The organism is Pseudomonas sp. RtIB026, assembly GCF_016861355.2.
Classification (GTDB): domain Bacteria; phylum Pseudomonadota; class Gammaproteobacteria; order Pseudomonadales; family Pseudomonadaceae; genus Aquipseudomonas; species Aquipseudomonas peradeniyensis.
This window is the reverse complement of record NZ_AP023348.2, coordinates 2,995,123-3,052,793: the sequence shown is the minus strand read 5'-3', so window position 1 is coordinate 3,052,793 and position 57,671 is coordinate 2,995,123. Positions and strand designations below refer to the sequence as shown.

Annotated in this window: 38 protein-coding genes, 2 pseudogenes and 1 riboswitch (2 of these 41 only partly in view); of the genes and pseudogenes, 23 read left to right on the top strand and 17 right to left on the bottom strand. The window is 66.4% G+C overall.

Annotated elements, in window-relative coordinates; genetic code table 11:
- Together PRtIB026_RS13750 and PRtIB026_RS13745 are read left to right on the top strand one after the other, a co-directional pair.
- Window positions 1–285, top strand: partial view of a DUF4434 family protein gene (locus PRtIB026_RS13750; RefSeq protein WP_203647115.1) — the 3' end only. The gene continues 561 nt to the left of window position 1, outside the view; the window shows 285 of its 846 coding nt (coding positions 562–846); its start codon lies beyond the left edge, outside the window; the stop codon is at window positions 283–285.
- 132 nt (window positions 286–417) lie between these two features.
- Window positions 418–1,506, top strand: a pseudogene (locus PRtIB026_RS13745) (diguanylate cyclase domain-containing protein).
- A gap of 129 nt (window positions 1,507–1,635) precedes the next feature.
- On the opposite strand, the gene PRtIB026_RS13740 reads toward PRtIB026_RS13745, so the two are convergent.
- Complete coding sequence (locus PRtIB026_RS13740) at window positions 1,636–2,934, bottom strand: ATP-binding protein (protein ID WP_203647117.1); 1,299 nt, start codon at window positions 2,932–2,934, stop codon at window positions 1,636–1,638.
- Between the two features lie 6 nt (window positions 2,935–2,940).
- Entirely contained in the window at window positions 2,941–3,642 is a 702-nt protein-coding gene (locus tag PRtIB026_RS13735) for a response regulator transcription factor (RefSeq protein WP_050705882.1), read from the bottom strand.
- Between the two features lie 158 nt (window positions 3,643–3,800).
- On the opposite strand from PRtIB026_RS13735, the gene PRtIB026_RS13730 reads away from it, so the two are divergent.
- On the top strand, window positions 3,801–4,976 hold the full coding sequence (locus PRtIB026_RS13730; RefSeq protein WP_203647120.1) for an efflux RND transporter periplasmic adaptor subunit: 1,176 nt from the start codon (window positions 3,801–3,803) through the stop codon (window positions 4,974–4,976).
- Between the two features lie 11 nt (window positions 4,977–4,987).
- A complete protein-coding gene (locus tag PRtIB026_RS13725; RefSeq protein ID WP_203647122.1) occupies window positions 4,988–8,110 on the top strand; it encodes an efflux RND transporter permease subunit in 3,123 nt (1,040 codons plus the stop codon).
- Between the two features lie 77 nt (window positions 8,111–8,187).
- Here the strand turns inward: PRtIB026_RS13725 and PRtIB026_RS13720 are convergent, their stop codons facing one another.
- Window positions 8,188–8,460, bottom strand: a complete 273-nt coding sequence (locus PRtIB026_RS13720) for an HU family DNA-binding protein (RefSeq protein ID WP_203647125.1) — start codon at window positions 8,458–8,460, stop codon at window positions 8,188–8,190.
- A 56-nt stretch (window positions 8,461–8,516) separates the two neighbouring features.
- Window positions 8,517–8,756, bottom strand: coding sequence for an HU family DNA-binding protein (locus PRtIB026_RS13715; protein WP_203647127.1), 240 nt, complete (start codon window positions 8,754–8,756; stop codon window positions 8,517–8,519).
- Window positions 8,757–8,976: 220 nt separating this feature from the next.
- Here PRtIB026_RS13715 and mobA point away from each other — a divergent pair, with 220 nt between their 5' ends.
- Window positions 8,977–9,552, top strand: coding sequence for a molybdenum cofactor guanylyltransferase MobA (gene mobA, locus PRtIB026_RS13710; RefSeq protein WP_203647129.1), 576 nt, complete (start codon window positions 8,977–8,979; stop codon window positions 9,550–9,552).
- Between the two features lie 216 nt (window positions 9,553–9,768).
- Here the strand turns inward: mobA and PRtIB026_RS13705 are convergent, their stop codons facing one another.
- From PRtIB026_RS13705 to PRtIB026_RS13695, 3 genes are read right to left on the bottom strand one after another with little or no spacing between them, the layout of a single operon-like run.
- Complete coding sequence (locus tag PRtIB026_RS13705) at window positions 9,769–11,172, bottom strand: efflux transporter outer membrane subunit (protein WP_203647131.1); 1,404 nt, start codon at window positions 11,170–11,172, stop codon at window positions 9,769–9,771.
- Window positions 11,172–14,300, bottom strand: coding sequence for an efflux RND transporter permease subunit (locus PRtIB026_RS13700; protein ID WP_203647134.1), 3,129 nt, complete (start codon window positions 14,298–14,300; stop codon window positions 11,172–11,174). The genes PRtIB026_RS13705 and PRtIB026_RS13700 overlap by 1 nt, the downstream gene beginning before the upstream one ends.
- Window positions 14,301–14,315: 15 nt before the next feature.
- Window positions 14,316–15,458, bottom strand: a complete 1,143-nt coding sequence (locus tag PRtIB026_RS13695) for a MexC family multidrug efflux RND transporter periplasmic adaptor subunit (RefSeq protein ID WP_203647136.1) — start codon at window positions 15,456–15,458, stop codon at window positions 14,316–14,318.
- A 182-nt stretch (window positions 15,459–15,640) separates the two neighbouring features.
- Here PRtIB026_RS13695 and PRtIB026_RS13690 point away from each other — a divergent pair, with 182 nt between their 5' ends.
- The 3 genes from PRtIB026_RS13690 to PRtIB026_RS13680 all read left to right on the top strand — a co-directional run bounded on the left by PRtIB026_RS13690 (window position 15,641) and on the right by PRtIB026_RS13680 (window position 19,145).
- Complete coding sequence (locus tag PRtIB026_RS13690) at window positions 15,641–17,173, top strand: FAD-dependent oxidoreductase (protein ID WP_203647138.1); 1,533 nt, start codon at window positions 15,641–15,643, stop codon at window positions 17,171–17,173.
- 89 nt (window positions 17,174–17,262) lie between these two features.
- The gene (locus PRtIB026_RS13685) at window positions 17,263–18,270 is read left to right on the top strand and encodes an aldo/keto reductase (protein ID WP_203647140.1); all 1,008 of its coding nucleotides are present in this window, start codon (window positions 17,263–17,265) and stop codon (window positions 18,268–18,270) included.
- 242 nt (window positions 18,271–18,512) lie between these two features.
- Window positions 18,513–19,145: a LysE family translocator gene (locus PRtIB026_RS13680; RefSeq protein ID WP_203647143.1), complete on the top strand. Its 633-nt coding sequence runs from the start codon at window positions 18,513–18,515 to the stop codon at window positions 19,143–19,145.
- 39 nt (window positions 19,146–19,184) lie between these two features.
- Here the strand turns inward: PRtIB026_RS13680 and PRtIB026_RS13675 are convergent.
- A pseudogene (locus PRtIB026_RS13675) lies at window positions 19,185–19,472 on the bottom strand (DUF1801 domain-containing protein); the annotation flags it as partial.
- Between the two features lie 234 nt (window positions 19,473–19,706).
- Between PRtIB026_RS13675 and PRtIB026_RS13670 the strand changes: the two are divergent.
- Genes PRtIB026_RS13670 through PRtIB026_RS13655 form a run of 4 tightly spaced genes read left to right on the top strand, consistent with a single transcriptional unit; the run spans window position 19,707 to window position 23,995 of the window.
- Complete coding sequence (locus PRtIB026_RS13670; RefSeq protein ID WP_267812178.1) at window positions 19,707–22,325, top strand: T6SS effector BTH_I2691 family protein; 2,619 nt, start codon at window positions 19,707–19,709, stop codon at window positions 22,323–22,325.
- Window positions 22,325–23,521: a DUF6708 domain-containing protein gene (locus PRtIB026_RS13665; protein ID WP_203647150.1), complete on the top strand. Its 1,197-nt coding sequence runs from the start codon at window positions 22,325–22,327 to the stop codon at window positions 23,519–23,521. The genes PRtIB026_RS13670 and PRtIB026_RS13665 overlap by 1 nt, the downstream gene beginning before the upstream one ends.
- Entirely contained in the window at window positions 23,493–23,690 is a 198-nt protein-coding gene (locus PRtIB026_RS13660) for a hypothetical protein (RefSeq protein ID WP_267812176.1), read from the top strand. The genes PRtIB026_RS13665 and PRtIB026_RS13660 overlap by 29 nt, the downstream gene beginning before the upstream one ends.
- A 47-nt stretch (window positions 23,691–23,737) precedes the next feature.
- A complete protein-coding gene (locus PRtIB026_RS13655; protein ID WP_186734772.1) occupies window positions 23,738–23,995 on the top strand; it encodes a PAAR domain-containing protein in 258 nt (85 codons plus the stop codon).
- Window positions 23,996–23,998: 3 nt separating this feature from the next.
- On the opposite strand, the gene PRtIB026_RS13650 is transcribed toward PRtIB026_RS13655, so the two are convergent.
- Window positions 23,999–24,898 (bottom strand): MFS transporter, encoded by a 900-nt coding sequence (locus tag PRtIB026_RS13650; RefSeq protein ID WP_203647153.1) that lies wholly within the window; start codon window positions 24,896–24,898, stop codon window positions 23,999–24,001.
- A 76-nt stretch (window positions 24,899–24,974) separates the two neighbouring features.
- Here PRtIB026_RS13650 and PRtIB026_RS13645 point away from each other — a divergent pair, with 76 nt between their 5' ends.
- The 4 genes from PRtIB026_RS13645 to PRtIB026_RS13630 all read left to right on the top strand — a co-directional run bounded on the left by PRtIB026_RS13645 (window position 24,975) and on the right by PRtIB026_RS13630 (window position 29,292).
- Window positions 24,975–26,144, top strand: coding sequence for a DUF1624 domain-containing protein (locus PRtIB026_RS13645; protein ID WP_203647154.1), 1,170 nt, complete (start codon window positions 24,975–24,977; stop codon window positions 26,142–26,144).
- Between the two features lie 27 nt (window positions 26,145–26,171).
- Window positions 26,172–26,370, top strand: a riboswitch (cobalamin riboswitch).
- A gap of 113 nt (window positions 26,371–26,483) precedes the next feature.
- Complete coding sequence (locus PRtIB026_RS13640) at window positions 26,484–27,497, top strand: ABC transporter substrate-binding protein (protein WP_203647155.1); 1,014 nt, start codon at window positions 26,484–26,486, stop codon at window positions 27,495–27,497.
- Window positions 27,494–28,510, top strand: a complete 1,017-nt coding sequence (locus PRtIB026_RS13635) for a FecCD family ABC transporter permease (RefSeq protein WP_186711943.1) — start codon at window positions 27,494–27,496, stop codon at window positions 28,508–28,510. Before PRtIB026_RS13640 ends, PRtIB026_RS13635 begins: the two co-directional genes overlap by 4 nt.
- Window positions 28,507–29,292, top strand: a complete 786-nt coding sequence (locus tag PRtIB026_RS13630) for an ABC transporter ATP-binding protein (protein WP_203647156.1) — start codon at window positions 28,507–28,509, stop codon at window positions 29,290–29,292. Before PRtIB026_RS13635 ends, PRtIB026_RS13630 begins: the two co-directional genes overlap by 4 nt.
- Before the next feature lie 415 nt (window positions 29,293–29,707).
- Here the strand turns inward: PRtIB026_RS13630 and PRtIB026_RS13625 are convergent, their stop codons facing one another.
- Entirely contained in the window at window positions 29,708–30,079 is a 372-nt protein-coding gene (locus PRtIB026_RS13625) for a GFA family protein (protein WP_203647157.1), read from the bottom strand.
- Window positions 30,080–30,246: 167 nt separating this feature from the next.
- Between PRtIB026_RS13625 and PRtIB026_RS13620 the strand changes: the two genes are divergently transcribed.
- The 3 genes from PRtIB026_RS13620 (at window position 30,247) to PRtIB026_RS13610 (ending at window position 32,673) form a co-directional block, all read left to right on the top strand.
- On the top strand, window positions 30,247–30,402 hold the full coding sequence (locus PRtIB026_RS13620) for a hypothetical protein (protein ID WP_155952705.1): 156 nt from the start codon (window positions 30,247–30,249) through the stop codon (window positions 30,400–30,402).
- A gap of 58 nt (window positions 30,403–30,460) precedes the next feature.
- The gene (locus PRtIB026_RS13615) at window positions 30,461–30,940 is read left to right on the top strand and encodes a hypothetical protein (protein ID WP_203647158.1); all 480 of its coding nucleotides are present in this window, start codon (window positions 30,461–30,463) and stop codon (window positions 30,938–30,940) included.
- Between the two features lie 230 nt (window positions 30,941–31,170).
- Window positions 31,171–32,673, top strand: a complete 1,503-nt coding sequence (locus PRtIB026_RS13610; protein WP_203652667.1) for a sensor domain-containing diguanylate cyclase — start codon at window positions 31,171–31,173, stop codon at window positions 32,671–32,673.
- A gap of 43 nt (window positions 32,674–32,716) precedes the next feature.
- Here PRtIB026_RS13610 and PRtIB026_RS13605 read toward each other — a convergent pair whose 3' ends face one another.
- The 4 genes from PRtIB026_RS13605 to mqo form a co-directional block, all read right to left on the bottom strand.
- Window positions 32,717–33,022: a hypothetical protein gene (locus PRtIB026_RS13605; protein ID WP_186734798.1), complete on the bottom strand. Its 306-nt coding sequence runs from the start codon at window positions 33,020–33,022 to the stop codon at window positions 32,717–32,719.
- A gap of 134 nt (window positions 33,023–33,156) precedes the next feature.
- The gene (locus PRtIB026_RS13600) at window positions 33,157–45,408 is read right to left on the bottom strand and encodes a filamentous hemagglutinin family protein (RefSeq protein ID WP_244670910.1); all 12,252 of its coding nucleotides are present in this window, start codon (window positions 45,406–45,408) and stop codon (window positions 33,157–33,159) included.
- Window positions 45,409–45,673: 265 nt separating this feature from the next.
- On the bottom strand, window positions 45,674–46,819 hold the full coding sequence (locus tag PRtIB026_RS13595; RefSeq protein ID WP_203647159.1) for a substrate-binding domain-containing protein: 1,146 nt from the start codon (window positions 46,817–46,819) through the stop codon (window positions 45,674–45,676).
- Window positions 46,820–47,205: 386 nt separating this feature from the next.
- Window positions 47,206–48,780 carry a malate dehydrogenase (quinone) gene (mqo, locus tag PRtIB026_RS13590; protein WP_203647160.1) on the bottom strand — a complete coding sequence of 525 codons (1,575 nt, stop codon included), beginning with the start codon at window positions 48,778–48,780 and terminating at the stop codon, window positions 47,206–47,208.
- A 338-nt stretch (window positions 48,781–49,118) separates the two neighbouring features.
- Between mqo and aroQ the strand changes: the two genes are divergently transcribed.
- A complete protein-coding gene (gene aroQ / locus PRtIB026_RS13585) occupies window positions 49,119–49,568 on the top strand; it encodes a type II 3-dehydroquinate dehydratase (protein ID WP_203647161.1) in 450 nt (149 codons plus the stop codon).
- Complete coding sequence (locus tag PRtIB026_RS13580) at window positions 49,565–50,410, top strand: shikimate dehydrogenase (RefSeq protein WP_203647162.1); 846 nt, start codon at window positions 49,565–49,567, stop codon at window positions 50,408–50,410. Before aroQ ends, PRtIB026_RS13580 begins: the two co-directional genes overlap by 4 nt.
- A 48-nt stretch (window positions 50,411–50,458) precedes the next feature.
- Here PRtIB026_RS13580 and PRtIB026_RS13575 read toward each other — a convergent pair whose 3' ends face one another.
- Together PRtIB026_RS13575 and quiC are read right to left on the bottom strand one after the other, a co-directional pair.
- Complete coding sequence (locus tag PRtIB026_RS13575; RefSeq protein WP_203647163.1) at window positions 50,459–51,121, bottom strand: TetR/AcrR family transcriptional regulator; 663 nt, start codon at window positions 51,119–51,121, stop codon at window positions 50,459–50,461.
- A 211-nt stretch (window positions 51,122–51,332) separates the two neighbouring features.
- Window positions 51,333–53,225, bottom strand: a complete 1,893-nt coding sequence (gene quiC / locus PRtIB026_RS13570) for a 3-dehydroshikimate dehydratase QuiC (RefSeq protein WP_203647165.1) — start codon at window positions 53,223–53,225, stop codon at window positions 51,333–51,335.
- Window positions 53,226–53,730: 505 nt separating this feature from the next.
- On the opposite strand from quiC, the gene PRtIB026_RS13565 reads away from it, so the two are divergent.
- Entirely contained in the window at window positions 53,731–55,104 is a 1,374-nt protein-coding gene (locus PRtIB026_RS13565; protein ID WP_203647167.1) for an MFS transporter, read from the top strand.
- 93 nt (window positions 55,105–55,197) lie between these two features.
- Window positions 55,198–57,105, top strand: a complete 1,908-nt coding sequence (locus PRtIB026_RS13560) for a hypothetical protein (protein WP_203647169.1) — start codon at window positions 55,198–55,200, stop codon at window positions 57,103–57,105.
- Between the two features lie 60 nt (window positions 57,106–57,165).
- Here PRtIB026_RS13560 and PRtIB026_RS13555 read toward each other — a convergent pair whose 3' ends face one another.
- Window positions 57,166–57,671, bottom strand: the 3' portion of a protein-coding gene (locus PRtIB026_RS13555; protein ID WP_203647171.1) for a LysR substrate-binding domain-containing protein. It continues 406 nt past the right edge of the window; the window shows 506 of its 912 coding nt (coding positions 407–912); its start codon lies beyond the right edge, outside the window — the gene reads right to left on this strand; the stop codon is at window positions 57,166–57,168.

Sequence of the window (57,671 nt, the reverse complement as noted above, 5' to 3'; positions counted from 1 at the left end):
GGCGCGTGGCTGGAGCAACTGGCGAGTCTTGGCCTGAACGTGTGGTGGCAGGATGGTGCCGGCACCGGTCGCCTGGCGCCGCTGGTGCGAAAGGGCTACGAACAGGCCCTGCCCTGTCGGGTGGGTATCGTGCGCGAGGCGTTTCGCCAGGTCAGCCAGCCGGGGCAACCGTTCCGCGCGGAACCGGCGCAGCCGACGCTGAACGGAGGTTGCCACGCAGAGGCTGTGTTCGCCTTGCGCTACCGGCCTTGGGCCAAGGACGTGCTGAAATCGGACTCGCTGTAGGAGCGGCCTTGTGCCGCGAAAGGGGCGCGTAGCGGCCCCGACGATCTTTGCATGAACGCTGAATTCCTGGGGCCGCTGCGCGACCCTTTCGCGGCACAAGGCCGCTCCTACACGGCCACAGACACCATCCCCATGTACAAAACCCTCGAAGCCCACATCCGCCAACAGGTCGCCCCCGCCGCCCTGCGCGCCGAGTTCCGCCAGCACGAATTCGAGGCCATGCGCCGCTTCTGCCTGCTGATCTTCTGCATCGGCATCGCCATCTGGCTGATCTTCGATCTGATCGTCAGTTACCTCGGCGGCCAGGGCTTCACCTGGCTGTAGGGGATATTCATCGCCCTGCTGTGCAGCCTCTGCGTGGTCCTGGGCTTCACCCGCAAGAGCCAGCATTTCGACGTGCTCAACCTGTTGTTCGTGGCAGTGATCACCCTGGCCATGCGCCTGGTGATCGAGGGCATCCCCATCGTCCTGCGCCCGGTGTGGCTGGTGCTCGGGGTGTCGACGGTGCTCTACGCAGTCTCGGTACTACCGGTGCGGCGCTGGTCGTTCTTCTGCGCCATGGCCATCACCTGGCTCATGCTCAACCCCTTCTACCACACGCGTATCGAGGCCCTGGAGCTCGAGGGCGCGATGCTGCTCAGCTACGCGGTGTTCCTCAGCGGCTTGGTGATCTACAGCTACCTGCGCATCCGCCAGGCCAAGCTGCACAACTTCTACCTGACCAAGGTGCTGCTGGAACAGGCCTACATCGACGCCCTGACTGAAATCCCCAACCGCCGCTCGTTCATGGCCAAGGCCGAAAAGCAGCTGCGCCAGGCGGACGCCGGGCAGTTCCTGGCGATGATCGACATCGACAACTTCAAGCAGGTCAACGACCGCTTCGGCCATGACATCGGCGACGAGGTGCTCAAGCGCGTGGCGGCACATATCAAGGCGGCAATGAACGGCTACGAGATCGCCCGGCTGGGTGGGGAGGAATTCGCGATCTTCTTCCAGGGGCTGGACGAGGCCGGCGCCGAACAGCAGGTCGCGGCGCTGTGCCGGCGGGTGCGCGAGGACCTCGGCGCGCATCCGGTGACCATCAGCATCGGCCTGGCCCGGATCGACAGCGGCGATAGCCTGAGCATGGCGCTGATCAGGGCGGACCAGGCGCTGTACGAGGCCAAGCACACCGGCAAGAACCGCTTCGTGACCTGGTCGGCAAGCCTGTCAGGGCAATGAACATCGCGGGGCAAGCCCGCTCCCACGCCAGCCTCCATCACCTGCCTCCAACACCTGCCTTCATCACCTGCCTTCATCACCAGCGTGGGAGCGGGCTTGCCCCGCGATGAGGCCGGCCCAGGCACTGAATCAACCAGCAGGCAAGCGAATCCTGAACTGCGCCCCACCCAGCGCCGACTGCGCCACCGTCAGCGTGCCCCCCTGCCCTTCGATGGCCCGCCGACTGATCGCCAGCCCCAACCCGAACCCACCGGTATTGCGATCACGGCTACGGTCCAAGCGATAGAACGGCTGGAAGATCCGCTCACGCTCCTCGGTCGGGATGCCGATGCCATCGTCCTCCACGGTCACCAGGCAGGCGCCGTCTTCTTCCCGGCGCAGGCGCAGCAGCAGGCTTTCATCGCAATAGCGCATGGCGTTGCGCACCAGGTTCTGCACGGCGCGGGCGGTCAGCCGCGGGTCGAGGACAAAGCGCGGCAGGTCGGTTTCGCAGCGCACCTCCCAACGGATGCCACGGTTATCGAGCTCCTCGGCGAAACTGCCGAGCACGCTGTCCACCAGCTCCAGCAACGACACCTCGACCCGCTCGCGGGCCTGGTCGACGCTGTCCAGGCGGCTGTAGGACAGCAGCTCGAGCACCAGCTCGTCCAGCTCGCGCACGTGCCCCACCAGCCCCAGCAGGCGCTTGCGGCTGGCCGGCGGCACCTCGTCGAACAACAGCACCAGGCCGAAGTCCAGACGCGTCAGCGGCGTGCGCAGCTCATGGGAGACCGCGTTGAGCAGTTCGCGCTGCTGGTTGACCTGGCGCTCCAGGTCGCTGGCCATGGTGTCGAACACCCCGGCCAGTTCACCGATGTTCGAGCGTGGCGAAATAGACGTGCGCTCGGACATCTCGCCGCGCCCCAGGCGCCGGGCGGTGTCCTTCAACCGTTCGAGGTCGCGCCAGTGCGGCCATACCCACAGCAGCAGGCAGCCAAGCATGGCCGCGCCGATCAGCACGGTCACGCCCCAGGACAGCACGTTGATGTCCAGCGGATCGTCCGGCGAGTGCAGGCGCACCAGCCATTGCGAATCCAGCGGCGCCAGTACCGTTTCGTAGTAGCCCCAGTCGGCCATGCGCACCGCGTACAGGCCATGCTCGAGCCGGGCTTTTTCCTCGCCGCTCAGCTCGGCCTCGTCCATGCGCAGCAGGCGCACTTGCAGCGGCTTGAACACCTCGGCCAGGTCTTTTTCCACTGCCGGCCACTGCTCCCGCGGCGCCTGCTGGAACTGGCGCACGATCAGGGTCTGCACGCCTTTGGCCTGCTCGAGGTTGTAGGCCATGAAACGCTCATGGAACAGCCCGACGATGGTGTCGGGGATCAATGCGATCGCCCCGGCATAGGCGACGATGATCACCAGGTACAGCCGCACCAGGATCTTGAGCATGGCCTGTCAGTACTCCCACTCGACCCGGCTGAACAGATACCCCTTGCCCCACACGGTCTTGATCTTGCGCGCCTCGCCGGCGCTGTCGTCGAAGCGCCGGCGCAGCTTGGAGATGGCCACGTCCACCGAGCGGTCGGTGCCGTTGAATTCGATGCCGCGCAGTTGCTGGAGAATACGGTCGCGGCTCATCACCTCGCCGGCGTTGCGCGCCAGCACCACCAGCAGGTTGTACTCGCCGCTGGACAGCTCCACCTCCTCGCCGCGCCAGCTGACCGTGCGCTCGGCCAGGTCGATGCGCAGGCCGCCGACCTGGATCAAGTCGCTGTCCAGGCGCGGTTCGTTTACGCTGCTGCGGCGCAGCAGGGTGCGCACCCTGGCCAGCAGCACCCGGGGTTCGCAAGGCTTGGTGACGTAGTCGTCGGCGCCCATTTCCAGCCCCAGCACCTGGTCGTGGCTGTCGTCACGGGCGGTCAGCATGAGGATCGGCAGGCCCTGGGTTTCCTGGCGCAGTAAGCGGCACACCTGCAGGCCGTCGAGGCCCGGCAGCATCAGGTCGAGGATCACCAGGTCCGGTTTCTGCCGGCGGAACTCGTCCAGCACATGGTCGCCGCGGGCGATCACCCGGACATGGAAATCGTTGCGTTGCAGGTAGCTGGCGATCAGCTCGGACAGCGCGCTGTCGTCTTCGACCAGGAGAATGTTCGGCATAAGGGGATTTGACGAAAGATTGAAGTAAGGCAGGATATAGAATCCTGGGCGGGCCACCGCCGATTGTTCACACTTTTTCACACACGCCCAACACAGCTTAACAGCCGCCACCCGAACGGCTGCTTTAGCATACGCTGGATCAAACCTGGAAGATCCGTATGTCCATTCCCTGCCCTTCGCGCCTGCGCCCCTTGGCGCTGCTGGCGCTGATGACCCTTTCCCTGGCCGGTTGCAACGACGCCGCCGAACAGGAAGAACAAGCCCCGCCTTCCCAGGTCCGGGTCGAGACCCTGGCCGTGCAGCCATTGGCGATCAGCACTGAACTGAGCGGCCGCATCCTCGCGCCGCGTACCGCCGAGGTGCGCGCCCGGGTAGCCGGCGTGGTGCTCAAGCGGGTGTACCGCGAAGGCAGCGACGTCAAGCAAGGTGATGTGCTGTTCCTGATCGACCCGGCGCCGTTCAAGGCCGACTTCGACAGCGCCCGCGCCAGCCTGGCCAAGGCCGAGGCAACCCTGTACCAGGCCCGCCTGCAGGAGCAGCGCTACCGCGAGCTGGTCGACGACAAGGCGGTCAGCCGCCAGGAGTACGACAACGCCCGCGCCGCCTTCCTCCAGGCCGATGCTGCGGTCGGCGAAGCCAAGGCGGCGCTGGAACGGGCACGCCTGAACCTGGGCTACGCCACCGTCACCGCGCCGATCTCCGGACGCATCGGCCGCGCCCTGGTGACCGAGGGCGCGCTGGTCGGGCAAAGCGAAACCACGCCGCTGGCCACCATCCAGCAGTTGAACCCGATTCATGCCGATGTCACCCAGTCGACCCGCGAGCTCAATGCCCTGCGCCGCGCATTGCGCGCCGGCGAGCTGCAGCAGGTCGGCCAGGGCCAGGTCAAGGCCACGCTGATCCAGGATGACGGCAGCGCCTACCCGCTGGCCGGCAAGCTGCTGTTCTCGGACATCAGCGTCGACCCAAGCACCAACCAGATCACTTTGCGCAGCGAGTTCCCCAACCCCGACCTCGACCTGCTGCCAGGCAGCTACGTGCGCGTGCGCCTGGACCAGGCCGTACAGCCCCAGGGCATCAGCGTGCCGCAGCGCGCCATCCTGCGCGACAGCGCCGGCGTGCCCAAGGTGCTGCTGGTCGACCCGCAGGACCGCATCAGCGAACGCCAGGTGGTCCTGGGCAGCGCCCAGGGTGATCGCTGGATCGTCAGCGAGGGCCTGGCCCCCGGTGATCGCGTGGTGGTCGAGGGCCTGCAACACGTCAAGGCCGGCGACCAGGTCCAGGTCGACGAGCAACCGGGCGCCTCCGCGGTCGCCCAACACACCGGCCAATGAGGGCCTGATCCATGCCGCAGTTCTTCATCGACCGCCCGGTATTCGCCTGGGTGGTCGCCCTGTTCATCCTCCTGGTCGGCGCCCTGGCCATCCCGCAGCTGCCGGTGGCCCAGTACCCCGACGTGGCGCCGCCGCAGGTGGAAATCTACGCCGTCTACCCGGGCGCCTCGGCGGCGACCATGGACGAGAGCGTGGTCAGCATCATCGAGCAGGAGCTCAACGGTGCCGACAACCTGCTCTACTTCGAGTCGCAGAGCAGCCTGGGCAGCGCCACCATCACCGCCAGTTTCCAGCCCGGCACCAACCCGGACCTGGCCCAGGTCGACGTGCAGAACCGCCTCAAGGTGATCGAGTCGCGCCTGCCGCGCCCGGTGACCCAGCAAGGCCTGCAGGTGGAAAAGGTGTCCACCGGTTTCCTGCTGCTGGCCACCCTCACCTCCGAGGATGGCAGCCTCGACGAGATCGCCCTGTCGGACATCCTCGCGCGCAACGTGATGAACGAGATCCGCCGCATCAAGGGCGTCGGCAAGGCGCAGCTGTATGGCTCGGAGCGGGCCATGCGCATCTGGATCGACCCGGCCAAGCTGGTCGGTTTCAACCTCACGCCCAACGACGTGGCCGAGGCCATCGCCGCGCAGAACGCCCAGGTCGCCCCCGGCAGCATCGGCGACCTGCCCAGCCGGCCGACCCAGGAAATCACCGCCAACGTGGTGGTCAAGGGCCAGCTGAGCACCCCCGAGGAATTCGCCGCCATCGTCCTGCGCGCCAACACCGACGGCTCGACCGTCACCGTCGGCGATGTCGCCCGGGTCGAGATCGGCGCCCAGGAATACCAGTACGGCACGCGCCTGAACGGCAAGGCCACCAGTGCCTTCAGCGTCAAGCTGTCACCCGGCGCCAACGCCATGGAAACCGCGGGCCTGGTCAAGCAGAAGCTCGACGAGCTGGCGCGCTACTTCCCGGCCGGGGTGAAGTACGACATCCCCTACGACACCTCGCCGTTCGTCAAGGTCTCGATCCAGCAGGTGATCAACACCCTGGTCGAGGCCATGGTGCTGGTGTTCGCGGTGATGTTCCTGTTCCTGCAGAACTTCCGTTACACCCTGATCCCGACCCTGGTGGTGCCGGTGGCGCTGATGGGCACCTTCGCGGTGATGAACGCGCTGGGCTTCTCGATCAACGTGCTGACCCTGTTCGGCATGGTGCTGGCCATCGGCATCCTGGTGGATGACGCCATCGTCGTGGTGGAGAACGTCGAGCGGATCATGGCCGAGGAAGGCCTGCCGCCCAAGGAAGCCACACGCAAGGCCATGGGCCAGATCAGCGGCGCCATCGTCGGCATCACCCTGGTGCTGGTGGCGGTGTTCCTGCCGATGGCCTTCATGAAGGGCTCGGTAGGCGTGATCTACCAGCAGTTCTCGGTGTCGATGGCGGTGTCGATCCTGTTCTCGGCGTTCCTCGCCCTGAGCCTGACCCCAGCGCTGTGCGCCACCCTGCTCAAGCCCCTGGAAAAGGGTGAGCACCATGAGCGCAAGGGTTTCTTCGGCTGGTTCAACCGCCGCTTCGAAGGCATGAGCAACGGCTACCAGCGCTGGGTGACCCACGCCCTGGCTCGCAGCGGCCGCTACCTGCTGGTGTATGCCGCGCTGCTGGCGGTGCTCGGCTACGGCTTCAGCCAGCTGCCCACCGCCTTCCTGCCCACCGAGGACCAGGGCTATACCATCACCGACATCCAGCTGCCGCCGGGTGCCAGCCAGGCCCGCACCATCGAGGTGGCGCAGCAGATCGAGGCGCACAACGGCGAAGAGCCGGGCGTGGCCAACACCACGCTGATCCTGGGCTTCAGCTTCTCCGGCAGCGGGCAGAACGCGGCGCTGGCCTTCACCACGCTCAAGGACTGGTCCGAACGCGGTGGTGACGACAGTGCGCAGTCCATCGCCGACCGCGCGACCCTGGCCTTCACCCAGCTCAAGGACGCCATCGCCTACGCGGTACTGCCGCCGCCGGTGGACGGCCTGGGCGAGTCGACCGGCTTCGAATTCCGCCTGCAGGACCGTGGCGGCATGGGCCACACCGTGCTCATGGAGGCCCGCGACCAACTGCTGGAGGCGGCGCGCAAGAGCAAGGTGCTGGTCAATGTGCGCGAAGCCTCGCTGGCCGAAAGCCCCCAGGTGGAACTGGAAATCGATCGGCGCCAGGCCAATGCCCTGGGCGTGTCGTTCGCCGACATCGGCGCGGTGCTCGACACCGCGGTGGGTTCGAACTACGTCAACGACTTCCCCAACCAGGGCCGCATGCAGCGGGTGGTGGTGCAGGCCGAAGGCGACCGGCGCAGCCAGGTCGAGGACCTGCTGAAGATCCATGTGCGCAACAACAGCGGCAAGATGGTGCCCCTGGGCGCCTTCGTCACGGCCCACTGGCAGTCCGGACCGGTGCAGCTGACCCGCTACAACGGCTACCCGGCGGTGTCGATCTCCGGCGAGCCGGCGGCCGGCTACAGCTCGGGTGAGGCCATGGCCGAGGTCGAGCACCTGGTCGCCCAGCTGCCGGCCGGCTCCGGCCTGGAATGGACCGGCCTGTCGCTGCAGGAGCGTCTGTCCGGCAGCCAGGCCCCGCTGCTGATGGCGCTGTCGCTGCTGGTGGTGTTCCTGTGCCTGGCGGCGCTGTACGAAAGCTGGTCGATCCCCACCGCGGTGCTGCTGGTGGTGCCCCTGGGCGTGCTCGGCGCGGTACTCGCGGTGACCCTGCGCGGGATGCCCAACGATGTGTTCTTCAAGGTCGGCCTGATCACCCTGATCGGCCTGTCGGCAAAGAACGCCATCCTGATCATCGAGTTCGCCAAGGACCTGGTGGACCAGGGGCACGACGCGGTGGACGCGGCGATCCAGGCCGCGCGCCTGCGCCTGCGCCCGATCGTGATGACCTCGCTGGCGTTCATCCTCGGCGTGGTGCCGCTGGCCATTGCCAGCGGCGCCAGCTCGGCCAGCCAGCAGGCGATCGGTACCGGGGTGATCGGCGGCATGCTCAGCGCCACTTTCGCCGTGGTGTTCGTGCCGGTGTTCTTCGTCGTGGTGATGCGCCTGGCCGGGCGTGGCAAGGTGGCTCGGCTTGAGTCGGAACGCTCGGCACCCTGATCGGAGATACTTGAAAATGGAATTGAGGAGGCAGCGATGCCTCCTCGTCCATCAAGCATTAGCCAATACTTGACCTTTCAGTTGACGGCCTCTTTCAAATGACTGCCGGCTTTGAATCCAGGCTTCTTCGCTGCCGGAATTTTCAGTTCCTTACCAGTCTGCGGGTTACGCCCGGTACGCTCTGGCCTATCTGTTACCGCAAATGTGCCAAACCCCACCAGTGTAACGCTGTCGCCACTCTTCAACGCAGCGGTCACAGCCTCAAGGAAAGCATTCAGGCTACGTGCAGCCTGTACTTTGCTTACATCTGCCGCTGACGCAATCGCATCGATCAGTTCGCCTTTGTTCATCGTCACACTCCATGATTAAAGATCAAATTGCCTAACGGGTTTGTACTGGTTTCCCTTCAGTGCCAGGTAGCTTTCAAATGGCTTGTGTCAGCAGCAGGCTCTTCGAAGCTACACATCGATTCGACCTCGATGGCAGACTCGGTTGAAAACGAGCCGATGCCTGAAAGGCCTGTATCGTCACCGTCTTCATGTGCCTGGATGACTGACTTCATGAAAGCTTCCACCACCAGTCCAGCTTTGGCCACACTGATACCGGTGTTTTTGGCAACGGCACGTATCAATTGCGCCTTGTTCATATTCCATCCCTCACCCAATGAGTATCTTCTACGGGCTCCCTCGATAATTAGCTGCAAACCCACCGGCTCACGCAACTAGCAAAAATGTCAGGTGACATTACTATCGATACGGGTCTCGAATGAGTCCCGATGACTGGACAACCCGCCGATGAGATGGGAGGGTTGCTAACCACCCCTCCCTACTGGCTGTAACTGCCAGCTGCTGGTAGAGCTCACCTTGATGCCAAACACTCTTCCCCCCTGCTCCATCCTCATCCTCGCCGGCGGTCGTGGCCAGCGCATGGGCGGCCGCGACAAGGGCCTGGTGGCCTGGCGCGGCGAGCCGCTGGTGGCCCATGTGCAACGTGCCGTGCGGGCGCTCAGCGATGACCTGGTGATCTCCTGCAACCGCAACCAGGCGGCCTATGCGGCGTATGCCGACCAGCTTGTCGGCGATGCCGAAGCAGATTTTCCCGGTCCGCTGGCCGGGGTCATCAGCGGGCTCAAGGTGGCGCGGCATGAGTGGGTAGTGCTGCTGGCCTGCGATGCACCACGGATCGACCGGGCCTTGATCGAGGACCTGCTGGCCCTGGCGGTGGCCCACGACAGCGCGGCCATGGTACGCCAAGGTGGGTACTGGCAGCCGATGTTCAGTGTGTTGCCGCGGCGGTTGCTGCCGCTGCTGGAGCAGGCCTGGCAGGCGGGGGAGCGGAGTTTGCAGAAGGCGTTGCTGCAGGCGAGCGTCCAGGGGCTGGAGTGTGTCGAGGACGATCCGCGATTGAGTAACTTCAACAGCCCGGATCTGCTGCAGGATTAACCTGTCCACGATCCTCTGTAGGAGCGGCCTTGTGCCGCGAAAGGGCTGCGTAGCGGCCCCGGCAATCTGCGCTTCGCCACGAGATCTTGGGGCTGCTGTGCAGCCCTTTCGCGGCACAAGGCCGCTCCTACACAGATTGTGTAAGCCCAAATAAAAAAGCCCCGGGCAAAGATCCCCCGGGGCCGAGCGGTTGGAATCCCCAACCAAAGGAGTCTTTCAGCCCTCGTCCGGCCAACCACCGCCCAGGGCACGGAACAGATCGACCAACGCCAGCTGGCGCTGGGTGCTGGCCTCGATGAAGGCCGCTTCGTTGACATAGCCGTTACGCTGCGCATCCAGGTAGCGCAGGTGGCTGTCCACGCCGCCCTCGTAGCGCGCCTTGGCCAGCGCCACGGTCGCCCGGCTGGTATCGGCCAGGGCCCGGCGCGCCGCTTCCTCGCGGCGCAGGGTGTCGGTGGCGGCCAGGGCGTCGGCGACTTCGCGGAAGGCGGTCTGGATCGTGCCCTCATAGGCCGCCACCGCCGAATCCTTGCGCGCCTCGGCCAGGCTCAGGCCGGCCTTGTTGCGCCCGGCATCGAACAGCGGCAGCGACAGCTGCGGCATGAAGCTCCAGCTGCGCGAACCACCGTCGAACAGCCCGGACATCTGTGCACTGGAAGTACCGAAGTTGCCGGTCAGGCTGATCCGCGGGAAGAACGCCGCCCGCGCCGCGCCGATATCGGCGTTACGTGCCCGCAGCCGATGTTCGGCGGCGAGAATGTCCGGGCGGCGCTCGAGCAGCGCCGACGGCGCGCCCGGAGCGATATCCTGCAGGACCAGCGGCGCCTCGCCACGCTCGGCCGGAATCGCCTTGGCCGCGTCCGCGCTGCCCAGCAGCAACACCAGGGCGTTGTAGGCCTGGCGCTGCTCGCGCACGATGCCTTCCAGCTCGGCCCGCGACTGTTCGACCAGCCCCAGCGCCTCCTGATGATCCAGCGCCGTGGCCGTGCCGGCGCCACGCCGCTGGCCGACCAGGGCCAGCGAATCCTCGCGACTGGCCAAGGTCTGGCGGGTCAGCGCCAGGCGCCGCTCGGCGCCGTCCAGGGTCAGGTAGGCCTTGCTCACTTCGGCGATCAGGGCAATGCGCGCGGCACGGCCAACTTCCTCGGTGGCCAGGTACTGTTCCAGGGCCGCGTCACTCAGGCTCTTCACCCGACCAAACAGGTCAACTTCGTATTCGGGCAGCGACAGGCCCACCTGGTAAGTACTGCTGACACCCTCGCGACCGTTGCTCGACAGGTCCGCCGGCAAATGCTGGCGGTTGCCCGAAGCCCCGGCATTCAAGCCCGGCACCCGGTCGGCACGCTGGATACGGTACTGCGCGCGGGCCTGCTCGATATCCAGCAGGGTCTGGCGCAGCGAGCGGTTGTTGTCCAGCGCGGTGCCCACCAGCTGGCGCAGGGACGGGTCGACGATGAACGCCTGCCAGTCCAACTGCTCCACCACCTTGCCGTGATGGCCGGCGGCATCGCCCCAAGCGGTCGCCACCGGCGCCTCGGGACGCTGGTAGGTCGGCGCCAGGGAGCAGCCGGCCAAGGTGACGGCCAGCGCGAACGGAATTGCAAGATTGCGCATGAGCATCACTTGGTCACCTCGACAGCGTGTTGCACGGGGGCCGGCTTGCGCTTGAGCAGCTTCAGCACGAATACGAAACAGATCGGCACGAACACCACGCCCAGCAAGGTGGCGCTGAGCATGCCGCCGATCACCCCGGTACCGATGGCGCGCTGGCTGGCCGCGCCGGCGCCGCTGGCGATGGCCAGCGGCACCACGCCGAGGATGAAGGCCATGGAGGTCATCACGATCGGGCGGAAGCGCAGGCGCGCGGCTTCAATGGCGGCGTCGCTCAGGCTGTAGCCCTTCTCCCACAGCTCCTTGGCGAACTCGACGATCAGGATCGCGTTCTTCGCCGCAAGACCAATGATGGTGATCAGGCCGACCTTGAAGTACACATCGTTGGGCAGGCCGGTGAGCATCACCGCCCACACCGCGCCCAGGGCGCCGATCGGCACGATCAGCATCACCGTCAGCGGGATCGCCCAGCTTTCGTACAGCGCCACCAGCAGCAGGAACACCACCAGGATGGCCAGGGCGAACAAGGCCGTGGCCTGGCCGCTGGAGACCTTCTCCTGGTACGACAGGCCCGTCCAGGCATAGCCGATGCCAGGCGGCAGCTCGCTGACCAGGCGCTCCATCTCGGCCATCGCCTGGCCGGTGCTGTGGCCGGGCGCGGCGTCACCGGCGATGCGAATCGACGGATAGCCGTTGTAGCGCACCAGCTGCACCGGGCCCTCTTCCCACTTGGTGGTGACGAAGGCACTGAACGGTACCTGCTCGCCTGCGGCATTAGGGGCATACAGGCGCAGCACGCTTTCCGGGGTCATGCGCTCGCCCTGTTCGGCCTGTACCACCACGCGCTGCTGGCGCCCGGCGTTGCTGAAGTCGTTGATCACCGCCGAACCGAAGGCGGTAGCCAGGGTGCTGTTGATGGCTTCGAAGCTCACGCCCAGGGCGCGGGCCTTCTCGCGGTCGATCTGCACGCGCAGCTGCGGTGCCTCGGCCAGGCCTTCCATCATCGCGTAGAGGATCACCGGGTTGCCGTTGGCACGGGCCAGCAGCTGGTCGCGGGCCGCCAGCAGTGCTTCGCGGCCCAGGCCGCCACGGTCCATCAGGCGCAGGGCGAAACCGCCCGAGTTGCCCAGGCCATCGATCGGCGGCGGCATGACCGCCGTGATGGTGCCGTCGCCATTGGCCGCGAACTGGGCGTTGATGGCGGCGGTTTCCGCCTCGGCCGACTGCTCGGGGCCGCGCACGGACCAATCCTTGAAGGTCGGGAACGCCAGCGCGGCATTGTCGCCCTGGCCCGAGAAGCTGAAGCCGCTGACGATGAACGAGCTGGCCGTCGCCTCGCGGGACATCAGGAATTGCTCCAGCGCCTCGGCGGTGTGGTCGGTACGCACCCGGCTGGCGCCCGGCGGCAGTTGCACGTCGACAATGCTGTAACCCAGGTCCTCCGAAGGCACGAAGGCTTCCGGCAGACGCAGGTAGGAATAACCGAGCACCACCAGGATGCCGACGTAGGCCAGCATCCAGCGACCGGCGCGGGCCACCAGAGCGCTGTTCATCACCGAGTAGCGCTCGGTCACGCGGGCGAAGGCGCGGTTGAAGGCACCGAAGAAACCGCCCTTCTCATGGTGGCCATGGGGCACCGGCTTGAGCAGCGTGGCGCACAGCGCCGGGGTGAAGGTCAGGGCGAGGAAGCCGGAGAACAGGATCGACACCGCCAGCGACACCGAGAACTGCTGGTAGATCACCCCCACGGAACCGGACATGAACGCCAGCGGCAGGAACACCGCCGCCAGCACCAGGGTGATGCCGATGATCGCCCCGGACACCTGCCCCATCGCCTTGATGGTCGCGTCCACCGGCGACAGGCCCTCCTCGGCCATCAGCCGCTCGACGTTCTCCACCACCACGATGGCGTCGTCCACCAGGATGCCGATGGCCAGCACCATGCCGAACATGGTCATCATGTTCACCGAGAAGCCGAGCAGCTTCATGATCATCAGCGTGCCCAGCAGGCACACCGGCACCACGATCGACGGAATCAGGGTATAGCGCACGTTCTGCAGGAACAGGAACATCACCAGGAACACCAGCACCATGGCTTCGATCAGGGTGTGGATGACCTTCTCGATGGCCACGTCGACGAAGCGCGAGGTGTCGTAGGGCACCGAGTACTCGACGCCCTCGGGGAAGAACTGCGCAAGCTCGGCCAGGCGCTCCTTGACCAGCGTCGCGGTCTGGATGGCGTTGGCACCGGGCGCCAGCTGCACCGCGCCGGCCACGGCCGGGTGGCCGTCCAGGCGCGAGGACAGGTTGTAGTTCTCGCTGCCGATGGCCAGGCGCGCGACATCGCCCAGGCGCACGCTGGAGCCGTCCGGGTTGGCGCGCAGGACGATGCCGGCGAAGGCCTCGGGAGTATCGAGGGTGCCCTGCACCGCCAGGGTCGCGGTCAGCTCCTGTTCGCTGGCACCCGGCGTGCTGCCGAAGCTGCCGGCCGGCACCTGGACGTTCTGGCCACGGATGGCGTTGTTGATGTCGTCGATGGACAGGCCATAGCCCACCAGCTTCTGCGGATCGACCCAGACCCGCATGGCCGCTTCGGAGGCGAAGAACTGCAGCTTGCCCACGCCCGGCACGCGCAGCAGTTCGTTGTTGATGTTGCGCGCGGCGTAGTCGGCCAGGGCCGTGGTGTCGCCACGGTCGCCGGCCTTGCTGGTCAGGGCGTAGATCAGCAGGAAGCCGGAACTGGCCTGCTCCACCTTCAGGCCCTGGGTCAGCACGGCCTGGGGCATGCGTGCCTCAGCCTTCTTCAGGCGGTTCTGCACGTCGACCTGGGCCATGTCCGGCTCGGTGCCGGGCTCGAAGGTCACCAGCACCTCGGCGACGCCGTTGGAGTTGTTGGTGGACTCGTAGTACAGCAGGCCCTTGGCGCCGTTGAGCGACTCCTCGATGATGCTGGTCACCGACTCCACCAGCACCTTGGCCGAAGCGCCCGGGTAGCTGGCGGTGATGGAAATCTGTGGCGGTGCCACGCTGGGGTACTGGGCCACCGGCAACGCCGGGATCACCAGCAGGCCGGCCAGGGAAATGAACAGCGCCACGACCCAGGCGAAGTTCGGCCGATTGATGAAGAACTTGGACATCTCGCTACCCTCGCCTTATTTCGCCGCGACCGGCTGCGCCTGTGCCGGCACCACGGGCATGCCCGGGGCCAGGCCGGCCGGGCTGCCGACGATGACCTGGTCACCGCCGCGCAGGCCTTCGACGATCTGCCAGCGCGAACCCTGCATCACGCCGGTGCGCACGCTGCGCGCCTCGGCCAGGTTGCCGGTGCCGACCACCATCACCCGCGCCTCGCCGTCGCTGCCACGCTGCACCGCCCGCTGCGGCACCAGGATGGCCTGCTGGTCGGTGCCCTGCGGGGTGCGCACGCGCACATACATGCCCGGCAGGAGAATGCCGTCGGCATTGTCGAAGCGCCCGCGCAGGGTGACCTGGCCGGTGCCGCGGTCGACCGCCACGTCGGTGAACATCAGCGCGCCCTGGCGCTGGTAGTCGGTGCCTTCCACCTGGGCGGTCAGCGCCTTGTCGTCGCCACCACCCAGGGCGCCGTCCTTGAGGGCCTGGCGCAGGCGCAGGGCGTCGGCGGCGGACTGGGTGAAGTCGACGTAGATCGGATCGAGCTGCTGGATGCGCGCCATCAGCGTGGCGTCGCCCTGCCCGACCAACGCGCCTTCGGTGGCCAGGGCGCGACCGATGCGCCCGGAGATCGGCGCGGTGACCGTGGCATAGCCCAGGTTCAGGCGCGCGGTCTGCACGTCGGCCTGGGCCGAACGCACGGCGGCCTGGGCGCTGCGCAGCTCGGCGGTGGCGCTGTCGAAGTCCTGCTGGCTCACCGCTTCGATCTTCACCAGCGGCGCATAGCGTTTTACCCGCGCCTGGGCTTCGTGCTGCACGGCCTGGGCCCGGGCCAGGTCGGCCTCGGCGCGGGCCAGGGCGGCCTTGAACGGCGCCGGGTCGATCTGGAACAGCACATCGCCGACCTTGACGTCGGCACCTTCCTCGAAACGCTTGTGCAGGACGATGCCGGCCACCCGCGCACGCACCTCGGCCACCCGCATCGGCTCGACCCGGCCTGGCAAGGTCGAGGCCAGGGCCAGTGGCTCGGCGGCCACGGTCACGATTTCCACCGGAAACGCCGTTTCAGCGCCGACCTGCTGTTCATCGGCCGCCCCGCAGCCAGCCAGGGCTACTGCCACTGCCAGCCAGCTGGCCACTCCTATTGCACGCAAATTGCTCATGAACTCACCCGAGCCGTTAACTAAATTTGGCGCGAATGGTACTCATACAATCGATTTGAGTCAATTTAGTCTCATTTGAAGTTTTTGTGAAAAGTTGTAATGACCACCTCCGATCGTCGGGTCGTCGCAGTCCAGGCCCATGGCAGGCGTCAAATGAAACACAACGCCTGAGGAGATCCGCCATGACCCTGCACGCCGTGGCCAGCCTCGACCAGCTCGAGGAACACCGCCCCCTGCGCGTCCAGGCCGGCACCGAGGACATCGTCCTGGTGCGCCAGGGCGAATTGGTGAAGGCCTACCAGGCCAACTGCCCGCATGAGGGCGCGCCCCTGGAAGAGGGCGCGGTCTGTGGCGGGCTGCTGGTCTGCCCCTGGCACAAGGCCGCCTTCGCCGTGGACGAGGGCGCGGTCTGCGAACCGCCGGCCCTGACCGGCCTGCGCCGCCATGCCGTAGAGCTCAGGGATGGCCAGGTCTGGGTCGACGACCAGCCGTTGCCCGAGACAGCACCGCCGCGCCACAGTGACGCCCGCACCTTCGTCGTGGTGGGCGCCGGCGCCGCCGGCTCGGCCGCCATCGCCACCCTGCTCGAGCATGGCTTTGCCGGGCGCCTGCTGTGGATCGACCAGGAACAGCCGAACGCCTACGATCGCACCGCCCTGAGCAAGTTCGTCATCGCCGGGCAGATGCCGGTGGACGAAGTGCCGACCCTGCTGGCCCCGGACGCCCTGCGCCGCGGCCAGCTGCAGCGCCTGCACGGCAAGGTGCGCGCCGTGGATGCCGGCAAGCGCGTGATCACCCTGGCCGACGGCCAGAAGCTGAAGTACGACGCCGCCCTGCTGGCCACCGGCGGCAAACCCAGGCGCCCCGAGCTCCCCGGCGTGCAGTTGCCCGGCATCTGCGTGCTGCGCTCGCGCACGGATGCCGCGCAGCTGCTCGACCTGGCCGAGCCGGGCCAGCCGGTGGTGATCGTCGGCGATGGGTTCATCGGCCTCGAGGCCGCCAGTGCCCTGCGCAAGTACGGCTTGCAGGTGCATGTAGTCACGCGCCACGCCATCCCGCTGGCCCGGCAGCTGGGCGAGCGCATCGGCCAGACCCTGCGCGAGCTGCACGAACGCAAGGGCGTGGTATTCCACGGGCCGACCGAGGTGAGCGGCTTCGAAGGCCGGGAGCGGGTCGAGGCCGTGTTGCTGGCCACTGGCGAGCGCCTGCAAACCCCGCTGGTGCTGCTCGGCACCGGCGTCAGCCCGGCCACCGGCTACCTGCAAAACCTGCCCCTGGCCGAGGACCGTTCGCTGACGGTGGACGCCCACCTGCAGGCCGCCGACGGCCTGTGGGCGGCCGGTGATATCGCCACCTTTCCCCTGGCCGGCCGCCCGGTGCGCATCGAGCACTGGCGCCTGGCCCAGCAGCATGGGGTGATCGCCGCCGCCAACATGCTCGGCGAGCGCCGCCGCTACGACGACGTGCCGTTCTTCTGGACCTACCAGCACGGGCGCACCTACGAAGTGCTCGGGCATGCCAGCGGCTGGAACCGCATCGAGTACGTCGGCACCCCGGAACAGGGCGACTTCATCGCCCTGCAGTGCCTGGACGACCAGGTCGAGGCGGTGATCGCCAAGGGCCACGCGCGGGCCATGGCGGTGCTGTCGCAGCGGCTGAAACGGCCACTGTCGAGCCGCGAGGCGCGTGACCTGATCGATGCCTGGGCGGAGTGAAACGGCGCCCGCCGCACGCTTTCAATGCCGGGCGGAACTGTGTAAAAGAGGGAAACCCCTCTCAAGGCGTCAGAAAAGGATTATCTGCAATGATCTACCGCCCCCTCGGCCGCTCCGGCCTGCATGTCTCGGCCCTCACCCTGGGCAGCATGATGTTCGGTGAGCAGACCGGCACCGAAGACTCGCTGCGCATCATCGACAAGGCCTGGGACCAGGGCATCAATTTCGTCGACACCGCCGACGTCTACAACGGCGGCCGTTCCGAGGAGATCGTCGGCGAGGCGGTGGCGCGCAACCGCCACGACTGGATCATCGCCTCCAAGGCCGGCTACGGCCCGGTCGATGGCGTGCCGAACCGCAGCGGCCTGTCGCGCAAGCACCTGTTCAATGCCATCGAGGCCAGCCTCACGCGCCTGGGCACCGACTACCTGGACATCTACTACCTGCACCGCGAGGACCACTCGGTCCCCCTGGAAGAGACCGTGCGCGCCATCGGCGACCTGCTGGCCCAGGGCAAGATCCGCTACTGGGGCGTGTCCAACTTCCGTGGCTGGCGCATCGCCGAGATCTGCAACCTGGCGGAGAAACTCGGCGTGGCCAAGCCTGTGGTCAGCCAGCCGCTGTACAACATCGTCAACCGCCAGGCCGAACCCGAGCAACTGACCGCCGCCGCCTACCATGGCCTGGGCGTGGTGCCGTTCAGCCCGCTGGCCCGCGGCGTGCTCAGCGGCAAGTACGCGCCCGGCTCGACCCCGGACCAAGGCAGCCGCGCTGGCCGCCAGGACAAGCGCATCATGGAGGTGGAATGGCGCCAGGAGTCGCTGGCCATCGCCCAGAAGATCCATGCCTACACCGAGGCCAAGGGCGTGGGCATCGTCGAGTTCGCCATCGCCTGGGTGCTGAACAACCGCCTGGTCAGCTCGGCCATCGTCGGACCACGCACCGAGGCGCAGTGGGACACCTATGCCGGCGCGCTGGAGGTGAAGATCACGGCGGAGGACGAAGCGTTCATCGACTCGCTGGTGACACCGGGCCATGCCTCGACGCCTGGGTTCAACGACGTGGCGCACTTCGTCAGCGGGCGCCTGCCACGCTGACACCCAGGTCTAGGTCTGGGACGTAGAGCATAGAACGTGGGAGCGGGCTTGCTCCGCGATGAAGGTTGCGCAATCCCTGGCACCCGCTTCGCGGGTGTTCGCGGGGCCCGTCGCATCGGCGCACCGCCGCTCCCACACTGTCCCCAGCAGATCGACAGTTCATGTGTCCGCAAGCCCCCCCATGGCGGCCCGCCCCGATTGCTGGCATTGTTCGATTTTCCCCGCGCAAAGGACGCGCTCCCATGGCCCTGCACCTCTGGTTGACCTTCTCCTTCGCCTACCTGCTCACCTCGCTGATCCCCGGCCCCAACGTCCTGCTGACCGTGCGCAACGCCCTGCGCTACGGCCCCTCCGGCATGGGCATGACCCTGTTCGGCAACCTCACCGCGCAACTGCTGACGATCACCGCCGTGGCGATGGGCGTGGGCGCCCTGCTGATCTCGCTGCCCACGGCGTTCCTGGTGCTAAAACTGGCCGGCGCCGGCTACCTGATCTACCTAGGCCTGCGCCAGTTGCTGAGTAAAGGAGGCCCCGCCGCCCCGGCGACCCAGGTGGTCGCGACGCCACCCCAGACGCAATGGCGGATCGCCGTGGAGGCCTTCCTGGTCTCGGTGAGCAATCCCAAGACCCTGGTGTTCTTCTGCGCCTTCCTGCCGCAGTTCCTCGAGCCCGGGCGGCCGATCTTCGGCCAGTTCGCGGCGATGTACCTGAGCGGCTCGCTGATCGTCTGCCTGGTGCATTCCTTCTACTGTTTCACCGCTTGGCGCTTCGGCCTGCGCCTGAAGGCTTCGCCCCTGGCCGCCTGGTTCAGGCGCGCCACCGGCGCGCTGTTCATCGGCCTGGGCGTGCGCCTGCTCAACGCCCGGGCGGTGTGACGCTCGGCTGCTCCCCCGCAAGGCCTTTCAGGACTGACCCAGGTTGAACGCCAGCGCGGTGTCGCCCTTGAGACTGGCATTGAGCAGCCCGGCCGGGTCGTGCAGGCGCGCGCCTTGGGCGAAGGTCAACTTGAGCTTGTCCTTGTAGCTCTCCCCGGTACACAGGATGCCGGCATGGGACCACACCGGCACGCCCCGCCACTTCACTTCCTTGACCACCTGCGGGTCGGCCTGGTGGATCAGCGCCCTGAGCCGGGCCAGGCGCGGACCACGCCAGTCGACAAGGCTGGCGATGCGGGCGTCGATCTGCTCGCGGGCTTCGGGCATGGGGCATCCTCAGGCAGGTTCTCCCAAGAACTGTAAGCGAATGCTGCCAAATAGCCCTTAAAGGGAAAATCAGAGAAACGTCCTACGCGGATTTGGGAAGCACTGTCGACCACCCACAATCCGTTCCTCGCTAGTGTTTCAGGTCTGCGTAACGTCGCCCGTGGCTGGCTGCAACAGCCAGCCATGGGCTCGGTACAAACCCACCTGCATGAACAGCTTCGCTGAGGACATCGGATGTTCGACTTCAACAAATTGCTCGAAATCACTCGGCAAGCCTGCGAGGCCCTGGAGGCCCCCTTCGCCAGCGGGCCCGCCGTCCATTGCACGCGCACCTTCACCATCCTGCCCCTGCGCTATGCGGCCGTTGGCGGCACTACCGGCCAGCGCCTGCGCTTACCCACCCTGCCCGATCACCTGCGCCATCCCTACAGCGTTGCCACGCTCCAGCATGCCGACTATGCCATTCGGCCACTGCGCCAAGGCTTCCTGTACGTCATGGAGAAACGCAAGCGCAGCGGGCAGCACAGCCTGCACCCGCCCTATCGCATTGCGGCGAACGGTTCATTGTCGCTGGTTGCCCCCGGGCAGTCCGAGCCGGACGCCACAGACGCCCACACCCTGCGCGACATGATTCGCAACACGGCCTTGGCGTTCAATGTCCATGACCTCGAAGACCTGGCTGAGCTGCGCCTGTTCTACAGCCCCGACCCGCTGACCGAAGCGGCCCAGCAGCAACTGCTGCGTCGACGCGACAGGCTGCCGGCCGTGGATGTCGCCGCCTTCACCGGCCTTGGCTGCCCGACGCCCAGGCCTTATGTGCTGCGCCATGACCAACTGGACCTGGTCGCCGATTTCGCTGCGGAAACCGACAGCTCATTGCGCAAGCTGCTGGACAACCAGCTGTTCAGTGAAACCAGCGTCCACTCGCTAACGGCGGCCCGGTACATGCTGGGCCCGGTTGCCGGCAAACCCGAGGCCCGTGGTATCGCGGTGGTGGTGGAGGATGCCATTGGCATCACCCAGCAACTCAATGCCTGGCGCAACGCGGGCATGGAGTACCTGAAGGATTGGCTGGAAGCCACGGAGTCGGTCGCGGGAAAGCCCGGCCCCAGCAACGAGCGCAAGGTGCTGGTCGCCCAGGCCTTCACCGAACTGCATCAGCAATTCAGTGAGCGCAAGGTCGCCGCGCTGGTCGACCGTCACAAAGAGGCCATGCGCGCCCACCTCGCCGGTGCCGACCAGGGCGCCAACCCGCAGATGGCCGCCTGGTGGGCGCAGGCCAAGGAGGGCATTCTCGACACCGCAGGCGCACTCAGGCGCCAGGACCTTGAGGCCCGGGCGAACAACGGCGAGTTCGCCCGGCAGTTCGAAGCGCGTTACCTGCCACACGTCGACCTCAAGGCCATGCACGACCAGCTTGCCTGGTTCGAATCCCACGGCCTCGAAGCGCAGCGCCTGGCCGACGTGCGGGCTGACGACCATCTCGCCTGGCTGCAGTCTGAGCAACTGCTCGCGGCCCTGGCCTACTACGACGAGAACGACCTGCGCAGCGGCCTGTGCTTCGCTCACCAGACCGGGCTCAGCGTGGTCGGCATGGAGGGCGTGTCAGCCGGGGCGCGGCTGCTCGCCCAGTGGTGGCATGCCGACACGCTGACGCCCGACAACCTGGCCCTGCGTTCCTTCGTCTTCAACCAGCGCGCCATTGCCGAGGTGCTGGAGCAGACACGTCAGGCACTGCAAGCACTGCCACCGGAATACGATCACTGGCAGCAAGTGGACACTTCACTGAAGTACGCCAAGGAACTCGCCTCGCAGTTCAGCCGGGTGGACGGCCACCTCGACCAGCTGGCCCAGCACAGCGCCCTCAACACCGCCGGCGCCTTGGCCTGGCTGGGTCAACTGGGGCGCCAGAGCCTGCAGGCCGGCGCCCCCGGCAACATGGATCGCCTGCTGTACCGGCGCCTGGGCACTTACCTCATTGCCTCGCTGGGCGAGCAAGCCATCAACCTGCGCCTGAGCGAACACGCACTCGAGGGTGACACCCCCTCGCGAGGACGGGTGGCCGCCCCCATGGTCCGACGCCTTGATCGCGCCTACGTGGAGACGTTGCAGGGCGCTCACGCTCATTCATTCTATCGGCTTCGGCTGGCCAGTGGCCTGCTCCTGCTGGAGGCGGGACTGCTCCTGTTGCAGGGGCAGCGGGATGACAAGGACCGGCGCTTCTGGAGCGAGGTAGTGGCCGCTGGACTGGCCAGTGCGGCGGCGGGGTTCGAGCTTCTCGCGGTGGGGACGGAGCAGACCCTGCTGGGCGTCGGGCGGAACAGCGCGATTGCGCGGGGAGCGGACATCAGCCTGGGGCGCTATCGGCTGTGGGGGGCGGGGTTGGCGACGGTGGGGGGCGTTGTCAGTATTACGTGGGACGTTTCAGACGCGAGAGAAGCCACCGCTCGATCTAAATCATTGCTGGCAACGACTTATTGGCTACGAGCTGGATCTACGACCGCCCTACTTTTGGGGCAGGGAGGAATAGCATTTTCACAGGCAAGTGTGTTTTTCCAATGGCTATCAATGAGTGCCAACCAAACATGGAAAAGCAGCTTATACGCCACCCTTTCCACTCTTTCTGCACGACTAGCCGCGAACCGTGCCGCCATGATGTTTCTGAGTCGCTTAAGCTGGATAGGCGGCGCTATTGTACTCGGCACCACTATAACCTTACTCATTATCGATGATGACGCACTGGAAAAATGGTGTAGTAAATGCTGCTTCCGCCTTAAACCATCCGACAAAGGATACGTGAAGGACGCAGAAGAGCTAGAAGCCTTATTCAGCGCCATGAGTGAGGTCATATAATGTATTTTATTGAATGGCTTGCATGGCTGGCCGCCATTGACCCCAAAGAAGAACGCGAAGCCTTTAAAAAGCAGAACAGAACAATCAAGAATAGAGGGGTGTACGAAAGCGAGGACGAAGAATACGTTGCAGCCGCAAAAAAACCAGTATGCGAAACCCCAAAGAGCCGTGGCCCAGTCTACGTGTACAACGAGCATGTGCTCGAAATGCGCTGCGGCATGTGGGAGGACAAGCGCGGGCTGATCAGTATATTATCTCTCACCATAATAATGCTGATAATCAGCGGATTAGAAATTGCTTTCCATTCGATAACGATATTAATCGATCTTGCTTCTGATTATCAGGGAGAGCCGTATGGTGAGAGGCTATATTTAGCAGTTTTCTTTCTCAGCACAACCCTCTGCATCTTGTGGTTTTATCTGAAGTATGTTTTCCGCTTCACACGTTTTGAAATGTTCACGTCACGCCACTTGTTGATACGTTTCAACCGCATCACCCAACAAGTCTACCTCCACCGCCCGCCATACTGCGGAGGGATCGTCACGCTCCCATGGAACGGCGTATCGTCTAGCGGCTCTGATAAAAAGTATGCTCCACCAGGTGGAATGGGTATGCCGCTGGAACTCACATGGTCGCCCGTGTTCACTGGCACACTGCGTCCTGAACTGATTTGGGTCGGCAAATCCGCCAACAATTTTGCGGAGCTTCAAGCCGAATGGGAGTTTATCCGTCGCTTCATGGATGAAGGTCCAGAAGGACTACCACGCCCCCACATCACCTCGCACTTTCCCTGGCCCTGGCAAGCCTTCACGCCTCAGTTCGAAGGCCTGACTCACTACTTCCGCAGTTCCCCACGCGTCCTCAAATGCGGCCTGCTGCTGCTCTCTCCTGCCTTCCTGATCATCGGAACAGGCCATTGGTTGAGTCTCCTGCTGTGCTGGAAGCCTCGATGGCCCAGGGTCATTCGTGAAGCCGGCCTGCCGGGAAAACCCGTCCCGGCAGTGACCACAGTTGACGATTACCCACCCCATATCCAGGAGAGGCTGCGAGAAAACGCCTACCTCTGGACCATACGTCCAGGCAAACGCCCGGAGAGAAAGCCCCGCGCCTCTAAACGTCGGCCCAAGAGCCAAAGTCAAACTCCCGATATCGAGAAGGATGCGCCCCATGAGCTCGACAGTATTGATCAGCCGTAAAAGCAGGTTGTTCTTGACCGAGATGGAACTCAACGCACCACGCCTCTGCCTGCTGGACCAATGCTGGCGCGACGATCCCCATGACTGCGACAACCCGACAGTGCGCGGCTCCACCGTCATCCAATCCGATACCCGCGAAGTGCTAATCACCCTGAGCGAAGCCAAATAAGGCGCGGCTTAAATCCCTACACCTAACGAAAACAAGGAGCATACGTGATGAAACCCATCGTTCTAGTCGGGCACAAGCATGACTGCCCCCTGCATGGCGCAGGCGAGGTTGTTTCAGGCCATACGGCCACATTGATCAATGGCAGGGCTGTCGCCTGCGTAGGCGACAGGATCAGTTGTGGGGCCGTCATCGAAACAGGGTCGGCGAACCATGCCATCGAAGGCCGGGCCGTTGCACGCCAAGGTGATACCACCAGCCATGGCGGAACCCTGGTGGAGGGCGAGATCGGCTGGATGGTTGATTAGGCCTCATTCGCTTCTCTGCAGTACCAACGTGGCCACCAACACCACCACCGCAAACCCACAAGCCACATAACCCAACGCAGCCAGACCAAGCCCCTGGATCGCCGCGCCCCCCAGCGCGGCACCGGCGGCGATGCCCGCGTTGGCCGCCGACACGTTGAGGGTCCCGGCCAGGGCCTGGGCCTTGGCGCCGGCGCGCATCACCCGCACCTGGCACACCGGGAACAGCGCCGTGTAGGCGATGCCCCACAGTGCCAGGGCGCCCACCAGCAGCAGCGGGTTGCCGATCACCGGGGTGACCAGGCCCATGCCCAAGGCCAGCATCGCCAACAGCAGCAGCGTGGCCCGCAGCGGGCTGCGATCGACGATCCGTCCGGCCAAGGCGTTGCCGAGCATACCCACCAGGCCAAAGCCCATCAGCCACCAACCGACCGCGTTGGCCGGCACGGCGGCAAGCTGTTCGAGGATCTCGGCCAGGTAGGTATAGGCAGTGAACATGGCGGTGAACACCAGCGCCGAAAGCAGCACATGGGCGATGAAACGACGGTCCTTGAGAATCACCGTCTGCCGCTCCCCTGCGACGCGGGCCGGGACCTTCGGCAGAGGCGGCAGCCAGGCCCACATCAGCAGCGCCACCAGCAGGCACAGCCCGGCGCTTTCGCTGGCGGTGCCCCAGTACACCGGCAGGGCCAGCGCGGCGAGGAACCGCGCCAGGGCCAGTACCCAGACGTTCGGCGCCAGCGCCGACAGAGCATTGAAGGCGGCGAACAGCAGCAGGATGGAGATAAACAGCCCCCTGGCGCCGCAACCGCGGGCATCTGCCCAAGGTGAGCGCGATGGTCCAGGCCCTGGCCGAGCGGCTGGGGCCGCTGATTCAGGGCTGATCCAGGCTGAACGCCAGTGCATGCCTGTATCCAGGCACAAACAAATGAAATAAAATAACATTTCATTTGAATGCCATTCCTGCCTGCGACCCTCCTCGATGACCAGCCTCCCGACCGCCCTCCCCAGCCAACGCCTGCACAGCATCGACGCCCTGCGCGGCCTGGTGATCCTGTTCATGCTGCTGGACCACGTGCGCGAAACCTTCTTCCTGCACCGCCAGGTCAGCGACCCGATGACCATCGACGCGATCGACGCCACCGAACCCAGCCTGTTCGTCAGCCGCACCCTGGCGCACCTGTGCGCGCCGGTGTTCGTGCTGCTCACCGGGTTGTCCGCCTGGCTATACGGCGAAAAGCACCAGGGCCGGAGCGATGTAGCGGCGTTCCTGTTCAAGCGCGGCCTGTTCCTGGTGTTGCTGGAGCTCACCCTGGTCAACTTCGCCTGGACCTTCCAGTTGCCGCCGGGCGTGATCTACCTGCAGGTGATCTGGGCCATCGGCCTGAGCATGATCGCCCTGTCGCTGCTGGTGTGGCTGCCACGCCCGCTGCTGCTGGCCCTGGGCGCGCTGATCGTCGTCGGCCACAACCTGCTCGATGGCCTGCACTTCGCGCCGCACTCGGCGCTGCATGTACCCTGGGCGATCCTGCACGAACGCGGCTGGCTGGAGCTGTCCGACAGCCTGCGCCTGCGCACTTCCTACCCGGTGCTGCCGTGGATCGGCGTGATCGCCCTCGGCTACGGGCTCGGCCCCTGGTTCAGCCGCACCAGCGATGCCGGCGAGCGCCAACACCGCCTGCTGCTCGGCGGTGTGATGCTGCTGCTCGGCTTCGTCGTATTGCGTCTTTTCAACGGCTATGGCGAGGCGCCGTGGACCTTCTACCCCAGCGTCGGCCAAACGCTGATGAGCTTCTTCAACATCACCAAGTACCCGCCGTCACTGCTATTCCTGGCCATTACCCTGGGCGTCGGCCTGTTGCTGCTACGCGCGTTCGAGCGTGCCGGCGAGGCCCGCTGGATCGGCCCGCTGGCGGTGTTCGGCGCAGCGCCGATGTTCTTCTACCTGCTGCACCTGTATGTGCTCAAGCTGCTGTATGTAGCCTGCGTGGCGCTGTTCGGCCTGAACCAGGGCAGCCATTTCGGCTTCGACGGCATCGGCGCGGTGTGGCTGCTCGCGGTGCTGCTGGCGATCGCCCTGTACCTGCCGGTGCGCGGCTTCGCCCGGCTCAAGGCGCGGCGGCGCGACATCGCCTGGCTCAAGTACCTGTAAAAGCGTTTTCAGCCGATGGCCCGATGGTCTACCATGCCGCCCGCCGGTTTCCACACGGAATCAAAAGGGAATCCCGGGCGCGCCGAGGGCGGGCCAAAGGGAACTGCCCCCGCAACTGTAGGTGCCGAGCCTGCGCCATCGATGCCACTGGGTCTGCCGACCCGGGAAGGCCGGCGCCGGCCAGGACGCACCAGTCAGGAGACCTGCCGGCACGCATTCACCAACCGGCGGGGTGTCCGGGATGGTCATCCGCCCTTGGTCGCGCGCTTGCCGCACGACGCTTGGCGATGCCTGTCCGTGGGCCATTCCGTGCACCACCCGACAGGAGATCGCCCCACCATGCCGTACCGCCTCGCCATCCTGCTCGCCGGCCTGTCACTGGCGGGCCTGGCCCACGCCGACGCCACCCGCTACCCGCTGACCGTCGATAACTGCGGCCTGCCGCAGACCTTCGCCCAGGCCCCGCAGCGCGCGGTGACCATCGGCCAGGCCGGCACCGAGCTGCTCTATGCCCTGGGCCTGGGCGAGCGGCTGGCGGGCACCTCGCTGTGGTTCAACAACGTGCTGCCCGAGTTCAAGGCGCAGAACGACAAGGTCGAGCGCCTGGCCGACAACGAACCGGGCTTCGAGGCGGTGGTCGGCAAGCGCCCGCAGCTGGTGACGGCGCAGTTTGAATGGATGGTCGGCCCCCAGGGCGCGGTCGGCACCCGCGAACAGTTCACGGAACTGGGCATTCCCACCTACCTGCTGCCCTCGGATTGCGAAGGCAAGGACAACCTGGTGGGCGCCGACGGGACCCGCCTGCAGCCGTTCAGGATCGACACCATCTACAAGAGCGTCAGCCAGCTGGCCGAGATCTTCGACGTGCAGGATCGTGGCGAACGCCTCAATGCCGAGCTCAAGGACCAGCTGGACCAGGCCCGGCAACGCCTGGCCGGCCAGGACCTGAGCCACACCAGCGCGCTGTTCTGGTTCTCCAGCGCCGACCTCAAGGTCGACCCTTACGTCGCCGGTCGCCAGGGCGTGGCCGACTTCATGTTGCAGACCCTTGGCGTGCGCAACGTGGTCGAGTCCAGCGAAGAATGGCCGGCGGTGGGCTGGGAGACCCTGGCCAGGGCCAACCCCACCTGGCTGATCGTCGCGCGCATGGACCGCCGCCGCTACCCCGCCGACGACTACCGGAGAAAGCTCGAGTTCCTGCGCAGCGACCCGGTGACCCGCAACATGGACGCGGTCAAGCAAGGCCGGATCATCGTCCTCGACGCCGACGCCATGCAGGCCGGCATCCGCCTGTTCCGTGGCCTGGAGGTGCTGTCCAGCGCCTTTGCCAGCGGTAAAGCGCCACAACCATGAGCCGTTTGCTGCCCATCAGTGCCTTCGCGCTGTTCGCCCTGTGCCTGGCCATGCTCGCCGGGATCGCCATCGGCGAGACGCGGATCAGCGCCGAGGTGGTCTGGCAGGTGCTGGCCAACCAGTTGTGGCAGGCCGGTCATGCCCTCGACCCGATCGACGCCGGCATCGTCTGGAACTACCGCCTGCCGCGCACCCTGGTGGCCGCCGCCTGCGGCGCGGGGCTGGCGACCTGCGGGGTGATCCTCCAGGCGCTGCTGCGCAATCCGCTGGCCGAGCCGTACCTGCTGGGCCTGTCGGCGGGCGCCTCGACCGGCGCCGTGGCGGTGGGTCTGTTCGGCCTAGGTGGTGCGGTGCTGTCGCTGTCGGCCGGCGCCTTCATCGGCGCGCTGGCCGCCTTCGCCCTGGTGCTGGTGTTGTCGCGGGCCAGCGGCAGCCGCCACGACAATGCGCAGGTGATCCTCGCTGGCATCGCCGGCTCGCAGCTGTTCAACGCGTTGACGGCCTTTCTCATCACCAAGTCTGCTACCGCCGAACAGGCCCGGGGCATCCTGTTCTGGCTGCTGGGCAACCTCAGCGGCGTGCGCTGGCCGGCGGTGTGGCTGGCGCTGCCGGTGGCCCTGGTCGGGCTGGCGGTGTGCCTGTGGCACCGCCGGGCGCTGGACGCCTTCACCTTCGGCGCCGACTCGGCGGCCTCGCTGGGCGTGCCGGTGCGACGCACGCAACTGTTGCTGATCAGCTGCACGGCGCTGGTGACCGCGGTGATGGTCTCGATCGTCGGCGCCATCGGCTTCGTCGGCCTGGTCATCCCCCATGCCCTGCGCCTGCTGCTCGGCCCCGGGCACAGCCGTCTGCTGCCGGCCAGCGCCCTGGGCGGCGCGTTGTTCCTGATCGTCGCCGACATCCTCTCGCGCACCCTGATCGCCGGCCAGGTGATCCCGGTGGGCGTGGTCACCGCCTTGATCGGCGCGCCGGTGTTCGCGTTGATCCTGGTCAGCCGCCGGGGGCGTCCATGACCGTGATGACCGCCCTCGCCCACGCCCCGCTTGCCTGCGAGGGCCTAAGCCTGCGCCTGGGCGACCGCGAAGTGCTGCAAGACATCGACCTGAGCGTTATGCCCGGCGAGACCCTCGGCGTGGTCGGCCCCAACGGCTCGGGCAAGTCCACCCTGCTCAAGCTGCTCGCCGGCCTGCGCACGCCCAACAGTGGCAGCGTGCGTTTGCTGGGCGAGGCGCTGGAGCGCATGCCGCGTCGCCGGGTTGCACAAAGCCTGGCGTTGGTCGAACAGCAGGCCGACACCCTGGACGCCATCAGCGTCTACGACGCCGTGGCCCTCGGCCGCACGCCGTGGCTGTCGGCCCTGGCGCCGTTCGGCGCGGACGACCGTGCCATCGTCGAGCAGGCGCTGGCTGACGCCGATGCCGGCCACCTGCGTCGGCGCCTGTGGGGCGAGCTGTCCGGCGGCGAACGCCAGCGCGTGCACATCGCCCGGGCCCTGGCCCAGCGGCCGCAGGTGCTGCTGCTGGACGAGCCGACCAATCATCTTGATATCCAGCATCAGTTGAGCCTGTTGCGGCAGGTGCAGGCGTTGCCGGTGACTACCCTGGTGGCCTTGCATGATCTGAACCAGGCGTTGACCTGTGACCGGTTGGCTGTCCTGGATCAAGGGCGGTTGGTGGCCTTGGGGAAGCCTGAAATGGTGCTGACGCCGGAGCGGTTATTGGGGACGTTTGGGGTTCAGGCTCATTACCTGGTCGATCCGTATGATGGGGCGCGGGTGCTGCGGTTTCGTGCCTGAAACGGCTGGGGGGGCTTTACAGCCCTATAAAGGTCTTTGGAGGCGGGGTTATTGATTGTATCAAGGCCACCAGGTGCTCGCCGCGCCCCTTGCAGCGCCTATGAGATCGAGCGCCGCCCGCGCGGCGCATCGCGGGACAAGCCCGCTCCTACATCTGTTTCGGGCCAATTTCTCCTGTGCCATTACCTGGTCCGCCCTGTTGGTACGACGCGGTTTCAGCGTGGGCATCACTGCCGCCCCGCACGACTTGAGGCATGAGCCAAGGCGGACAGCGATAACCTCACAGGAGTGACTGGCCCGAAACAGATGTAGGAGCGGGCTTGTCCCGCGATGCGCCGCGCGGGCGGCGCTCGATCTCACAGGCGCTGCAAGGCCCTCGCCGAACACCTGTCAGCCTCCCCCCAATCCCCAACCATCACCCCACCCTCCACCAACGCGGCCGACAAGCCCGAAACGAATGCGAACTCGGCCGCAGGGCCTGGTCGCCCTTGGCATCAAAGCAACCCAGCAGCAAGGCCACCGTCGGCGCATCGTCAATGGCCCCGAGGGAACTGCCGCAGGTGGCACAGAACGCACGGCAGGAGCCCTCGGACGAGCGGTACAGCGCAGGCAATCCACCCTCCCCGGTCCAGGCGACCGCGGCCTTGTCGAACTCCACCCAGCACAGGGTCAGGCTGCCGGAATGTCGCTGGCACTGCCCGCACGAGCAGGTATGCGGAAAGCGCGGCTCGCCGCTGGCGGCGAACCGGATACGGCCGCACAGGCAGCCACCTTTGTAGAGGGTCATGGGGTTACCTTCCTTGGCTGCCGGGATTGCCGCACAATAGCCAACCTGTAAGCCAACGGCGGCGCAAAAGTGTTACGCCGTGTGGCATGCCGACCTGCCCTGCCTGCGTCGCCTGCTACAGTGCGCCCCGCGGCCCTTCCGGCCCCTGCAATGATGGAAACCTGCTGATGGAAAGAATGATCCAGTTCGTGGCCGTGGTGGTGGTCTGCACCCTCATCGGCGTTGCCTGCGAACACTACGAAGTCAACCGCTACCTGAAATGGCTGCTGATGGCCCTGCCGGCGATCCTCTGGGTGCGCCTGCGCAATCCGCTGCAACGCTGATTCCACCACCACGGGTTTGCAGTACACTCCCAGGCCTTACCGTGCTCAAGGCCCCACCATGCCCCGCCTGTCTCGTCTACTGCTGCCCGTGTTGCTGCTCGGCGCCCTCGCCGCCTGCGACCAGAAATCCAGCCGCGAGGAAAAGATCCTCGCCAACCTGCCCCTGCAGGAAGCCTACGACCACAACATCGAGCGCATGGCAGGCCTGTTGGCCATGACCCATGCGCAGGTGCCCGAGGACAAGATCAAGGACGTGCTGCGCAAGCACCTGACCGTCGACGACCAGCGCCAGGACCTGTTCAGGCTGTACAGCGAGGAGCACTTCAGCGATGCCGAGTTCGACCTCATCGTTCAGGCCACCCGCGACCCGGCCAAGGCCAGGGAGCTTGGCCAGAGCGAGGAAGGCAAGCGCCTGAGCGAGAAGCTCACCACGCTGATGCGTGAAAGCGCCAGCGACGCCAAGGTCCAGGCCCTGGTGCAGGAGCGCATGCAACAGGTCGAGGATGACCTGCAGGCGCTGGAGCAGACTGCGCCCTGACCCTGGATAACAAGGGAGGATAATTCCGAGAGCTTTGTGGGAAACCGGAGCTCCCCTTGTCCTCCAATCCTGCAATTGCGCACAAGCATGGTCCACCTTGCGCCAAGCGCGTAAGGTGCGTTTTCCGCTGTATCCGACGAGGCCAAGGATTGCGATATTTCACCCCGCACGGACCGCGCCCCGACCTGCGCACCCTCATACTCGCCCTGTGCGCCACCACGGCCCTGGTCATGCTGCTGGCCAGCTACTTCGCCAGCTACCGGGTACAACGGCAACTGCTGATCGACAGCGCCCTGGAGGCCAACCGAGCCTATGCCGCCAAGCTGGCGGCCGTGACCGAAACCACCTTGGTCAGTGCCCTGCAGCAACTGGCCTACAGCGCCCGGCAAAGTGGCCTGCACCCGAACGACGACAGCCTGGTGCAGGATGAGATCGACCGCCTGCAACAGCAGGGCAACCTGTTCAATTCCACCTTGCGGGTCGATGCCCAGGGGACCGTGCGTTCGCTCTCGCCCGCCTCGCTGCAGCACCTGGCCGGCAGCCAGGCGACTTCACCCGGCGCCCAGCAAGCACTGCGCGAACACCGCACGCTGGTCTCCACACCTTTCCTGTCGGCGGCCGACAACCTGCTCGTGGTGCTCTCGCAACCGATCTTCGACGCCAGCGGCCACTACCACGGCTACATAGGCGGCAGCCTCTACCTGCGCGAGCGCAACCTGCTCAACAGCCTGCTGGGCACGCACTTCTACCAGAACGGCTCGTACCTCTATGTGGTCGATCGCAACCGCCGGCTGCTGTTTCACCCTGACAGCAAACGGGTCGGCACCCTGGTCGGCGACAACGCGCTGCTCGACGACCTGCCGAACCTCGACCATGGCACCCGGCGCCTGGTCAACAGCCAGGGCGTCGAGATGCTGGCCGGCTTCGCCACGGTGCCCAGCGCCGGCTGGACCATCGTCACCCAGCAGCCACTGCGTAACACCGTAGCCCCGCTGCGCCAACTGGTCCTCAATGTGGTTGCCATCTCCGCGCCGCTGGCCCTGCTCGGCTGCCTGCTGTTGTACTGGCTGACACAGGTCATCGCCCACCCGCTGCGACAGTTGACCCACGTTGCCCGGGGCATGGGCCAGCAACAGACCACCGAACGCATCCATCAGGTCCGCGCCTGGTACGCCGAGGCCGCCGAGCTCAAGCGCGCGCTGCTGTTCGGCGTCAATCTGCTGCAGGAACGTATCGGCCGACTCAACCGTGATGCCCAGACCGACCCACTCACCGGGCTGGTCAATCGTCGTGGCCTGCAACAGGCGCTGCGCCTGTTACAGGCCGAAAAGCGCGGCTTCGCCGTGGTGGTGCTGGACATCGATCACTTCAAGCGGATCAACGACGGCCATGGCCACGATATCGGCGATCAGGTCCTGCAGCAGCTGGCAGGCTTGATGCGTGGAAGCTGTCGCGAGGGGGACCTGCTGTGCCGCACCGGCGGCGAAGAGTTCCTGATACTGCTGCCAGGGGCGAGCCTGGAGGTGGCGACCGCGATCGCCGGTCACCTGCGCCTGACCGTCGAGCACGCCCCTTTCGCGCCAACTGGCGGCGTCACCCTGTCACTGGGCGTGGCCAGCTGGCGGCCTGGGGACGGCAGCGAACCCGCTGATGTGTTGGGCAACGCCGACAGGGCGCTGTACCGGGCCAAGCAGAAGGGTCGCAACCGAGTCTGCATCGACAGTCCGCACTGACGCCTGCCTGTCGCTGGTCATCGCCCAGCCACATCCGTCACGCTCAGGCCTGGCGTCTGCGCGGCACCTGTTCCGGCAGTGGCAAGGCGCCGGTGGCCAGGGCGCGAGCGCGGTCCACGCCCCAGACCAGCGCCCGGGTCATGGTCTCGCCTGGCCGCGAGGGGTAGTACTCCTCCAGCAAGGCCTTGCCGCCTCGGGCATACAGCCCGAGAAACAGTTGCGTGGCACCGACCCTGGACAGGCGCACCTGTACATCGATGCTGGTGCCGTCGCTCAGTTCCTCGTCATGGCAGCGACTGTGCAACTGCGCATCGGCCCACTGCCAGTAGGTCTCTTCCCTGATTCGCATTGCGCTCGATACTCCGTGTCTGAAATGCCGCGCAAGAAAAGCACAGCCACGAAGCCGCGACGAGGGCCACTCGCCGAAACCATGAGCGGGATCAAGAAACCACAGGAAAAGCCTGCCGTTGGGCGGTTTTGCTCTCACAGCAACAGGTTGCCCCGCTCCTCCTCGGTCAACTGCGCCTTCGCCCGTTCGTCCAGCGTCCCCGCGCCCAGCACCTGCACCGGGCTCTGGCGGTTGTACTGGGGATTGAGGCTCGCCCCGTCCTGCCCCGGCACCAGCCGCTCGCCGCCGAAACCCAGCACCTGCACGGTGATCACCGAAGGCTGGCGCTGCCTGGACGCAGCCTGCTGCTGGCGGCCCGCCTCTTCGGCAGCCTGGCTGGCCGACGATGCCGCGGCACTGGCCGAGGCGATCGCACCGGTGTTCACCGAGGCCACCACCGGCATACCCTTGGCATCGCCCTGGACCTGGATGTTGGCGGCGTTGACCACCTGTAGCGCGGCGATGTTGACGTTGCCCGACACGCGGATCCCGGCCTCGCCAGCATCGATGGTGCCCAGCGGCGCGATCAGGTCGATATCCCCCGGTGGCACCTCGGCGATCGGATTGAGCGTGGCGATGCCGGCGCCGGTACTCGGCACGCTCGGCGCCAGGCCGACGTTGCCCCAGCGGTCGTAGGTGCGCTTGGGCGGGGTGTAGACCACGGTGGTCTTCGAACCGCGGCCGGCGTTGATGTCGCCCTGGGCCGACCAGCCGAGGATCGAGCCGCCGAAGGTGGTCATGATCCGGCTCTGGCCGAGCAGGATGCTGCCTTGCGAATACAGCTGGATGTTGCCGCTGCCCTGGGTGATCACCCCGGCGGTGGACGGCGGGGCCTCGCCTTCGATACCGAACACTTGCTGGCCACCCGGCGTCAGTACCTGGATATCGCCGCCGAAGTCGGTGTGGATGCCCGCCCCGCCGTAGAAGGTGGCGCTACCACCATAGCTGATCGGGTTGCCGGCCACGTCCCGCTCCGGGAACAGCGCGGCGATCGCCTGGCGACCGCGCAGGTAACTGCCGCTGCGCGGGCCGTCGACGTCATTGTATTCGCGGCCACCCTCGCGCAGTTCGGCGAAGTACACCTGGCGGGCGAAGATCCGCTGCTGCTCGGCGGGCAGCGTGGCGAGGAACGCCCTGCCCGCCTCGGCGACACCCTCGAAGGCAAAGCGCGCGCGCAGCCAGGCCAGCAGGTCCTGGTCGTAGACCTTGACGACCTGGCCCGGTTGCCCCGCCAACGACCGGGAAGGATCGGCCAGGTGCTGCGGATCCAGGTAGCGTGCCAGCAGGCCGGCGTAGTCCGGTCCATGCTTGCCGGCCCCGACGATGATGGCGATGGCCGCGCCATCGTTACCGGCGCCACTGCCACCGACCCGACCGATACTGGTGATCGCCGCCTCCTGATAGGCCGAGTCGACGCCCGATCCGGACTGGTACAGGTTGCGCCCGGCGACCACCTCGAGCTGGCCGGGGCCGGCAACATTGAAGGTGCTCAGGCGGATGTCACGACCGGCGCTGACCAGCGAGACATCGTGGCGGTCGCCATGGATGATGAGGTTGCCGCGGGACAGGTTGTTGCCACCCTCGCCACCGGCCACCAGGCCGCCGGCCGCCTGGCGCTGGCTGCCCAGCACGGTGCCGGCGTTGACGATGTCGCGACCGGCCATGATGCGCAGCGGCCCGCTGCCCTGATAGAGCCTGAGCCCCAGCACGGGATAATCGATGACCTCGCCGGTGTTCAGCCCGACGATATCGCCGTCCAGCGCATAGAACCGCACTGGCTGCGCAGGCTGCACCCGGCTTTGGACATAGGTGTTGACGCCGAAACTGTAGAGTGGACTTTCCCAGACATTGCGCGGCAGGTCGCCGTGCAGGTTGGTCGACAGCACGAGGTTGCCGGTACTGCTGCCCAGGAATGCGGGGCGCCACGGCATAGGCAGCGCCGAGGCGTCGGTGCCCGCCTGGCTGACTGTGTAGCCGCCGGCATAGATCGAGTCCCCCGCGAGCAACTGCAAGCGCGTGTTGGCCGACGGCGCGGTCATCAGGCTCTCCGCCGAGGCCTGGCTCGCCGAGCTGCGCACCGAGTCGCCATAGTACAGGCTGCCATTGACGGCGGTGGCGCTGAGCGCGGTCGGATAGAACACGCGGCCGCCATGGATCGCCAGGTTGCGGGTCGCGACACTGGCACGGTTGTGAACGTTCGGTGCCAGGTCGCCACCCAGGCTGACCAGTTCGATGGAGGTCTGCGGGGTCCACAGCGAGAACCAGCTGTTGCCGCGCCCGCTCATCCGCGTGCCATCGTCGGCAGTGAACGGCGTGCTGTTGAACGTCGGCACCCGGCCCGGATCGCCTACCCCCTGCAGCACCAGGTCGCCGCGGCTGAGCAGGCGCACGCCGCTGTCACCCGGCATCAGCGTGACGCCGCCCCAGGCCTTGGCCCGGGTTGCGCTGTAAGGGTCGTAGGCGCGCGATTCGCTGTTGTCCTGCTCGATGCCGTAGCTGCCGTAGATCGACTGCAACAGCCCGATATTGGCCGCCTCCACCTGCAAGGCGCCGCGCAGGTTGACCAGCGTTCCCTGCAGGTCCATCTGGGCGTCCGCGGCCGTGATCGCGGCCAGCCCCGGGTTGAGTCCGCCACCGACACGCAGGTCGAGGTCGCCCCCGCCGGTCTGCACCAGGCGCCCATCGGCGTCCACCCGGCCGCTGCTGGCGACCACCAGGTTCAGGCCCTGGCTGCGCTCGACGCTGGAAAGGTCGGCGCCGCTGGCCTGCAACAGGCCGGCCGCGCCCGCCACCCGCACATCCAGATTGCCGCCACCCAGGGTGCCGATGCCGGTGAAACCGACCAGGTACGGCAAGCCGGGTGCGCTGGCCGGGTCCTGGGCGAAACTGCCGAAATTGAGCCACCAGGCACCTGGCGTGCCAGCGTCGGTCTGCCCCTGGCGCCACAGCCAGTTGCCGACAGCCGCCGAAGCGGTCTGACGGCGCGTCTGCTGCTCGGTAGCCTTGGGCCCGACCAGGTTGCCGGTCAGGTCGCCGCCAGCGGCGATCAACAGGTTGCCGCCCTGCTGCGGATACCAGGCCCGGTACTGGCCGGTGGTCGATTCGTAGGCCGCGCCCAGGGCGCCAAGCACGCTGCCATCGGCCTGGCGACCGCGGGCCAGCTGATGCGCATCGATGCCCTGCTCGAGCAGGGCCGGTGCCTGGGTACCGGCGGTGTAGACCCCATACAGCGAGTCCATGCGCCAGTCGCCGGCGCTGAGCAGTTCAAGGTCGCCGGTACCGGTACGCAAGACGCTGTACAACTGGGTCTGCGGGGTGATCTCGGCCTTGGTGACGCCGCCCGGCGTTTCGACCTTCAGGCACCAGGTCGGCCGGGCGGTACACAGCGCCAGCAGGTTGGAGGGTACCGGTTGGCCGGGCACCCGCCCAACCGCCAGGTTGGTCCAGAAATAGCTGATGATGGGTTTGGAAGTCTCGATCACCCGCGTGGCGATGTAGTGCTGGTCGGCCAGGCGCAATGCGCCGGCGTCAGGCTCCGGGCGGGTGATGCGGCTGTCGGCGGCGCCCAGGTCGGCGCCGGCCACCAGGCGCATCGACCAGGATTGCGAGCCCTCCGGCAGCATCTGCCCGAGCGCCCAGTTGCGTCCCTGCTGGCCGGCGACTTCCTGGCGCAGGTCGACCCAGAACACACCTGTGGGCAGCTTGACGTCGGTGCCGGCCGGCAGCAGCGCGCCCACTGCCAGGGCCAGGGCGCCACGCTGGGTCAGCCCTCCCACAGGCAGGGCAGCGCCCTTGCGCCAGACCCCACCGCGCACCGCCACGCTTACCGGCAGGCGGCTGCCGGCATCCAGCCGGGTATCGGCGGCCAGAGTCACCGCCTGCTCGAGCAAGGTGCCGGCGGCATACAGGAGATTGCCGGAAGCATCACGCACGGCGGCATCAAGCACGGTACCGGCCGGCAGGGTCACGGCGCTTGCCAGGGTCAGCACAGCGGGCAGCCGGGTGTTGGCCGGCAGCGAGGTGTCGGCGAACGGCAGGTCGAAATTCAACGTGCTGCCCGCGGGGTAGCGCGTGCCGGCGGCCAGTTCGACGCCGCTGCGTGGAATCACCAGGTCACTGTCGAATGGCTGCTTGCCGGGAATCAGGATCCAGCCACGGCCATCCATGCGTTCGCTGCCGGTGGCCAGCTCCGGCGGCAGGAAGCCGTCGCTGATGCTGCCATGGACTTCCAGGTTGCCGCCGGCGCGCAGGGCCAAGTGGCCGACTTCGCCGGAACCGCGCAGCGCAGTCTGCGCCGTGGCCGGGTTAATACTGGCGTAGCGATGACCGGACAGGTCGAGGTCGCCGCGCACCACCAGGTCGGTCTGGCCATCGCGGCTGGCGATCTCCACGCCGGGGCGCAGGTGCAGGGCCTTGGCGTAGGCAGCGTTGTTCAGCCCGGCCAGGCGGTTGTCGAGCAGGTCGCGGTTGGCCAGCGCGGCATTGACGAACAGCACGCTGCGCGCATGCTTGGCGTCGAGATAAGCCTGGTCGATGTACTGGTACGGCCGACCACTGGCCGCCGTGCCGCCATTCAGCGCGTCGGTGTAGCGCTGCTGGCCGACCACGGCGATGGACTGCGCACCCTGGATGTCCAGCCTGCCACGGGCATCGATGGCGATATCACCGGCGATGTCGCCGCCCACGCGCGGCGCCGTCAATACCAGCGAGCCGCGGGCACGGCCGTCGTGTTGCGCGGCGGCGGTGCCGTGGCGCAGGTCCAAGCGAGCGCCGGGGCTCAGGGTCAGCACGCCGTCGCCGCTGGCCAGCTCGATCTGCGCCCGGTTCGGCGCATCGATGATCGCACCGTTGCTGTCGACCCGCAGCAGGCTGCCATGGGCATCGAGCACCGCCCCGGCGGCCAGGGTCAGGCCATTCCCGGCCGCCAGGCGGATGCTGCCGACCTGGGCGCCGCTGGCATCGACGGTGCCGGCCACGGTCAGCTGGCCGTTGTCCAGCGAGAGGCTGATTTCCCGCGCCTTGAGCTCGCTGCCGATGACCAGGTCGCCCTGGGTGATCTGGAAGCTGCGCGCGCCGAACACCTGGTCACGGTTCAGGCGCTGGTTGAGGCCGGCGAAATCATCCACCTGGCGGGCACGGATCGCCACCGCTCCCTGGTCGTACGGCACTCGCGTGCCACCGGCGTCATGATCACCGCTGGCGGCGCCAAGGAGCTGGCCCTGCAGGCTGACCTGCCCGCCCAGGGCAGTGGCGCTCAGGCGGCCGGCGCGATTGTTGCGGGCACTGAGGTCAACCAGGCTGCCACTGGCCTGGCGGATGTCACCGACAGCGCTGGCCAGCAGCAGCTCACCGCCCCAGCTGTACTGGGTCACGTCGTTGAAGGTCAGGCTGCGCCCGGCCAGGTCGATACGCGAACGCTCCCCCAGGACCAGCGCCTGTTGCGCCGAAACGCTCAGCTTGCCGCTGGGCAGGCTGAAGGTACCGTCGAGCAGCACCTGCTGGCCACTGAGCGCGAGCTCCGCGCCCACGCCATCGCGGCCGCTGGCCAGCGCGCCACCGCCACCGGTCACGCGCAACAGACCACCGGCGCTGATGCGGTTGATCGAACCGGCGCCGCCGGTCCACAGCGGCGTCTCCACCAGCAAATCGCCACCGCTGTACTGGAAGCCGCCCTCGCCCTGCCAGGCGCCGCGCTGGTGGTACACCTGCAACGCCCCGCTGTGATTGGCGCTGACCTGGCGGCTGGCGCGGATGTCGACCTGGCTGAAGCCCAGGGTCTGGCGGCTCATGCTGGCGGTGCCGTCGGGCTGGCTGGCCGGCCCGTAGCCGAAGGTCAGGTTTTCCACCCGCAGCTCGAGCACGCCGTCGCCACTGCCCGCGCCACCGGCGATGGGTGCGCCAGGCAACGTACGGGCGCCGTTCCACACCAGGTTGCCGGTGTGGATGGTCGCCCGTTCGCTGGCCTGGCCGAGGCCGTAGATGGCCGGCGTGCCGAGGATCAGTTGCTGCACGCGGTTGCGCCCGGTCAAAGGATCATAGGTGTCGAGCACGCTGTTGCCGAAGAAGTTCAGCGAGTCGGCCGCCGTCAGCGACAGGGTCTCCAGGGCGGGAATGCCGCCCTCGGTGCTGCCCTGGAACAGACGGTCGAGCACTTGCTGGTTGAGCGTCAGCCCCTGGCCCAGCACCCCGGCGTTGGCCGCGGCGGCCAGCGCGGCGGCGGAGCCGACGTTGATCCGCCCTACCGCCAGGCCCAGGTGGCGGGTGCCGAAGCTGACCTGGTCGTCGAGGTTGAAGGTGCGGTCGGTCGCGGCGAACAGCGAGCCGTCCGAGTACAGGCGGGTCACCCCCGCGCAGTTGCCCGAGGGGCAATCGCCAATGAGGATGCTGCCGGGCGCGAAGACATCGCCGGCCACCGACGGCAGCACGTCCAGGCGGCCGTTGGACAGCGCCAGCAAGCCGTGGGCATTGGGGTCGATGAGGAAACCGTCATTGGCATCGAACGGCACCGCCCCCTGGCCCAGGGTAATGATACCGGCCCCCTGCTCGACGACGATGGCGCCACGCGCCCTGTCGGTGGCCAGGAACACCTCGCCGGCGCGCAGTTCGGCGCCACTGCGCACGAGGATGTCAGCGGTCGACTCCTTGAAGCGCACCATGTTGCCGCCCTGGCCGTAGAGCACCTCCGGACGGGCGCCGATGCTCAGCCGCGGCGCCTTGAGCGCGCTCAGGTCGCTGGCGCGCAGCGCGACCCGGTTGGGTTGCAACCAGTCGCTGGCCTGACCGTCGGCGAGGATCTCGATGGCCTCCACGCCCAGTACCGCCACGCTGCCGCCACGTCCGTCGCGGGCGGCGTCGAAGCGCGCCTGACCGGTAAAGCGGAACGCGGTCTCGGGATCGGCATTGGGCTTCAGGCGCAGGGTCAGCCACTTGCCATCGGCCTCGAGCGCCGCCCGCGGAACACCCTTGGCCAAGGCGTCGGCCCTGACGAAGGCGGCGTAGGACATTTCGTTGTACTGGCTGTAGCGGCGCAGGGTGTCGGCGGCGGTGAGGATCACCTGCCCCGACAACGGCTGGCGGATATCGGTGTTGGCCACCGACAGGCTGCCCGAGGTGGTCCAGGAACCATTGCGCATGACCTGGCTGATGCCTCGCTGGCCGGCCATGGCCAAGCCGTTGAGCTCGACGCGGAAGGCGCCCGGCAACAGCGCGTAGCTGGCCGGCAGCAAGGTGTAGGTACCCGCCGCCAGCCCCGGCACGCCCTGGTCGAGGGTGATGCGCTGGCCGATGGCCGGGTCCGCCACGCCGGCCTCCCCGGCCAGCGGCGCGTAGTCGCCGGCCAGGCCTGGGACGATGGCATAGACCGGGTTGCTCGACAGCGACGGCAGTACCAGGCGGCCATCGGCATCGAGCTGCATCAACGGATGGTAGCGGGCGTCGGTGGAGCCGCCGCGCCCGGAGACGAAGCCGGCGCCGGTCAGTTCGCCGCCGCCGGCCAGGTCGATCAGCGCCCCGGCCTGCACATCGATGCGCTTGCCGGCCAGGACCACCCCGTGATCGCTATCGCCGGTGCCGCCGATCAGGTTCACCGGCTTGCCGTCGTACAGGTAGCTCAGGCCATCGACCGTGCCGCCGTAAGGCATGCGCAGCCCCGCCGCGCTGACCGAAGTGATGCTGCCGGGCAGCAGGCGCACATCCTGGCCGTTCTCGCCGGTATCCCCCAGCAGCACCTGGCCAAGCGGCGCCCGCACCACCCCACCCTGCTCCACCGTGCCAGCGCCCAGGTGCAGGCGGCCGAACACCGACAGCGGCACGCCTGGCGTGGCCTCACCGACCCGTCCGATCCGCAGAGTGGCGTCGCGGGTGCTCTGCACGCGGGCGTAGGCACCGCTCACGGGGTACAGTTGCGCCGCCAACAGTTCAATATCGGCATTGCTGCTCAGCTGGGTCGGCATCGAGGGGATGTCGCGGCCGAGGAAGCGGATATCCCCTTCACTGCGCAGACGGGTCAGGGCAAAGCCCCGACGGTCGAACTCAAGCTGTTGCCCGCCACTGAGGGCCAGGTTGCCGTGGGCGCCCAGGCTCAGTTCGTCGCGTATTTCAAGCAGGTTGGCCTCGACCTGCAACAGTGCGTGCGACGCCTGCTGCGACAGCCCGCCCTTGACCGTCGGGCGCACGGTCTGGTCGCCGCCCAGGTGGTTGCTGCCTGCCAGTCGCACGTAGGGCGCACGCAGGCGGATGCGGCTGTCGTCGACACTGCCGTCGGCGAGCACCAGGGAGCCGGCGTACAGTTGCAGGCCCTGGGCCAGGTCCAGTGCCAGCGAACTGTCGAAGGCCAGCACACCGTCGCTGAGCAGGGCCAGGTTGGCGAAGCCACCGCGCTCGACGGTGTCCACATCCAGGCGCGCATGGCCATAGCGCAAGCGCTGGTCGGTACCGGCCCCACGGCCGAGTACCAGCTCGCGCGGCACATTCAGGCCATCCTCCAGGCCATCCTTGCGGTACAGACCGGTATCGAGGGCCACGCCGAGGCTGCCGCCCGCCGCGCCGACACCGCCGGACCTGGCGCTGAGCGTGCCGTCCAGGCGCAGGCCATAGCTGGAGGCCAGGCTGATGCTGCCACCGGCGCTGGCCATTGCCAGTGGGCCCTGACCACGGATGTCCAGCACGGCGCTGGCGCCATCGGCGCGCAAGCGGGCGCCACGGGCGATGTCGACAAAGAGGTAGGCGCCGTCGCTGGTCCCCTTGGCGTGGTCGATCTGCCCACCAATGACGATGTTGCCGCCGGCGGTGACCCGCCCATAGCGTCGGCCCTGGCTGTCGAGGGCGGTAAGCGCCTGGCCGGAGACATCGATCAACGCCTCGCTGCCCAGGCGGATCGCACGGTTGTGCAGGCTTTCCTGCACCCCGCTCACCACCGTTTCGGGCAATGCCTGCAACAGGCTCACCTTGCCACCGGCGGCCAGCAGCGAACCGTCCAGGTTCAATTGCGCGGTACTGCTCAGGGCGATCGACTGTAACGGGTCGACACCGATGCTGGCGCCACGGCGCACCTCCAGCAGCGCGGCCTCGCGGTCCGCCTGGGCCAGGCGGATATCGCCGGCAGCGAGGCTCAGGCTGGCACCGGCACGCAGGCCCAGCTCGCCCTTGATCGCGTTCTCGCGCACCTGCGGCGGCAACCACAGGGTGGCCTGGTCGCCGACCGGCAGGCTGGCGTCGAGCAGTTCCACAGGTCGGGTGACCTGCACCTGGGCGCCTTCGGCCACGGTCAACTGTCGCGTGCCACGTACGGTGTAATGGGCGAAGCCGCGGTTGAAGAAATCCTCGCCGAGGGACAAGGCGCTGGCGTCGGCCACGCCGCCGATCCGCACGCGCTCGGCCTGCAGGTCGAGGGTCCCGGCGCCGTTGCTGCCATGGCCGCGCAGCTCGCCATCAAGGCGCAGGCGCCCGTCACCGCTGGCGTTGAACACGCCGGCCTGCAACGTCAGGTTGCCGCCGCTGCCACCGCGCAGCTGATTGCGCTCACCGCGCACCACCCCGCCGGAAACATCCAGCACGCTGGCCTGCCCGAGCAGCACATCGCCTGAGCTGCGCAGCGACAGGCTGCCGCCGTTGCGCCAGGCCATGGCCCCTGCGTCTTCGCGGTCGCTGCGCGCACCACCGACATCCAGGCGCACACCTTCGCCAACCAGCACCTGCGCACGCAATCCGGCCGGCGTGGCCAGGGCGATATCGCGCAGATCGGCGCCGTCACGCTGGCGCAGCACATCGCCCAACATCATCTGCCCGCCCTTGGCGGTAAGGTCGGCCGCGACCCGCACCTGCGGCGCGTACAGGGTCAGTTGCCCGCCGTCGGCCAGGTGCAGCGCCTGGTCGACCTGCACCGACTCGCTGGCGGCAATGCTCAGGCCGCCCAGCGCGAAACCGTTGAGCAATTCGCTGTCCAGTACCAGTCGCCCGCGCCGCTGCTCGTCCAACGGCGCCTGCAACTGCACATCGGCACTGGCGCCACGGTTGCCGCCAGCCAACGTCACCTGGCGCAGCACCGGGGTCAGGCTGAAGGCCAGGTCCTTGCTGCCTGTGAGGTAACCCGGCACCTGCTGGCCGATGACCAGCTGAGCGCCTCGGGCGCGAGCACTGTGGACCTGCTTGTAACCATCCAGCCCGGCCACCGGCGCCTGCACCTGGCGCTCGTCCTGCCAGGTCTCGCCGACCAGCCTGCCGTCGAGCAGCGCGCCCTGGGTGGCCACCACCAGGCTGCCGGCGTCGCGCCCGACGGTGTAGCCCTGCTCGAAGCGCTGCTGCGGCGCGATCAGCGGGTTGTAGAACACACGGGTCTGGGCCCAGCGCGCCGAATGGTCCTCGAAGCCCTGATACAGGCCGCTGTAGAGCAGGTCGCTCGGTGCCCGCGACAGCTCGTACAGGCGCCCGTCCTCGCCACGCAGCCAGCTCTGGCGCACATAGCCGTCCTGCACCGCCAGGGTACCGCCGGACAGGTTGATCTCGGCGCCGGCGCGGGTGACCAGGTCCTGGCCGGTGAAGGTCACGGTGCCGCCCTGGGCCATCCATTCACCCACGCCGTGGCTGCGCGTGCCCAGGTAGCCGCCCACCTCCAGCAGGCCACCCGCGGTGTACCAGCGGTCGCCGGCATGACCATTGACGCCGGCCGCGACGTGCACCAGCTCACGCACGTCGACCCACACATCGCTGTTGATCAGCCCGCCCTTGTCGCGGTTGCCGGCGGCATCGCGCTGCTCGTTGCCCTGGACATTGATCTTGATGACATTGCTTTCCATCGCCACCTTGACCCCGAGCGCGCCAGCCACATCGAGGCGCGCGCCATCGTCGACCAGGCTACGCCGGCCGGCGCTGACCGCCACCTGGCCACCGGTGGCCAGGGTCAGCGAACCGTCCTGGAAGTGCACGGTGCCGCCGCTGACCACTTCCACCCGCGACTGCTCGGGGCGGTCGATGACCGTGCTGAGGTTGTCGAAGCGCCCCGTGGCCAGGTTGCCGTTGCTGCCGTTGACCACCGCCCTCGAGGCTTCGCGCTGGCTGTCGAGCGCCGCGCTGTCGTCGAGCAGCACGGCGGTAACGCTGCCGCGCTCGAAGCTGACGCTGCCGGTGGCATCGCTGGCGGCGTTGAGCAGGTGGATGCTGCCGCGCCGATCCACCGAGGTGCTGGCCAGGACCACACCCTGCTGGCGCACCTGGTGACCGGTCAGGGTGACATCGCCGCCACTGGCCTGGATCAGCCCGCTGTTGCTCACCGTGCCGGCACTGCTGCCGGGCTTCAGGCTACCCGCCACTTCGTTGCCACGGGTGGTCGAGTAACGGTTGGCCTCGGTGCCCTGGCCGCGACGGATATAGAAATCGTCCGCCGCCGCCAGGGTCGCCTGGCCCTTGCCGGCGATGATCTGGCCGTCGTTGCCCACCTCGCTGCCCAGCAACAGCACGTAGCCGCCACCGCTGGTGGAGCTGCTCGGCGCCTGGGTACGAATCTGCGCGCCGCGCTCGACCAACACCTTGCCGGCGGCATTGGTGAAGGTGGCCTGGCTGGCGCTGCTGTCGACGAAGAGCCCGCGCTGGGTGAACTGCTCGTCACTGACCTGGGCGGCGGCGGCCACCAGGTTGCGCACGTTGACCTGGCTGGTGCCGTTGAACACCACACCGTTGCGGTTGATCAGCATCACCGTGCCGGGCGCCTCGATCTGACCATGGATCTGGCTCGGACGGGCGGCGGGGTCGTTGACCCGGTTGAGCACGGCCCAGTCCGCCTGCTGCTCGAAACGCACGGTGGTGTCGCGCCCGACGTTGAAGGTCTCCCAGTTGAGGATGGCCTTGTCGGCGGTCTGTTCGATGCGCACCTGGGTCTTGCCATCGGCCTGGCTCTGCTGCGGTGCCTTGGCATTGAGCCAGCCCTGGGTCAGCGGGTTCTCGTCGACCTTCAGGCCACCCTCGCCCAGGCCGTTGGGCACAACCTGCGGCTGCACCTGGGCCAGGGTCCGGCCATTGGCCTGGGCCGCCTGCTGGGCGGCGATGGCCGCCACCGTGTTGTTGAGGTTGTTCACCGAACGCTGGAACTGCTGGTTCAGGCGCTGCTGCTGGGCCAGCGGTGGTGGCGATCCCGGCAGCACCTGCCCTGCCCCCCCGGCACCGGCGGCGCCGCTCGGAGCATTGGAGGCGCCCTTGGCGGCGAACCAGCCCGAGCTGAACGGCTGCGCCGCGTGGGCGCTGCCCGCCAGCATCAGCAAGGCGATGGCCTGGGCCAGTGGCTTGAGCCGCGGCGGCTCGCCGCGACGCTGGATGGCGGAGGCTGAAAGGGCTGGCTTGGGCATGCCGCGCGACATCGCAGGGTTCCTTGTGCTGGTTCTCGAGATCAGGGGATGGCGGTCGTGATGCCGCTTTGCCATAAGGCGCTCCGGCGACCGGGGGACCGAAGCTTTGTCATGCAAAGTTCATGGGGCTGGGGTATGGCGAACGCCTGCACCCGGCGCAATGCCGGTGCTCGTGCTGCCAGGTCGACGCAAAATGAAAAAAGCCCCGGCGTCACCCACGGGTGCCGCCAGGGCCCATGCCCACGTCCGAGGACGCGGGCCACCGGGGTTTTGCCTGTTACGAGCGACCGATACCGTTGCACACGTTGGTGTTGGCGATATCCAGGCCTTCGTTGCCTGCGTTGGTCAGGAAGGCCTTCTTGATTTCATCGGCGAAGGCGACCGGAACCGGCACGAAGGAGTGGATACCGATGGCCAGGTCGTGGTTGCCGCTGTACAGGTCGTTGAGGAAGCCACGAACAGCGGTGGCGTCGGCGGCGTCCTTGTAGCACTGGCCAACCAGCAGGTTGGTGTAGCCGACGATCGGGTAGCCAGTGGTTGGGACCGGCTTGTCGCTGGCGCCACGGCCGAAGGTGACAGCCCAGCTGGCCGGGTTGGCGCGGTTGGCGGTCGGGGCGGTGGCGCTGGCCAGGGCGGCCTGGGCGTTGTCGACGGTCGGCAGTACGGCGGTGCCGCTGGCCAGCTTGCTGACACGGGCCACCTGGGCGTTGTTGGCGGTATCGACGAAGTCAGGGCTGACGTAGCCGATGGCGCCGTCGGTGGCATTGACCGCATTGATCACGTCAGCGCTGCCGGCCACGCCCTGCCAGGTGCTCGGCTCGGTGCCGACGTTGGCGCTGGTGAACGTGCTGCTGACCGAGAAGGCGGTCGGGCAGCTGTCGTTGAGGAAGCGCGCCAGCAGCTCGGTGGTGCCGCTGCTGCCGTTGCGGTAGATCACCTTGATCGGGGTGGTGTCGGCGGTGCCGAGCAGTTGGCCCCAGGTGGAGATGCTGCCGGAGAACACGCCGCACAGCTGCGAAGCGTTGACCTGCAGATCGCTGACACCATTGCGGTGGTAAGGGATGGTGACGGTGGTGCCGACGGCCGGGATCTGGATCAGTTTGCCCCAAGTCGCGGCGCGGTTGGTGTCGTAGGTCGACAGTTCGCTGGCGCTGAGCACCGAGTCGGAACCGGCGAAGTCGACGTTGGTGCCGGCCGGCTGGTTGATCGACGCAGGGGCGTTGGTCAGGAAAGCGGTCTTGCCACCGCCGCTGCCCACGCCGGTGTAGCTGAAGCCGCTTGGCAGGATGCCTTCCCAGGTGGCGTTGCCGTTGTACAGCGGCTCAGGCAGGGTGGCGCCGCCACCGACAACAGCAGCCATGGATTGGGCCGAAGCCAGGGTAGCAGCCACCAGGGAGGCGGCGATCACAGTACGCTTAAACATGAAGCAATCTCCTATCGTCGTGTTCGTACGTTGAGTGGGTCGCGCATTGCTGTGGCCACAGGCTGCATACCCTGATCCAGAGGGGCTGGCGGCCTGTCCACGGAGGCAACATTCGCAGCTTGTGGTGACAGGCAGAGGAAAAAACATCGGGAGTTCGGCGGGGAAAAGCTCGGGTGTCGGGGGGCGTTTTTTGCGCTCGCGGCTGGGCAGACAGTGAACAGGGCAAACGGTACCGGAGGGATCGATCAGGAGGATGGCGGATCAGGCACTCGGGAGTTTGTAGCAGGTGAGAAAAAAGATTTTGCCAGTGCGACCACTTCACAGTGGCCGGTGGCTCATGTTGGGGGGAACCTGCTCCCGCAGCGCCCGGCTGCGGGAGCGATCACTTAGGGCGCGGCAACCTCGCTGGGCGTCGCCAGTTGCAGGATCTCGCTGGTGTAGGCCCACTCTTGCTGGACCTTGTCCGGGTGCTCGTTCAGGCGGATGCCGTAGGACGGAATGATCTGCTTGATCTTCGCCTGCCACTCGGGCGTGGCCACCTTGTCCTTGAACACCTTGTTCAGCAGGTCGAGCATGATCGGCGGCGCGGTCGAGGCGCCCGGCGAGGCACCGAGCAGCCCGGCGATGCTGCCATCCTTGGATGTCACCACTTCGGTGCCCAGCTTCAGCACCCCGCCCTGGTTCTCGTCCTTCTTGATGATCTGCACCCGCTGGCCGGCCTGCCACAGGCGCCAGTCGGCCTTCTTCGCCTCGGGGAAGTAGGTCTGCAGCGCGGCGAAGCGGTCATCGTCGGACTGCATCAGCTGGCCGATCAGGTACTGCACCAGGTCGAACTCGCGCACCCCGACCCGCACCATCGGCCAGGTGTTGTGCAACGACATGCTGGCGAACAGGTCGAGCAGCGAACCTTCCTTGAGGAACTTGGTGGAGAAGGTGGCGAACGGCCCGAACAGGATCATGCGCTTGCCGTCGAGCACCCGGGTGTCCAGGTGCGGCACCGACATCGGCGGTGCGCCGGTCGCGGCGATGCCGTAGGCCTTGGCCATGTGGCGCTGGGCGATGGCCGGGTTGTCGGTGACCAGGAACGAGCCGCCCACCGGGAAGCCGGCATAGTCCTTGGCCTCATCGATGCCGGACTTCTGCAGCAACGGCAGTGCCGCGCCGCCGGCGCCGATGAACAGGAATTTGGCGTCGGTGGTCGAGGTGCTGCCGTCCTTGAGGTTCTTGTACTCGACGTGCCAACTGCCGTCGTCGTTGCGGGTGATGTCCTGCACCTCGCTGGACAGCTTGAGGTCGAAGTTGGGCCGGGTCTGCAGGTAGCCGACGTACTGGCGGGTGATCTCGCCGAAGTTGACGTCGGTGCCGATGGGCGTCCAGGTGACGGCGAGCTTCTGGTTCGGGTCGCGCCCCTCCATCATCAGCGGCACCCACTTGGCGATCTGCGCATGGTCCTCGGAATACTGCATGGGTTTGAACAATGGGCTGGCCTGCAGCGCCTCGTAGCGCTTCTTGAGGAAGCGGATGTTGTCGTCGCCCCAGACGAAGCTCATGTGCGGTGTGGTGTTGATGAACGAGCGCGGATTCTTCAGCACCCCCTGCTTCACTTGCCAGGCGAGGAACTGGCGGGTGACCTGAAACGACTCGTTGATCTCCACCGCCTTGCTGATGTCGATCTTGCCGTCCTTCTCCGGGGTGTAGTTGAGTTCGGCCAGCGCCGAGTGGCCGGTACCGGCGTTGTTCCAGCCGTTGGAGCTTTCCTCGGCGACCTTGTCCAGGCGCTCGACCATCTCCATCGACCAGCCCGGCTCCAGTTCGTTGAGCCAGACCGCCAGCGTGGAACTCATGATGCCGCCGCCCACCAGCAGCACATCGACCCGCTTGCCTTCGGCGGCGTGGGCGTGAAGGCCCAGGGCCAGGACCAGTGCCGCGACTGCCCACCTGGGCGTTTTGCTGATGTTCATGTGCTCTCCCGTGTTGGTCGTTCCGTGCGTCTGCGGAATCAAGCTTAGCCGACTGATTTGCTCGGGCATGGTCAGGATGCTTGTTGTCGCCTTTAAACCCAGCACTTTTAAGGTATTGACGTCCGGCTTGGACTTGCCGGGGCTGCTTTGCAGCCCTTTCGCGGCACAAGGCCGCTCCTACAGGGGGGGCGCGGTCGCCTGTAGGAGCGGCCTTGTGCCGCGATAGGGCCGGTACAGGCAGCCGATAATCGCCCGCTTTATACAGCCAATCATTTGACCAAACTAACCAGATAGTACAATTATCGAAACATCCAAAAACAACAAAGCGATGCCCCGTCATGACACCTCGAATCCTCGTGCTCAACGGCCCCAACCTCAACCTGCTGGGCACCCGCGAACCCGCCCAGTACGGCCATGAAACCCTTGCCGACCTGGCCCGACTGTGCGCCGACAGCGCCAGCGAACTGGGCCTGGAACTGGAGTTTCGCCAGACCAACCACGAAGGCGAGCTGCTCGACTGGATCCATGCCGCCCGTGGCCGCTGCCACGGCATCCTGATCAACCCCGCCGCCTGGACCCACACCTCGGTGGCCATCCGCGACGCCCTGGTGGCCAGCGAACTGCCGGTGATCGAGGTGCACCTGTCCAACGTGCACAAGCGCGAGCCGTTCCGCCATCTGTCGTTCGTCTCCAGCATCGCCGTGGGGGTGATCTGCGGCCTCGGCAGCCAGGGCTATTGCATGGCCCTGGGCTACTTCAGCAAATACCTGCGCGAGCACGCGGCATGAACGGCGCGGGTATCCTCGCCGGCCTCATCGGCCGTGGCATCCAGGCCTCGCGCACCCCGGCGCTGCACGAGCATGAAGGCGACGCCCAGGGGCTGCGCTACCTGTACCGGCTGATCGACGCCGACCAGCTGGGCCTGGACGACAGCGCCCTGCCCGCCCTGCTCGATGCCGCCGAGCGCACCGGTTTCACCGGGCTCAACATCACCTTCCCGTTCAAGCAGGCGATCCTGCCGTTGCTCGACGAGCTGTCGGACGAAGCCCGTGGCATTGGCGCGGTGAACACCGTGGTACTGCGCGATGGCCGGCGGGTGGGCCACAACACCGACTGCCTGGGTTTCGCCGAGGGCTTGCGGCGCGGCCTGCCTGGGGTCGCGCGGCAGCACGTCGTACAGATGGGTGCTGGCGGCGCCGGCGCGGCAGTGGCCCATGCGCTGCTGGCCGAAGGCGTCGAGCGGTTGCAGCTGTTCGAGGTGGACCGGGCCCGTGCCCAGGCACTGGTGGACAATCTCACTGAGCGTTTCGGCGCCGGTCGTGCCGTGCTCGGCGAAGACCTGGCTGGCGCGGTGGCCGACGCCGATGGCCTGGTCAACACCACGCCCGTGGGCATGGCCAAGCTACCCGGCACCCCGTTGCCGCCCGCACTGCTGCACCCTCGACTATGGGTGGCGGAGATCATCTACTTCCCCCTGCAGACCGAGCTGTTGCGCCATGCCCGCGCCTTGGGCTGCCGCACCCTGGATGGCGGCACCATGGCGGTGTTCCAGGCGGTCAAGGCCTTCGAGCTGTTCAGCGGACGCCCGGCCGATGCCGAGCGCATGCAGGCGCACTTCGCCAGCTTCTGACCACCAGGAGGTCCATCGCGGGTCTGTCGACTTGCCCGCGATCGCCCGTCAGGCCTTGATGTAGCGCATCACCGCTTCGCAGATCACCTGCTTGTGACGCTGCTTGACCTGTTCGTCGGCCAGGTCGATCTGGAAGATATCGCCGAAGGTATGGCGGTTCGACACCCGGTAGAAGCAGAAAGAGCTCATCAGCATGTGCAGGTCGATCACCTCGATCCCCGGGCGGAACACGCCCTGCTCCACGCCACGGGCGAGGATCTTGCCCAGCGCATCGAGCACCATGCTGCTCATTTCGCGGATCACCGGCGACTGCTTGACGTACTCGCCGTAATGGATGTTCTCGGTGCAGACGATGCGCACGAAGTCGACGTTGTTGGCGTGGTGATCGAAGGTGAACTCCACCAGGCGCTGGATCGCCTGCTCGGGCGCAAGCGAGTCGAGGTCCAGGCTGTGCTCGGTCTTGCGGATGTCGCCGTAGAGCTTGACCAGGCATTCGACGTAGAGCTGCTCCTTGCTGCCGAAGTAGTAGTAGATCATGCGCTTGGAGGTGGCGGTGCGCTCGGCGATGGCGTCGACCCGGGCGCCGGCCAGGCCCTGCTGGACAAACTCGGTGATGGCGGCCTGGAGAATGTTCTCGCGGGTCTTTTCCGGGTTGTTCTTGCGCGATCTGCGCAGCCCTTCGACTTCAGGCTTGGCTACCGAATCACTCATACCGACTCACAGGCTCGTTATAGGAATCCGGGCGATTATCCGTGAGCCGGGCGGTGCAGGGAAGCGTGGTGTTGGTCGAGAGTGCGCGGTCCCTGTAGGAGCGGCCTTGTGCCGCGAAAGGGCCGCAAAGCGGCCCCGGCGATCCTTGCTTGAACGCTGAAATCCTGGGGCTGCTACGCAGCCCATTCGCGGCACAAGGCCGCTCCTACAGCTACAGCACCGACTTGCGCGCCTTGGCCATCGCCGCCAGGCGCACCGCCACGTTGGCCGCGCCATACCCGGCGTAACCGCCCTTGCGCTGCAGGATCTCGAAGAAGAAGCGCCCCTCGAACGGTTCGGTGTACACATGGAACAGCTCGCCGCCCTGGGCATCGCGGTCGTACAGCACGTTGTAATACGCCAGCTCGCTGAGGAACTCGTCATCGAAGTCGAAGCGCGCCGCCAGGTCGTCGTAGTAGTTCAGCGGGATCTCCAGCAACGGCACGCCGGCCTCCTTGGCCCTGGCCACCTCGCGGAAGATATCGTCGCAGTCGAAGGCGACATGGTGCACGCCCGAGCCGCGATAACTGTCCAGGGCATGGGCGATGGCGGTGTTGCGGTTCTCCGAAATGTTCAACGGCAGGCGCAGGCTGCCGCACTGACTGCGCAGGGCACGGCTCTTGACCAGGCCATAGGGGTCGGGCAGCACCACCTCGTCGTCGGCGGTGAAATCGAACAGGCTCTTGTAGAACAGCACCCAGCTGTCCAGCGCCTCGGCCGGCAGCGCCAGGGCCATGTGGTCGATGCGCTTGAGCCCGCCGCTGGCCTGGGCGTTCCGGTCCAGGTGGAAGTCGGTGTCGTAGAGGGTCGGGCCATCGCTGTCCGGCTCTACCAGGTACAACAGACTGCCGTCGGGGGCGCGCACCGCCGGGATCTCGCGCTCATTGGGGCCGACCAGGCCACGGAACGGCTGGCCACGGTAGGCGGTGGCGCGCCGCAGCGCGGCCTGGCCGTCGTTCACCCGCAGGGCCGTGGCACACAACGACGGGCCATGGGCCTCGAAGAAGTTGTGGGCGAACGAGTAAGGCTCGGCGTTGAGCACGATATTGATATCGCCCTGGCGCAGCAGGCGCACCGCCTTGCTGCGGTGTTCGCCGACCTCGGCGAAGCCCAGGCGCTTGAGCCACACACCCAGGCGCGCGCCTACCGCCTCGTCGACGGCGAATTCAAGGAACTCCACGCCGTCGTAGCGGCTCGCGGGCGGCGGCGCGAACAGCACGCCAGGCTCGGCAGCCCGCGCCTCACGCTCCAACTGAAGGCGGGTCTTCTCCTCCAGATACAGCAGCGAACGCAAGCCGTCGGCGGCATTCTGCCGGGGCGGTGCCGCACGGAAACCGTCGTTGAAAATCTCCAGCGACAGCGGACCGCGATAGCCGGTGGCCAGAATCGGCGCGAGGAAACCCGCCAGGTCCATCTCGCCCTGCCCCGGGAAGCAGCGGAAGTGGCGACTCCACTCCAGCACATCCATGGCCAGGATCGGTGCGTCGGCCATCTGCACGAAGAAGATCTTCTCGCCGGGAATATCGCGGATACCGCTGGGGTCGCCCTTGATCGACAAGGTGTGGAAGCTGTCGAGGATCACCCCCAGCGCCGGATGATCGGCCTGGCGCACCAGGCTCCACACCTGCTGCCAGGTGTTGACGTGGCGGCCCCAAGCCAAGGCCTCGTAGCCGATACGCAGGCCGCGGTCACCGGCATGTTCGGCAAGCAGGCGCAGGTCGTCCACCAGCAGTTGCTCATCGCCCAGGGCGTCGGGCTGGACATTGCTGCACAGCAGCACCAGGTCGGTGCCCAGCTCCTGCATCAGATCGAACTTGCGCTCGGCGCGGTCGAGGTTCTTGTGCAGGCGGTCGCGGCGGCAGCCTTCAAAGTCGCGAAACGGCTGGAACAGGGTGATCGCCAACCCCAGGTCCGCGCACAGCTGGCGGATCTCGCGGGGGCTGCCGGCGTAGTACAGCAGGTCGTTCTCGAAGATCTCGACGCCGTCGAAACCCGCGGCGGCAATGGCTTCGAGTTTTTCCGGCAGGGTGCCGCTCAAGGAAACGGTGGCGATCGAACGGTGCATGGCGGGTGTTCCTTGTTATTGAGGGAGGCCAGGGCAGGTCCGGCCCTATCGCGGGGCAAGCCCGCTCCCACAGGTGTTGCGTTGTTCCCTGTAGGAGCGGGCTTGCCCCGCGAAAGGGCCAGTCCCGACAGCATCTGTCTGGCACGATCGATTATTCGCAGGTAAAGTCGCCCCGGCAATGCACTTTGTACGAAACAGTTAGTTTTCGTTCGATTACCGAACAAAACCCGTTCCGGCGAATTGATTCACCCACCCCCGTGAACAACCATGAACACCAGTCGCAGGCCCCGCCGGCCCTTCTCGCTGCCACGCCGGTCGTTCGGCGGGCCCCGCGCTGCAACGCCCAACGTCACCACATAATAAGTTCAAGAAAACGGGTACCGACCTATGCATACCTTGCTCGCCCTGCGATCCGCGCCGCCGCGTTCGTCTTCTCCCTACAGCCCCGTTGCCGTGCCCCGCGCGCGCTGACCATCCGGCCCCTGACAAGAACAACGGAGACAACATGGCCCGCTCAAGCTCCCAAGCCAAGAAAGCCACCGCCAGCGGATGGATCGGCTCTGCCCTCGAGTACTACGACTTCTTCATCTATGCCCAGGCCGCAGCGCTGATCTTCCCGCAGATCTTCTTCCCCTCCGCCGACCCGAAAATGGCCATCATCGCCTCGCTGGCCACCTACGGCGTGGGCTATCTGGCGCGCCCGATCGGCGCCTGCGTGCTCGGCCACTGGGGCGACACTCGCGGGCGCAAGAACGTGCTGCTGCTGTGCATGTTCCTGATGGGCCTGTCGACCATGGCCGTGGGCCTGCTGCCCACCTACCACGACATCGGCCTGCTGGCCCCGGCGCTGCTGGTGGTGCTGCGCCTGGTCCAGGGCTTCGCCGTGGCCGGCGAAATCTCCGGAGCCAGCTCGATGATCATGGAGCACGCGCCGTTCGGCCGCCGCGGCTACTACGCCAGCTACACCCTGCAAGGCGTGCAGGCCGGCCAGGTGATGGCGGCGGCGGTGTTCCTGCCGCTGGCCTACTTCATGCCCAGCGAGGCCTTCAACGAGTGGGGCTGGCGCATCCCGTTCCTGATGAGCGCGGTAGTGCTGATCGCCGGTTTCATCATCCGCAAGGAAGTGCACGAGACCCCGGCTTTCGTCCAGGAGGAGAAACAGGACAAGGTCGCCAAGTCGCCGATCAGCGAAGCCTTCCGCCACAGCTGGAAGCACATGGTGCTGGTGATGTTCATGGCGCTGATGAACGTGATTCCGGTGGTCGCCACCATCTTCGGCGCGGCCTACGCGGTGCAGCCGGCCTACGGCATCGGCTTCGACAAGAGCGTGTACCTGTGGATCCCGGTGGTGGGCAACATCGTCGCGGTGCTGGTGATCCCCTTCGTCGGCAACCTGTCCGACCGGATCGGCCGTCGCCCGACCATGATCGCCGGCTGCCTGGGCTCGGGCCTGCTGGCCTTCGCCTACCTGTACGCGATCAGCATCCAGAACGTGCCGCTGGCCTTTACCGCTTCGATCCTGATGTGGGGCATGGTCTACCAGGGCTACAACGCTGTGTTCCCAAGCTTCTACCCCGAGCTGTTCCACACCCGCTACCGCGTCTCGGCCATGGCCATCGCGCAGAACATCGGCACCATGATCACCGCCATGCTGCCGGCGCTGTTCGCCGCCGTGGCGCCACCGGGTTCGGAGCATATCTGGCTGGTGGTCGGCGGGCTGGCGTTCCTGGTCACCTGCGTGTGCGCGTTCGCCGCGTACCTGGCGCCGGAGACCCATCGACTGGCCATGGAAGACCTTGGCAACCCACAGGCGCGGCCGATGGATCGCGAGGTCTATGAATCCGGCCGCAAGGCCACCGCGAAAGTGATGAGCCACTGAGGGCCCGGCCAGTCACCTGACATTATTGCCAGGTGACTGGTATTTCACAAACTGCTCTGCTGTGGGCGAGGGTTAAACCACAGGAGCAATCCGATGAAAGTGCGCAATTGGAAAACAGCGTGGGCGGGGGTATTACTGGCGATGGTCACAGTAATTTCCGCGCAGGCGGCCACGCCACTGTTTACTGTAGAAACCGGGCAGGATACCGCCCAGTTGAAGAAGACCGCGACAGGTTACCTGGCCAGGTTGTTGGCTGAACCTGCCAACGTCGAGATCAAGCTGGTCAAGGTGGATGCGAAGTTGGTCGATCCACAGACTCAGGCTATCGCCGTCTCGACACCTGATGGCAAAACCGTAGAGTTCCACTTGCGCCCCTCCAAGCCCCTGGCCAGCGGATTTGACAGTTGGGTAGGTTACAAGGCCTCCGTGTGGAAGAAAAAACCCGCAAGCCAAGCGAAGAACGAAATCGATTACGATCCGCGCTACTATCTTTCCCTTGTACGCCAACAGGACAAGGTCGTCGGTAGACTGATCGTCGATGGGCAGCTCTATCGTCTTGACTACATAAACCCTGGCCAGCAGGCACTCATTAAGGTTGATGAGTCGAAACTACCGCCGGAATCCAAACCGTTGCCGACCCCAGGGGCCAGCGAAAAAATCCCACCCTCCGATAAGACCAAACGCCCTGACTACTACTTCGTTCGTGTGCTGCTGGTATCGACCAAGCCTGTGCGCGAGAGCAAGCCAAACTACAAAGAGGAACTGATTGGTGCGTTACAGGATGCCAACCAGTACTTTGCAAACAGCAAGATGAACGTCATCTATGAACTTGCCGCTATCTACGACTCCAACTACGAAGGCGACGGTAGTGACTTGGACGAGCTGAAAAGCAAGGACACCGAGCTGGGCAAGATGGTCTGGAAAAACCGCGGCGCGCTGGGCGCAGACCTGGTCTCGCTGTATGGCACCTTCACCGAGTTCTGTGGGGTCGCGTACAGCTGGTCGACCAAGGAGACCGCGTACAGCGCCATCAGTTGCCCTTCGTCACTGGCCCATGTACTTGGCCAGAACTATGGCGGCACCGTTGGTTGGGACCCTGCGCCTTCCAATCCACTCAACCATGGCTACAAACACGAGACCGCCCCTGAGTTCCATACCCAGATGGTCACCGCCCACGGCGCCCTGCCCAACTTCTCCAACCCCAGGGTGGAATATCAGGGCAAGCCCATGGGTGACGCGCTGCATGACATGGCGCAGTTCATTGAGGACAAGAGGGCCGAGTATGTGAGCAGTTTCTACGGCCCGTTCAATGCACTCAGTCTGTCGCTATATGAACAAACGGGCTCCCAGGGAAAGGAATGCTACCTTCAGATTCGTTCCGGGCAACCAGTGAATATTTCCAGCGCGTGCAATGAGCAACCTGTGCGGTCCTTCCGGCTGACCAATATCGGCATCGCACAGCGCCTTTGCCTCTATGACGGACCAGGAGAACGTCATGTGTGCTACACGAGAACTGCCGAAGGTGCAGGTGATGTCGAGGTCAAGAATATTGACGACTCAAAAGATGTGCCCGCTGGCTACACGCGTAGCCAGAAAGGCGAAGCACTGGATGGCGCCGTTGTAGATGCCCTGCATGGAGGTAATGCTGTCCTGCTGTTTGCTGAGAAAAACTTCAAAAGCCCGATGTGTGGCTTTAGCACTTCCTTTGCCGAATACCTGATCACTGAAGAAGTAGGCTGCCCTCACGACGCGGGCGGCAAGGCACGTTCAGCGCTAATCTTCTCGCATTCAGCAGGCAGCCCCCCCACTAGCTATTGGACGTTCTATAACGAAGACCGTAGCCGGACATTGAATTTCAAAGGTCAGCTATACGGTAAATTCGGGATAGCTGACTTCGATTCCCCCAACGGTATTCCAAACACTATCGAGAGGACTCAGACAGGCGGTGCCATGAACGGTAATGTTCACCGCTTCAGGTTCAATATTTCTCCACCCAATTAAACGGAGTTCGAACCCGCCAAGTCATTGAAGGCGGTGGGGTCGCTACACGGCTCCCTGCCTTCAATCAGGCAACCGATACCGCTCGGTAAAATACTGCCGAAAGAACTCCACCGCCACCCGCACCTTGGCCGAGCCGGCCAAGGGCGCGGTGTACACCGCCCAGATGTCCGCCGCCTGCTGGTAGTCCGGCAGCACCTGCACCAGCCGCCCCTCGGCGATGCTGTCGTGCACGTCCCACCACGAGCGCAGCAGGATGCCACGCCCGTCCAGGCACCACTGGTGCGCCACCTCGCCATGGTTGCTCGACAGCCCGCCGGTCACCCGCACGCTCTCCTCACCCTGCGGCCCTTCCAGGTGCCATAGCCCGAACGGGTGGTCACGCTCCTTGATCACCAGGCAGTCATGGCTGGCCAGGTCCGCCAGCACCCGCGGCGTGCCATGCTCGGCCAGGTACGCAGGCGCCGCGCACAACACCCGACGGTTGCGCGCCAGGGGCTTGGCGATCAGGTGCGGGGCGATCACGTTACCCACGCGGATATCCAGGTCGACCCCTTCGGCGATCAAGT

Excerpts from the sequence above, each read along its gene's own strand:
- PRtIB026_RS13610 (WP_203652667.1), top strand. The coding sequence starts at position 31,171 with ATGCTGCTGGCCAGCTACTTCGCCAGCTACCGGGTACAACGGCAACTG.
- PRtIB026_RS13625 (WP_203647157.1), bottom strand. The coding sequence starts at position 30,079 with ATGACCCTCTACAAAGGTGGCTGCCTGTGCGGCCGTATCCGGTTCGCC.
- PRtIB026_RS13560 (WP_203647169.1), top strand. The coding sequence starts at position 55,198 with ATGAAAGTGCGCAATTGGAAAACAGCGTGGGCGGGGGTATTACTGGCG.
- PRtIB026_RS13660 (WP_267812176.1), top strand. The coding sequence starts at position 23,493 with ATGAGCTCGACAGTATTGATCAGCCGTAAAAGCAGGTTGTTCTTGACC.
- PRtIB026_RS13635 (WP_186711943.1), top strand. The coding sequence starts at position 27,494 with ATGAGCCGTTTGCTGCCCATCAGTGCCTTCGCGCTGTTCGCCCTGTGC.
- PRtIB026_RS13695 (WP_203647136.1), bottom strand. The coding sequence starts at position 15,458 with ATGAGCAATTTGCGTGCAATAGGAGTGGCCAGCTGGCTGGCAGTGGCA.
- mqo (WP_203647160.1), bottom strand. The coding sequence starts at position 48,780 with ATGAACATCAGCAAAACGCCCAGGTGGGCAGTCGCGGCACTGGTCCTG.
- PRtIB026_RS13645 (WP_203647154.1), top strand. The coding sequence starts at position 24,975 with ATGACCAGCCTCCCGACCGCCCTCCCCAGCCAACGCCTGCACAGCATC.
- PRtIB026_RS13640 (WP_203647155.1), top strand. The coding sequence starts at position 26,484 with ATGCCGTACCGCCTCGCCATCCTGCTCGCCGGCCTGTCACTGGCGGGC.
- mobA (WP_203647129.1), top strand. The coding sequence starts at position 8,977 with ATGCCAAACACTCTTCCCCCCTGCTCCATCCTCATCCTCGCCGGCGGT.
- PRtIB026_RS13595 (WP_203647159.1), bottom strand. The coding sequence starts at position 46,819 with ATGTTTAAGCGTACTGTGATCGCCGCCTCCCTGGTGGCTGCTACCCTG.
- PRtIB026_RS13580 (WP_203647162.1), top strand. The coding sequence starts at position 49,565 with ATGAACGGCGCGGGTATCCTCGCCGGCCTCATCGGCCGTGGCATCCAG.
- PRtIB026_RS13620 (WP_155952705.1), top strand. The coding sequence starts at position 30,247 with ATGGAAAGAATGATCCAGTTCGTGGCCGTGGTGGTGGTCTGCACCCTC.
- PRtIB026_RS13725 (WP_203647122.1), top strand. The coding sequence starts at position 4,988 with ATGCCGCAGTTCTTCATCGACCGCCCGGTATTCGCCTGGGTGGTCGCC.
- PRtIB026_RS13680 (WP_203647143.1), top strand. The coding sequence starts at position 18,513 with ATGGCCCTGCACCTCTGGTTGACCTTCTCCTTCGCCTACCTGCTCACC.
- quiC (WP_203647165.1), bottom strand. The coding sequence starts at position 53,225 with ATGCACCGTTCGATCGCCACCGTTTCCTTGAGCGGCACCCTGCCGGAA.
- PRtIB026_RS13655 (WP_186734772.1), top strand. The coding sequence starts at position 23,738 with ATGAAACCCATCGTTCTAGTCGGGCACAAGCATGACTGCCCCCTGCAT.
- PRtIB026_RS13715 (WP_203647127.1), bottom strand. The coding sequence starts at position 8,756 with ATGAACAAGGCGCAATTGATACGTGCCGTTGCCAAAAACACCGGTATC.
- PRtIB026_RS13630 (WP_203647156.1), top strand. The coding sequence starts at position 28,507 with ATGACCGTGATGACCGCCCTCGCCCACGCCCCGCTTGCCTGCGAGGGC.
- PRtIB026_RS13705 (WP_203647131.1), bottom strand. The coding sequence starts at position 11,172 with ATGCTCATGCGCAATCTTGCAATTCCGTTCGCGCTGGCCGTCACCTTG.
- PRtIB026_RS13735 (WP_050705882.1), bottom strand. The coding sequence starts at position 3,642 with ATGCCGAACATTCTCCTGGTCGAAGACGACAGCGCGCTGTCCGAGCTG.
- PRtIB026_RS13685 (WP_203647140.1), top strand. The coding sequence starts at position 17,263 with ATGATCTACCGCCCCCTCGGCCGCTCCGGCCTGCATGTCTCGGCCCTC.
- PRtIB026_RS13670 (WP_267812178.1), top strand. The coding sequence starts at position 19,707 with ATGTTCGACTTCAACAAATTGCTCGAAATCACTCGGCAAGCCTGCGAG.
- PRtIB026_RS13690 (WP_203647138.1), top strand. The coding sequence starts at position 15,641 with ATGACCCTGCACGCCGTGGCCAGCCTCGACCAGCTCGAGGAACACCGC.
- PRtIB026_RS13720 (WP_203647125.1), bottom strand. The coding sequence starts at position 8,460 with ATGAACAAAGGCGAACTGATCGATGCGATTGCGTCAGCGGCAGATGTA.
- PRtIB026_RS13575 (WP_203647163.1), bottom strand. The coding sequence starts at position 51,121 with ATGAGTGATTCGGTAGCCAAGCCTGAAGTCGAAGGGCTGCGCAGATCG.
- PRtIB026_RS13650 (WP_203647153.1), bottom strand. The coding sequence starts at position 24,898 with ATGCACTGGCGTTCAGCCTGGATCAGCCCTGAATCAGCGGCCCCAGCC.
- PRtIB026_RS13565 (WP_203647167.1), top strand. The coding sequence starts at position 53,731 with ATGGCCCGCTCAAGCTCCCAAGCCAAGAAAGCCACCGCCAGCGGATGG.
- PRtIB026_RS13605 (WP_186734798.1), bottom strand. The coding sequence starts at position 33,022 with ATGCGAATCAGGGAAGAGACCTACTGGCAGTGGGCCGATGCGCAGTTG.
- PRtIB026_RS13730 (WP_203647120.1), top strand. The coding sequence starts at position 3,801 with ATGTCCATTCCCTGCCCTTCGCGCCTGCGCCCCTTGGCGCTGCTGGCG.
- PRtIB026_RS13740 (WP_203647117.1), bottom strand. The coding sequence starts at position 2,934 with ATGCTCAAGATCCTGGTGCGGCTGTACCTGGTGATCATCGTCGCCTAT.
- PRtIB026_RS13600 (WP_244670910.1), bottom strand. The coding sequence starts at position 45,408 with ATGTCGCGCGGCATGCCCAAGCCAGCCCTTTCAGCCTCCGCCATCCAG.
- PRtIB026_RS13665 (WP_203647150.1), top strand. The coding sequence starts at position 22,325 with ATGTATTTTATTGAATGGCTTGCATGGCTGGCCGCCATTGACCCCAAA.
- PRtIB026_RS13615 (WP_203647158.1), top strand. The coding sequence starts at position 30,461 with ATGCCCCGCCTGTCTCGTCTACTGCTGCCCGTGTTGCTGCTCGGCGCC.
- PRtIB026_RS13700 (WP_203647134.1), bottom strand. The coding sequence starts at position 14,300 with ATGTCCAAGTTCTTCATCAATCGGCCGAACTTCGCCTGGGTCGTGGCG.
- aroQ (WP_203647161.1), top strand. The coding sequence starts at position 49,119 with ATGACACCTCGAATCCTCGTGCTCAACGGCCCCAACCTCAACCTGCTG.